The organism is Ruegeria sp. BHSB056, from assembly GCF_059613305.1.
In genome coordinates this window covers 1-50,493 of the sequence record NZ_JBXWSG010000021.1, presented here as the reverse complement: position 1 = coordinate 50,493, position 50,493 = coordinate 1, and the positions used below count along the sequence as shown (strand labels likewise).

The window sequence follows — 50,493 nt, the reverse complement described above, 5'->3', positions numbered from 1 at the left end:
CTCGAATTCTTCGTGGCTGAGACCGCCCGCGATGCGCACCATTTCCATCACGTCTTCTACACGCTCCTTACCCAACGAATAGGCGTGCATCGCCTTGTCGGTCAGGGTCAGCTTGTCATACAGCACATCCAGATGCCGGACGCTGGCATGAATATCGACGGGTTCTACAGGATATCCGCCTGCGAAGTGAATACAGTTGAAGTATTGCGTCAGCTTAAGAAGATTCTGGCACATCTCGCGATTGCCGGGCACTTTTTTCCCGATCTCCATGTCCCAGTAATTGGGCGGCGACGAAACGTTGCCGAACAGGATGTTCTTTCCACCGATCTCGATCCTGTGGTCAACATTGCGGGGCGTGATGGAAAACTGGCTGGGCGCCTTGGCGATCATCTCCATGACAAAATCGCGCCCCATGCGGACGTTGTCACCTTTGATCGTGCACCCTGCCTCGCGCAGGATGCCGATTGCCTCTTCATTGTAGAATTCGATCCCGATCTCTTCCAGAATACGCATGGCCCCTTCATGGATCGCTTCGATCCCGGCCTGATCCAGCGGTTCAGTCGGGCGATCTATGTTGATGGGTGGGTCCCACGGCATCTGGTCAATCACCGCGCTGCCCCTGCGCGCTGCCGCACCTGCGCGTCCTCCGCCGCGGCGTTTGCGTGTGTTGGTCTCGGCCATGGTTGCCTCCGTTCTGGCTTGGTACAAGCAAGACCCGAAGACGCGTTTCTGGCCGCTCCATCTGCGACAGAGCTTGTCGGTTTTCTATAATTGTTCGTCGATTTTCCGGATCAACGCATCATTTTTCGGCCAGCCATGCCGGAATGTGACCGATATCCGGCAGGACAACATCCGCCATCGGCGCCAGCGCTTCTGCTTCGGCCAATCCGGTCAAAACGCCAATGGTGATCATTCCGGCTGCGCGTCCCGCTTGCAGGTCATGAACACTGTCACCTACCATTGCGATGCGCGACGGCTCGACCCCGATCTGTGCGGAAAAGGCCAGCAACTGACCTGGCCCCGGTTTGAACCCATGACCACTGTCATACCCGGCGATAAAATCGAAGTGTTCGCGTATTCCCGCAGATTCCAGATGCTGCAATGCCGGATGCTCGCTGTCATTTGTCGCAACGCCCAGTTTGATCCCGGATTGCTGCAACCCTTTCAGGAACGGACCCAACGGCACGGCAGGGGATTGAGGAGCCGCCGCGGCTTCGGCGTTCATCATGTCCACAACTTCCTGCAATGTCACATCGTCAACATGCGAAATAAGCACTTCGGCGATTTCTTCGACCGTTGCGGCTATCACAATGCTATCTGTGGTATACCGCTCTTGCTCGAAATCAAATCCGATGACGCTGCCGAGTTCCGCCGCGCGGTCTACATCCCCCTTTGTCAGACGCATCAGCAACGAGCGCCCGAACGTTCCCCAGGTTTTGGCAAAATCGAACAAAGTGCCATCCTTGTCGAAGACGATTGCTTCTATTGGCATCGCGTGCTCCTGCGGAAAAGGTGTTCAGGTCCAGTGTACATCGCCACCGCCTGACAGAACCGCCCGCGCCTGGGCCGGGTGATCATAGGCGATTGAGTTGGCGTCACAAAACGCCATGACCCACGAATCGTCAAGCACCAGAAAATCGAGAACCGAAGTCAGAAAGTCCCGATCACCGGCCCGATTGCGAACATCCCCGATCGAAGCGCCTGTCGAGCCAAGAAATACAGGCAAAAGCTCGTCGTTGCTGACCAACCACCCCAGGGCTGTCAGAGCAAGAGTCTCGGCTGAATCGGGCGAAAGGGGCATAAACTGCGCTCAGAGAATGGTGCTGGAAAGAGTTTGTTAACCAGACTCATAAACAATTTGTTCACGCATGCAATCAACGGTGAACGACTATGTCTGTGCAAGGCACCATCCTTGTCCTCGACGGGGTATCAACCAACCGCATAATGCTGAAGGTTCAACTGACTGCTGCCTGGTACCACGTGGTACAGGGTGGAAAACTTGAAGGGCTACAAGCCCTTGCACGTCGCGTGCAGCCAGACCTTGTTCTGACGGCCCAAACATTGCCCGACGGAACAGCAGCTGATGTCAAGAAAGCCCTCACCGAAGTATCTGGCCTTGATGACGTGCCCGTCGTCGTACTGGCAGCACAGAATGACAAAAACGCGCGCCTGCGTGCCCTGAAAGACGGGCTGGACGATGTGCTGACGCACCCTTTCAAAGATACGTTGCTACTGGCACGCATTCGGAGCCTTTTGCGCGTGCGCGCAGCTACTCAAGATTTGCAGGTCAGCAACGGATCGCAACCTATTGGATTTGGGGAACCCGCCCCTGTGATGATCAGCCCCCCGAACGCGGCCCGGGTTGATATCTTGGCCGATACTGTCCAAACCGGTGCCCTTTGGTACAAGGCCCTGCAAGGCCAGCACCGTTTCGATCTGTCCTGGCACCTTCAATCGAACTTACAAGGCGTTTTGTCCGGACCGATACCGGACGCGATTGTCGTCGAATTGGGCTCGCACCCATCCGCGCTGAATGTCCTTGCGGATCTCAGGTCACGGGCAGCAACCCGGAATACCGTCCTGATTGGCGTCTTGCAGGACTATGACGCCGTGCAGGCCTCGGAAGCGCTGGACAGAGGAGCGGACGCCGTATGCCTGGGGGGGTTCTGCGCGCAAGAGATTCTGTTGCGGCTGAATAATCAGATTGCGCGCAAGGCACGGCTTGATCATCTGCGCGTATCACTGAGAAAAGGGATCGCCGAGTCCTGTATTGATCCGCTCACCGGGCTGCACAATCGTCGTTACGCCATGCGGGCATTGGATCAGATCGCGCGCCAGTCTGCCCGTACCGGGCGTGGCTTTGCCGTCATGCTGGCGGATCTGGATCACTTCAAGACCATCAATGACTGCCATGGCCATGGCGCTGGTGATTGTGTTCTGACGCAGGCCGCAAAACGCATGCAAAGCGCACTTGGATCCCAGGGTTTTGTCGCCCGTATCGGCGGTGAAGAGTTCATGTTCGCGGTGCCTGATGTGTCAGAAAAGCAAGCCAGAAAACTGGCTGAGACTATCTGTGACAGCATTTGTCGCGCCCCGTTCCTGCTATCGGATCAAGGTTTGCAGGTTAATGTCACGATCAGCATTGGGCTGGAAACGCCGCAATCGGGTCAACCGGGAAAAGAACGCAAACCCGTTCCTGTAGAAGATATCCTAAAAGCCGCCGACAAAGCCCTTTATGCGGCAAAAAAAGCGGGGCGCAATCAGGTGAGTATCAGGCAAAGCGCAGCCTGAACCTGTCAGTCCTTTTTCTTGTGCCCATGCGGCCCGCGTTCGACGATCTTTTGCAACCTGTCCGCATAAGATTGCCGCTCTGCGTCGCTCATGGCGGTGACGCGAGCCAGCCATTGTGTCTGCAAGGCTAATTGCAGTTCTGCCGTTGCCTGCGACTGTTTCTGCAACAACACTTCAACGGCGACCGGATCGAAGGGCACTGTGCGCAGTGCCCGACTCAGCGCTTCAAAGTCTTGTCTGCGCCCCCTTAAGTCTTTTTCGCGTAGCGCAGACAGTTCCCCTCGCATCGCTTTTCGATCATCTTTCGGCAAAGCGCGATATAGCGCCGGGCCGAATCCCGGCGGTGCTTCGGTGTGAACTCCATCCTTCAGGCGCAGCATGGTTCCGACTGCAACACCGACAAACAACAGGTTCAGAGCCAATGACAAGACCAGCAAAACCGTCATCCACCGGCGTTTCGGTTTAGGGGCAGCATTCATTCTGTGCTCTCCAGAAAACTCGTGTCATATCCAAGGTCCGCCACAAAAAGGGCCGCCTCTTGCGATGCCAGCAGATTGGCGGGATCGGGCAGGAACCCCGGCGCGGAAAGGCCGATCCAGAGCCCCGCCGCACTGGCAGCGATCAAGCCGCCCACCCCCTGCCAGCCACCTACGTTGCCCATCATTCGATGCCAGAGCGAAAATTGTGGATGCGGTTCAGGCCTTAAGCGACTCAGGCGGAGTTTTTCAGCATCAATCTGAATGCGCACGGCCAGATCGTCGGGCAGCGCCGGTCGGTTCTGCCGAGCCTGCGCAAACAAATGATCCAGTTCCAGGTTTTCATCCGTCATCGTCATACCCCAGTTCTTCACGTCGCCCGGCCAATATCGCGGTCAGACTTCGTTTGCCCCGCGCAGTCAAACTTTCAACCGCTTCTAGTGAAATTCCCATGATCCCGGCAATTTCAGGGTTGGGCAACTCTTCGATGTGGCGCAGAACCACTGCCTGCCTCTGCCTTTCGGGCAGCTGCGCCAAGGCAAGCTGCAACGCATCCACGCGAGCCTCATCCTGCAGTCGGTCGGCTACGCTGGCTTTGCCATCTTCCGGCTCAGGAATATCCGACAACCTGCCGGGGGCCTTCCTGCGCCGGATGTCCACACACAGATTCAGCGTCACGCGATACAACCATGTCGACACTTTGGCCTGACCCGGCACCCAATCCGGCGCCATCTGCCACAACCGCATCATCGCCTCCTGCGTTACGTCTTCTGCCTCGGCCCGATTGCCCAACATACGCAACGCGACGGAATAACAAAGCGGCCCGAGACGATCGGTTAAAACCCGCGCAGCCTGTGCGTCACCATCAGCGAATTGGCTCAGCAACACATCGTCGCTGAGAGAGCTCGCGGTGCAACCCGCACCGCGAACATCGTGTAGGTGAGAGGTCAGGTCCTCCACCCTGCATCAGTTATCGATTGCACCCGACTTGTGGCGCTTATTCTTATGGTGACGTCCCATCCGGTCTTTGGCATCGGCAAATTCCTGCTCCGATATTCCACCACTGTTATCTGCATCCATCCGGTCAAACATCTTGTCACCCCGACGCGGTTTCGGCAACTCGTCCTGGCTTAGGAAACCGTCGTTGTTCGCATCGTTGTTTTCGAACATTTTGGCGACCCGGTCGTTTGCTTTTTTCTGAGCGGCGGCCTGCATTTCCTCAAGGCTGAGTTGACCGTCCCCATCAGTATCCGCGGCCGAGAAGCGTTCGGTGAAACGCGCTTCCATCTCTTGCTGCGTCACCTGACCGTCGCCATTGGCATCCAATTCCTGAAAGGACACTGGCTCACGACCACCCGGGCCAGCCGCGAGAACAGACGTGCCGGTGATTGCAACACCCGACAGAACAATCGCCGTGATGAATTTTGCATTTTTCATTTCGGTTTTCCCTTGTTAACGCGGCCTGAGTGCCGCTGCTCATATCCATTCAAACGCGCGAAGTAGGGAATTCCGTCGCAGTGCCAGCAACTTTTTTGAACCAGCGTGGTATTTCACGACGAAGTTCAGTTGAGGTGCGTTGCAAAGCGACGCACCCCCCTTTAAAAATCACCTGTTCAGGCGCATTATCCGCCAAAGATTACTGCGCGAGTAATATTATGACAGATCAGACGATCGACACCACAACCCAGAACGAGCGTGAAACCTGGCCTGCATTGGTCAAAGGGTTTCGGTGCAAGTGCCCTAATTGCGGCGAAGGCAAGCTGTTGCACAGCTACCTGAAGGTAAATGACACCTGCTCGAACTGTGGACAGGAACTGTTTCATCATCGCGCCGATGATGGGCCCGCCTATCTGACGATCCTGCTGGTCGGGCACTTGTTGGCCCCGGCTCTGCACGTCTCGTATGTGAACTGGCGCCCGGACCCATGGGTGATGGCCATCGGGTTTTCCATTGCTTGCGTTGCACTGTCGCTGTTTTTGCTCCCCCGCTTGAAAGGCGCTGTGGTCGCATATCAGTGGGCGCGTCGTATGCACGGTTTTGGCAACGATTCATGAGCCTCAAGAAACGATTGTTTTGAGCATGACGACCGACAAGACCGCCATCCGCGACGCCGCAACCGTCATCGTTTTGCGGAACAGGTGGACCAACCCGTCGATCCTGATGGGTCAACGTGGGTCCAAGGCCGTGTTCATGCCCAACAAATTCGTGTTCCCCGGTGGAGCGGTCGATCCGGCGGATGCGGATGTACCGCTCGCGACCTCACTGCCTGACCTGTGTTCTGAGCGGTTGGCGGAACAGGCGGAATCCGGAAAACAACACGCCCTTGCCGCCGCAGCAATTCGCGAGCTTTGGGAAGAAACAGGACTTGTCCTGGGCCAGACGGGACACTGGCCGGGCAGCATTCCCGACGACTGGCAGAGCTTTTCTGCCATGGGTTACGTGCCGTCGGCAGCTGCGTTGCAATTTGTGTTTCGCGCGGTCACACCGCCCGGCCGCCCCCGTCGGTTCGATGCGCGGTTCTTTCTGGTCGATGCCGATGCGCTGCAGGGCGACTTGGATGATTTCAGCCATGCCTCGGACGAACTGTCGCATCTGCAATGGGTGGAGCTGGATCGGGCGCGCGATCTGGATCTGCCGTTTATCACCGAGGTTGTTCTGGCCGAGGTCGCGGCCCGGGTAACCTCACCCGAGCCGCCAATATCGGTTCCATTCTACCAGAACAACGAAGAAGCCAATCTGTTCCTGCGGCTCAGAGGCTATCCAATGCCCGAGCAGGATTGACCGGTCAGTTTCACCGCATCCGGCTGACAACTACCGTCACTTCGGGCTTTTTGCCGATTTCCGCTTTTGCCGTCTGACGCACGATCCGGCGCATTTCGTCTTCAAGCTTGTCGTCATCCCGTAGGGTCTTGGCTGCCGCCCGCATCAGGAACTGGTTCAGGTCTTCTTCCAACACCTCGACCAAACCGGCCCGGGACGTTCCGACCTCGGGCAGACCCATCGTATCGCACCACGGTTCGCCCAGCGGCTCGTCTTCTTCGTCCAGAACGACTGTCACAGTTACGTGGCCGTTCAGCGCCATGCGAATACGGTCCCGTACCACACCGTCCATCGCACCGATTTTCACCGTACCGTCCAGATAGGTACGCCCGGTTTCGACATAGTCGACCACCACGGGTGCATTATTGCCGCTGAGATCCAGCATGGTGCCGTTCACGGCCAGCACACCCGTTCTGCCACCCTGCTCAGCCAGTTTGACATGCTCGCGCAGGTGCCGGTGCTCTCCATGCATTGGGATCACAACTTGCGGATCGATCAGCGCGTGCACCTTCTCAAGATCAGGCCGGTTCGCATGGCCAGAGACATGATAGAGGCCCGAGCTGTCATCCACTACATCCACGCCCTTTTCACTGAGCTGGTTCATGATGAAAATCACGCCACGTTCATTTCCGGGAATGGTTTTCGACGAAAACAGGAACAGATCGCCTTCGGACAGTTCCAGACCTCGGTACTTGCCACGGGCCAGTTGCGCACTTGCCGCACGGCGTTCGCCCTGGCTGCCGGTCACGATCAGCATCAGGTTCTGGCGCGGCAGGTCCAACGCCTCTTCTGCGCTGATCACCTTGGGGAAGTCCGACAGGATACCGGTTTCGGTTGCAGCTTCGATCATCCGCCGCATTGCTCGCCCCAACAACACAACTGAACGCCCCGCGCGTGCGCCCGCCTCGGCCAATGTTTTGACCCGTGCCACGTTCGACGCGAAGGTGGTAGCCACAACCATGCCGTTGGCGCTTTCGACCAGTTTGGTAATCTCTGGCCCGACCTCGGATTCCGAACGGCCCGGATGCGCCGAGAAAACATTCGTGCTGTCGCAAACCAACGCCTTGACGCCCGGCTTGGCAATCTCGGCCCACAGGTCGGGATCAAAGGCTTCGCCCACGACCGGGTTTGCATCCAGCTTGAAATCACCCGAGTGCACCACGCGCCCTGCGGGCGTGTCGATGACCAAAGCAGCACTTTCCGGGATCGAGTGTGAAACAGGAAGGAAACCCACCGTAAACGGTCCGACTGAAACCGTTTCAGGCCAAGCGGACACGGTTGTCACCGCATCGGTCGGGTGCGCATATTCTTCCATCTTGCGACGCGCGATATTGGCCGTGAAAGCCCGGGCATAGATCGGAGCTCCCAGAGCCTCATAGCAATGAGCCACCGCGCCGACATGGTCTTCATGCGCATGGGTGATGAAAACGCCATCCAGCCGGTCGGCCCGTTCTTTCAACCATGAAATATCCGCGTAGATCAGGTCGACGCCCGGTGTTGTGTCCATATCGGGAAAGGTGACGCCCAGATCCACCAGGATCAGGCGTTCCTGCCCGGGCTGACCATATCCGTACACATAGGCATTCATGCCAATTTCGCCCGCGCCACCCAGCGGCAGGTAGATCAATCTTTCACTGCTCATATCGAGCCATTTTCCTTGTTGTAGCGATGAATCACGGTCAAGCCGTGCATCGTCAAATCATCCTCGATTACGTCGAACCCCACGTCGGCCTGATCGAACAAGGGGGCCAACCCTCCGGTTCCCACGACTTTCATCGGCATTCCATATTCGGCCTTGATCCGCGCGATCAGCCCTTCGATCAGGCCGGAATATCCCCAATACACACCCGACTGGATACAACCAACCGTATTTGTACCGATCACCTTCTCGGGTCGCGTGATGTCGATATGCGGCAGTGCGGCCGCGCCCTGATGCAAAGCCTCAAGGCTGAGGTTAACACCCGGAGCGATGACGCCCCCCACATAGGCACCGTCCGCGGCGACAACGTCGAAATTTGTTGCGGTACCAAAGTCCACCACGACGACATTGCCGCCATGACGGTCAAATGCGCCGACCGCGTTGGCCAGTCGATCCGGGCCCGGCACAGTTCCTTGATCCACACGCGGCGGCACGGGCAACAGGCAATCCGGCCTTCCCACCACCAGCGGCCTGCACCCAAAAAAGCGATCTGCAAAAATGCGCAGGTTGAACACGACGCGCGGCACGGTCGAGGCAATGATGACATCCGAGATATTCGCCTCGATCCCGTAATGTTTCACCAGCGTCGAATACCAGGTGAAATAGGCGTCCGCCGTGCGTGCGTGATGGGTCGAGGTGCGCAGGGTGCACAGAAATTCCTGACCATCCCAGATCGAGAAGACTGTGTTGGTATTGCCGCAATCAATGGCCAGAAGCATCTGTGCCCCTTTCAGAAATAGACATCCGCCGCAGGAATGCTCACGCGACCTTTGGCGGTGTTTAAGACAAGGTTACCGGCTGCGTCCACCGTTTCGAAGGTCCCAACCGTCTCAGACGTGCCGGTACGGGCCGTGATAACCTCGCCCAGCCGGGCAGCACGGGACAGCCACGCAGTGCGAATGGGTTCGAACCCGTAGGTAACAAACTGAGTTTCATATTTGGCATAGGCCGAGGCAAGCTCGGTCAGAAAATCCTCGGGTGTGACGTTTGCACCGGTTTCCGACAACAGCGAGACGGGACGGATCGCGCCCGGTTCTACCACGTCGGCGTCTGGGGCGCTGGCCAAATTCACGCCAATACCGATCGACAGATGCGCTACACCGCGCCCCTGACCGGCGCTTTCCAGCAAAATACCAGCAAGCTTACCACCGTTCAGCAGTACGTCATTGGGCCATTTCAACGACAACCCCGCGGCACGCCCTGTCACAGAGACGCAAGCGTCAAACAGAGCCAGTGCCGCAACAAAACTGCGCAGTGCCGCCTGTTCTGGTGCACCTTCGGGGCGCATCAAAAGGGTCGCGGCAAGGTTGCCCATGGGGTTGGCCCATGACCGTCCGCGTCGCCCACGCGCAGCCGTCTGATGATGCGCCATGATCCAGACAGGACCACGGGCATTGGGGGCAATCCGCGCCGCTTCGTTGAGTGTGCTATCGACTTCCTGCACCTCGTGCAGGCCATAGCCTTGTGGCCACTTGGTCATATCAAAAAGGCCCGGTCACGCGACCGAGCCCCTCTTTCAGATTGTTCATAACGTTCAGTTGACAAGAGTCGCTGCCGCGGCCGCGGCCGCGCCCTCGATCCCGAACTGATAGAAGACCCCGATCAGCATCAGCGCCGCGGACCCCATCAGGGCGACCCACAGAACAGGTGTCGACCGCGTTTCGATCGGGTCCTCGTTCTCGGCCCCGAAATACATGTAGAACACGATCCGCAGGTAATAGAAGGCGCCAATTACCGATGCGATGGCCGAAACCACAACAAGGCCGGTCAAATCGGCACTTACACCAGCCCGCCAAACACCAAATTTTGCAAAGAAACCCAGCATCGGTGGCACACCGGCAAGCGAGAACATCAGGATCAGAACAGCAAGGGCCTTGCCCGGATCACGTTTGGAATACTGGCGCAGCGCATCAATGTCTGTGACGGGTTTGCCGTCGCGTTCCATCATCAGAATAAACGCAAACGTGCCGATGTTCATGGTCACATAAATCGCCAGATACATCAGCATCGCCTGAATACCCAACTCGGTGCCAGCCGCCAGACCGATCAGCGCATAGCCCATATGGGCAATCGACGAGAACGCCATCAGTCGCTTGATGTCGCGCTGACCAATTGCGGCAACCGCCCCCAGCAGCATCGACAGCACCGACAGCAAAACAATCACTTGCTGCCAATCTTTGACCACGCCTCCGAAAGCGTCATGCAGAAGACGTGCAAACAAGGCCATTGCCGCGACTTTCGGAGCGGTGGCAAAGAAAGCCGTAATTGGCGTCGGCGACCCTTCATAGACATCTGGCGTCCACATATGGAACGGAACCGCCGACACCTTGAATGCCAGACCCGAGATCAGGAAGATCAGGCCAAACAACAGACCAACCGAGACGTCCCCATGATGGACCGTCTGAATAATGCCCGAGAACAGTGTCGTGCCGGTGAACCCATAGACCAGCGACGCACCATACAGCAGCAGACCTGAACTGAGAGCGCCCAGAACAAAGTACTTCAGCCCTGCTTCGGTTGATTTCGCGCTGTCACGACGCAGCGCGGCAACAACATAAAGCGCAAGGGATTGCAGCTCGAGCCCCATGTAAAGAGACATCAGATCGCCTGCGCTGACCATCATCATCATCCCTACGGCGGCAAGAGCCACCAGCAACGGATATTCAAAGCGCAGCAAACCCCGGCGTGCCATGTATTCCTGGCTCATCACCAGTACGGCACCTGCCGACAAAAGGATGGCAACTTTGGCAAAACGCGCGAACCCGTCATCTACGAACATGCCGTTGAAGGCCACGTTGGTACCACTGCCTTGGGTTGCGATCCAGATCGCCAGGACCGCCATCAAGCCCGCTGTGGTCCAGACCAGAACCGAAGCCAGCCCGTCTCTCGAGGTGTAGACAGCCCCCAACAGAGCCACCATCGCATAGATCGCCAGAACGATTTCCGGCAAGATAATTGTCAGATCAGCCTGGATCATGTCTCCAAAGCTCCCTTAATGCGAAGCGGCAGTCTGGGTCGCAGCCTCAGCCGCGGCCAGAGCCGTGTCATAGTTCGAAATGAGTGCCGTCGTCGATTGCCCGATCACATCGGTCACCAGCGACGGGTAGACCCCCAACAGGATCGTCATCACGATCAGCGGGGCAAAAATCAACCGCTCGCGCGAGCTCATGTCGGTCATCGCCTTCAGGCTTTCCTTGATCAGGTCCCCAAAGACAACGCGGCGGTAGAGCCACAACGCGTAGGCTGCCGAGAAGATCACACCGGTCGCCGCAACTGCAGTCACCCAGGTGTTAACCTGGAATGTACCCATGAGTGTCAGGAACTCACCAATAAACCCGCTGGTGCCCGGCAGTCCGACATTGGCCATGGTGAACAGCATGAAGACCAGCGCATAGGCGGGCATCCGGATGACCAGACCGCCATAAGCCTCGATATCGCGGGTGTGCATCCGGTCATAGATCACGCCGACACAGAGGAAGAGCGCGGCAGAGATGAACCCGTGGCTCAGCATCTGGAAAATCGCGCCGTCAATGCCTTGCTGGTTCGCAGCAAAGATGCCCATCGTGACAAAGCCCATATGCGCCACCGAGGAATACGCGATCAGCTTTTTCATGTCTTCCTGCACCAGTGCCACCAGCGAGGTATAGACAACCGCTATGGCTGACATCCAAAGCACAAGATCAGTCATCACCGCCGTGCCAACCGGGAACATCGGCAGGCTGAACCGCAGGAAGCCATAGCCGCCCATCTTCAACAGGATCGCCGCCAGCACGACCGAGCCCGCCGTCGGCGCCTGAACGTGCGCATCGGGCAACCAGGTATGCACCGGCCACATCGGCATTTTCACCGCAAAAGATGCGAAGAAGGCCAGGAACATCAGCGTCTGCATACCGCCGGTGATATAGATGCCCAACACGCTGAAACTCTCGGATGCGAACTGATGGGCCATCAGCGCTTCGATATCCGTAGTGCCTGCGTCAGCATACATTGCAACCATGGCTACCAGCATCAGCACCGAGCCGAGGAAGGTGTAAAGGAAGAACTTGAAGCTGGCATAGATACGATCCTTGCCGCCCCAGATACCGATGATCAGGAACATCGGGATCAGACCTGCCTCGAAGAACAGGTAGAACAGCACAAGATCCAGCGCCATGAACACGCCCAGCATCAGCGTTTCCAGCAGCAAGAAAGCAATCATGTATTCCTTGACGCGGTCTGTCACATTCCAACTGGCCAGAATGGTCAGCGGCATGATGAAAGTGGTCAGCAACACGAACAGAACGCTAATGCCATCCACGCCCATCTTGTATTTCAGACCCATCAGCCATTCACCCTCTTCCACCATCTGGAAGCCGGTGTTCGAAGGATCAAAGCCTGTGTAGATGCCAATTGACACCAGAAACGTCACAGTTGTCGCCAGCAATGCAATCCACTTGGCGTTGCGCTGAGCCGCGACGTCGCTGCCGTGCAGGAACAGCGCCAGAATGCTTGCTGCGATGGCGGGGATAAAGGTGACAATAGATAGGATATTGTCCATTAGTGTGCGCCTCCGCCGATCGACATCCAGGTGACAAGGGCCGCAATGCCCAATACCATCCAGAAGGCGTAAGTAAAGATGTACCCGGTCTGCGCCTTGCCTGCGAGGCGGGTGAAGAAGGGAACAACGCCCATTGCAACCCCATTCAGGAAGCCGTCGATTGTATTGCCGTCACCGCGTTTCCACAGGAACCGGCCAAGGGCGACAGTGGGTTTGACAAAGATCGCGTCGTAGATTTCGTCGAAATACCATTTGTTCAGCAAGAACAGGTACAGCGGACGCTGGTTCGCGGCCAGACGTGCCGGCAGCGATGTGTTCACGATGTAGAACCAATAGGCCACGATAAAGCCAAGCAACATCGCGACGAAGGGTGAAACCTTGACCCATTTCGGGGCCGCATGCGCATCGTCCAGAATGTGGTTGTCCGGCGCCATGTAAAGCGCGCCCTCGCCGGGCTGGCCCGCAAAGAAATAGTGATGATCGCCACCCTTGGCATCCTTCTCACCATGACCCTCATCGGCATGGCCGGCAGCCGCGTGGCTTTCATCGGCATGGCTGTCTTCGCCGTGCGAAGCATCCGCCGCCGCGTGATCACCGGCCTCGGCATGCTCTGAAGCTTCTGCAACCGGAATACCGTAGAATTTGCCGACCTTGTCCGCATGGCCAAAGAAGTTTCCGTACCAGATCATGCCCGCGAATACCGCACCCAGCGACAGAACACCCAGCGGCACCAGCATCACCATCGGGCTTTCATGTGCGTGATCATGCGTGTGCTTGTCGCCGCGCGGCTCGCCATAGAAGGTCAGGAAGATCAGACGCCAGCTGTAGAACGAGGTGAACGCGGCAGCGACGACCAACAACCAGAAGCCATAGCTTGATCCGCCCGCATAGGCGCTTTCGATAATTGCGTCCTTTGACAGGAAACCGGCAAACCCAAAGGTGGTCAGCGGGATGCCAACACCGGTAATCGCCAGGGTACCGATCATCATCGCCCAGAAGGTATAGGGAATCTTTTTGCGCAGACCGCCATACTCGGTCATCTCCTGCTCGTGATGCATCGCGTGGATCACCGAACCGGCCCCAAGGAATAACAGCGCCTTGAAGAAGGCATGCGTGAACAGGTGGAACATCGCTGCCGAATACATGCCGACGCCCGCTGCCACAAACATGTAGCCCAGCTGCGAACAGGTCGAATACGCGATGACACGTTTGATATCGGTCTGAACCAGACCAACAGTAGCAGCGAAGAACGCAGTCGAGGCCCCAAGAACGGTTATGAACCCTGTCGCGCCCGGTGCGAACTCCATCAGCGGGGACATGCGGCAGACCAAAAAGACGCCTGCGGTCACCATGGTCGCAGCGTGGATCAGCGCTGACACAGGCGTCGGGCCTTCCATCGCGTCCGGCAACCATGTGTGCAGGATCAACTGCGCCGATTTACCCATCGCACCGATGAACAGCAGAACGCAGATAACTTCGATCGCGGTCCATTCCCCCCAAAGGAAATGCAGCTTCTCTTCTGCCAGCGCAGGAGCAGAGGCAAAGATATCCGAGAAGTTGATACTGTCGGTCAGGAAGAACAGCGCGAAGATGCCCAGAGCAAAACCAAAGTCGCCAACCCGGTTGACCACAAAGGCCTTGATTGCCGCCGCATTGGCCGAAGGCTTGCGATAATAGAACCCGATCAACAGATATGAGGCGACACCCACGCCTTCCCAGCCAAAGAACATCTGCACCAGATTGTCCGCAGTCACCAGCATCAGCATGGCGAAAGTGAAGAAGGACAGATAGGCAAAGAAGCGCGGCTTATAGCTTTCGCCTTCGCGCCATTGCGGGTCGTGATCCATGTAGCCGAAGGAATACAGGTGCACGAGCGCCGAGACGGTCGTCACAACGATCAGCATGATTGCGGTCAGTCGGTCCAGACGGATGGCCCAGCTTGTCGAAAGCGAACCGCTTTCGATCCAGCGCATGATCTCGATCTGCTGCGTGTGGCCGTCGAAGGTGAAGAACACGATCCAGGACAGCAGACAAGCCAGAAACAGCAGGCCCGTGGCCGTCCACATGGCGGCTTTCTCGCCAATGAACTTCCAGCCGAACCCGCAGAGCAGCGCGCCCACCAGCGGGGCAAAGAGGATGGTGGTTTCCATGTTCCCTTACCCCTTCATCATATTGACGTCTTCAACCGCGATGGTGCCACGGTTGCGGAAGAAACAGACCAGAATGGCCAGACCAATCGCCGCCTCGGCCGCCGCAACGGTCAGCACGAACAGCGTGAACACCTGCCCGACCAGATCGCCGAGGAAACTGGAAAACGCCACGAGGTTGATATTCACCGCCAGCAGCATCAGTTCGATGCTCATCAGCAGGATGATGACGTTCTTGCGGTTCAGGAAGAGACCGAAGATGCCGATGACGAACAGCGTCGCCGCGACCGTGAGATAGTGTTCAAGTCCGATCATTCGTTCCAAGGCTCCATTTTGAAGCGCCGCTTCTTGTTCAAAAGGTCAGGGTAAAGAGAGCGACAAGCGCAGTTTTCGTCCGCCAACTCATCGAAAGATACTCGCTCGTCAGGCACTTGAAACTCGTGTCCAAGCTCCGCAAATTTGTATGAGTATTCCGAACTGACCATTTCCTCAATTTTTGCAGAGAAAGACGCTCGATCATCGTAGTTCACGATTTCACGCCCATCCTCGGCAACTTCCGTGAGATAGGCAGAAACCCTGAAGCGCTGCCCAGTGCTGCAATCAGAAACAACGTAGTTCTCAGAAGAGCCAATCGGAGTCGACGCCGAGGTAGTGAAAACCACAATTCCACCGCCAGCATCGAAATGCCCACTTTCTGCAAAGTGATGGCCGTCAGTCGAACGAGCACAATCAGTCAACTGAATGGCAAAACTCGTCTGCGGCAGAGCCAAAAACAAGGCTATATGGAGAATTCCAGCTCTCACAACCCCTGCCCCGGTTTCACGTCCTTCAGCTCCATCGCCTTGGCCGGGTCGCGCATCATCTGGCCGATAATGTCCTGACGCTTGATGTCTTTGCGGTGGCGCAGAGTCAGAACGATGGCTCCGATCATGGCCACCAGCAGGATCAGGCCCGCCAGTTGGAACAGAAGGAAATATTGATCGTAAAGGATGAGGCCAAGCGCCTCGGTGTTGTGGCGGTCTGCCGGGACCGGCTGGGCCAGATTGGCTGCCGCGCCCTGCGCGCTGTCCCATGCACCGAAGGCCATGACAAACTGCATCAGAATGATCAGACCAATCAGCAGGGCCAGCGGCATATAGCGCGCCATTTCGGCCTTGAGCTCGGCAAAGTCCACGTCCAGCATCATCACCACGAAGAGGAACAGAACCGCGACCGCGCCGACATAGACGATGATCAGCAGCATCGCCACGAACTCGGCCCCCAGCAGCACGAACAAACCCGCCGAGGACAAAAACGCCAGGATCAGCCACAGGACCGAGTGCACCGGCTGGCGGCTGATCACCGTGAACAGCCCGCCGGTGATGGCGCTGATGGCAAACAGGTAGAAGGCAAAGACGGTCATTGATCCTCATCCTCGTTGTCGCCCATGACCTCTTGCGCCAGATCCAGCGCGCGGGTCATGGCCGGAATGCCGGCAAAGACCGACATCTGACCGATCGTTTCCACGATCTCTTGTTTCTTGGCGCCCGCTTCCAGCGCATGACGCACGGTCTGACGCACGGCCGAATCCGCCTGCGCGCCCTGACAGGTCAGCCCGGCCAGCGTCAGCAACAAGCGCGTTTTGGCATCCAGCCCGTCCTTGTTGACGGTGTTGCCGAACATCATCTCCATGACCTCTTTCGGCATGGTCGGCCACAGCGCCTCGAACCCCTTGGGCGAGAAGCTTTCCATCGCCGGGTTCATCGCCTTGGCCATGTCCTGAGCCTGCTTCATCATCAGCTCGAACGGATTTGTCGGGCTGTCAGTCATCGGTACGGCGCGTCCAGTTCCAGATTGCGTGCAATCTCGGCTTCCCAGCGCTCGCCGTTATCCAGCAGTTTTTCCTTGTCATAAAACAGCTCTTCGCGGGTTTCCGTGGCGAATTCAAAGTTGGGGCCTTCGACAATGGCATCAACCGGGCAGGCCTCTTGGCAGAAGCCGCAATAGATGCACTTGGTCATGTCGATGTCATAGCGCGTGGTACGGCGGCTGCCGTCTTCGCGCGGTTCGGCGTCGATGGTTATGGCCTGAGCCGGGCAAACAGCTTCACACAGTTTGCAGGCGATGCAGCGTTCCTCGCCGTTGGGATAGCGACGCAGGGCGTGTTCCCCCCGGAAGCGCGGGGACAGGGGGCCTTTTTCGTGCGGGTAGTTCACGGTGGCCTTGGGTGCGAAGAAGTACTTCATGCCAAGTTTGAAGCCGACCCAAAAGTCTTGCAGCAGGAAGTATTTGGCAGCGCGGGTGTAGTCGATTTGGGTCATATCAGCCTCCTACGCTCCAACGCGCAAACGCGCCCCAGAACCAGTCGAATTTTGCCGCGAAGGCAACAAAAACCACCCAAACGAGGCTGAACGGCAGGAACACTTTCCAGCCCAACCGCATCAGCTGGTCATAGCGGTAGCGGGGTGTGATGGCCTTTACCATCGCGAAGATGAAGAAGAAGAACGCCATCTTTGCAACCATCCACAACACGCCATCGGGCAGGCCCGGGATCGGCGACAGCCATCCGCCGAAGAACAGCAGTGACGTCAGTGCGCACATCAGGAAGATGGCGATGTATTCGCCTGCCATGAACAGCAGGAAAGGCGTGGCCGAGTATTCGACCTGATAACCCGCCACCAGTTCCGATTCCGCTTCGGGCAAGTCAAACGGTGGCCGGTTCGTCTCGGCCAGCGCCGAGATGAAGAACAGGAAGACCATCGGGAAATGCGGCAGCCAGTACCAGCTGAAGAACCCGAACGACCCATCCTGTGCCCGCACGATGTCACCAAAGTTCATCGACCCGGTCGAGATGATCACGCCGATGATGATCAGGCCGATCGAAACCTCATAAGAAATCATCTGCGCGGCCGAGCGCAGCGAGCCCAGGAACGGGTACTTTGAGTTCGACGCCCAACCGCCCATGATCACGCCATAAACCTCAAGCGAGGACACGGCGAAGACATAGAGGATGGCGACGTTGATATCCGACAGGACCCAGCCATCGTTGAACGGGATCACCGCCCAGGCGATCATCGCCAGCACGAAAGAGGTGAGCGGCGCGAGGATGAACACCGTGCGGTCGGCCCCTGCGGGGATCACGACCTCTTTGACGACGTATTTCAACGCATCCGCCACCGATTGCAGCAGGCCATAGACGCCAACCACGTTGGGGCCGCGGCGCATCTGGACAGCGGCCCAGATTTTGCGGTCGCCGTAAACAAGGAACAACAGTGAAATCATCACAAAGGCAACAACGGCAAGCACTTGCGCTAGAATGATGATGGCTATTCCGCCTGGGGTGTTAAAGAATTCAGCCATTGGTCCTCACACCGTGGGTATTCCGTTTTCCGCGCGCGGTGCAAAGGCCAGAAGCCTGCGCAAACTGCGGCTGGGTCGGCGCGTTGGTGTAAACAGCATCTGCCGCCATAGCGCCACCCTTTTTCTTTCGTTTCCCGCACATTTCCGGCGCAGTCAGGTGCGACCCAACCACAGCGCTGGCTTGCGATATGAAACTGCTATGGTTCATTCCGCCGCAATCTTCTCGGCTTTGCGGACCTGCGCCTGCGCCGACAACTCGGCCATCAGTTGCGAGGCCCGTGCGATCGGGTTGGTCAGATAGAAATCCTTGATCGCGTTGCGGAAGGTCGCCTGGCCCAAAGATCCGGCCTCAAGCGCTTGAACCTCGTTCTCGATCACCTCGTCAATGCGGGCCAGATGGGGGACCGCCTCGATCAAGGCTGTGCGCAACTGCGCCAGCGAGTCATAGGGGAGCGTCGCCCCCAGTTCAGCCGACAGCGCACGAAGGATGGCCCAGTTTTCCTTGGCCTCACCCGGCGCAAACCCGGCGCGCATCGCCAGTTGCGGACGGCCTTCCGTATTCACGAACAGACCGTTTTCCTCAGTATAGGCCGCACCCGGCAGGATCACATCTGCGCGGTGTGCGCCCCGATCTCCGTGGCTGCCCTGGTAGATCACAAACGCGCCTTCGCCGATTTCGACCTCATCCGCACCAAGGTTATAGATCACATCCGCAGCATTGATAGCTTCCATGCCGCCTGCGTTTGTGGCGTCCACATCCATCGCGCCCGTGCGCGACGCCGCAGTGTGCAGAATGATCAGGCCGCTTTCCGTATTTGCGGCAATTGTTTGCGCGGCAGCCAGAACAGCGGCTCCATCCGCCTCCTGCAGCGCTCCCTGCCCGATGATGACCAGCGAGCGTTTGCCCCTGATTTCATCGTCGCCCCCCATGTCGACAACCTTTTGCAGCGCCGCGCGGTCACCGCCCACATGATGGTACGCATAAGTCAGATCGACCGCTGGACCTACCAAAGCGACTTCGGCCCCGTGCGCCCACGCCTTGCGGATACGCGCGTTCAAAACCGGTGCCTCATCGCGCGGGTTGGTGCCAATCAGAAGAATACGCTCGGCCGTATCGATGTCTTCAATCGCGGCGGTCCCGGCATATGCGCCACGGTTCCCGGCCGGAAGCTTGGCTCCATCGGTGCGGCATTCGACAACACCGCCCTGCCCTTCGATCATCTGTTTCAATGCGAACGCAGCCTCGACCGGCGCCAGATCACCGACGATACCGGCTGGCTTCTCAGCGCTTTTCAGCGCCTCTGCGGCCTTGGTCAGTGCTTCGGACCATGAGGCCGGGCGCAGCTTGCCGTTTTCACGGATGTAAGGCTTGTCCAGACGCTGACGCCGCAACCCGTCCCAGACAAAGCGGGTTTTGTCACTGATCCACTCCTCGTTCACACCGTCATGATTGCGAGGAAGGAATCGCATCACCTCGCGCCCTTTGGTATCGACACGAATGTTCGATCCCAGCGCGTCCATGACGTCGATGCTTTCGGTCTTGGTCAATTCCCACGGGCGGGCGGTAAACGCATAAGGTTTCGAGGTCAGCGCCCCAACCGGGCACAGGTCGATAATGTTGCCCTGCAGGTTCGAATCCAGCGTCTGGTTCAGATACGAGGTAATCTCGGCATCCTCACCGCGCCCTGTCTGACCCATCTGAGTGATCCCGGCGACTTCGGTGGTGAAGCGCACACAGCGGGTGCAACTGATGCAGCGAGTCATTGCCGTGCCCACAAGCGGTCCCAGATCCAGATCATCGACCGCGCGTTTGGCTTCCTTGAACCGCGAACCGGACAGGCCATAAGCCATCGCCTGATCCTGAAGATCGCATTCGCCGCCCTGATCGCAGATCGGGCAATCCAGCGGATGGTTGATCAGCAGGAACTCCATCACTCCCTCGCGGGCCTTCTTGACCATGGGAGAGTTCGTCTTGACCACCGGCGGCTGCCCTTCCGGCCCCGGACGCAGATCGCGCACTTGCATCGCGCAGGAGGCAGCCGGTTTCGGCGGTCCGCCCACCACTTCTACCAGACACATCCGGCAGTTTCCCGCAATCGACAGACGCTCGTGATAGCAGAAACGCGGCACCTCGACCCCGGCTTGTTCACAAGCCTGTATCAGGGTCATCGCACCATCGACTTCGATTTCCTGCCCGTCGATATTGATCTTGCGGAGGTCAGACATGGCTCTCAGTTCGCTCTCAAATAAACGCCAATGGCGCTGTTTCTTTGGATTTCCTTCTGCCCCAGAGAGCAGAATGTTTTGGGGTTGTCGTAGGACACGCCGTTTTTCGCCAGATAGGCCTCGCCCTTGGCCCGCATCCGATCCTTTTCAGCATCCGACTCGACATAGGAGCGGATTTCTGTGTCCGAGTACCCCAGATTATTCGCTTTGGACCGCAGTCCCCACATCACACTAATCGCTTTCAATCGCCGCCCGCTGATCGATGGGCAGAACTCGGAGATCTCATTTGCAATGGCGATGTAGTAGAGTTCGTTGTCGATCTCTTTGACATCCCTCAAGGGCGGCTTTGCTTCTGCCACCACCGGCAAGGCAATCAACGATGCGAGGGCAACTAGTTTTATGACAGACATGAGTTTTCCTTTCGTCTTGGACTGTCCAAGACGAAGCGGTTCGCTGCTGCTAGGCAATAACACCCCGCGCACCAACCGATGATATGGAAAAACACCGGTCATGGCCGCTGGCAAGTTCCTGCAAATGTCAGTTGATCATCGCTGATGCTGAGCTTCTGCGGGTCAGTGTCCGGGCCCACCTTCCACGCAATCCGCGACGATCCGAAGTTCTGGATGCAGAATTTTGTGCCTTCGTGACGTCCGGCCTCGCGCGCTCCGTCGAGTGAAGCAGAGACGCCTTTGACGACTACCGTAAAGTCCGCGGGCGAGGTTTTCTTGTCGACAACCTTCGCCTTGGTCCTGAAGGACTTGCCGTCGAACAACAACCGATCTGCAGACGGTTTCACCAGACCGCATGCAGAAACACCAGCCAGCGCCAACACAACAATAAGGGCTTTCGGGGCCTTCATACCTTCCCTCTTTGTTTTCTGTTCCACTGCGTCGCTATCAAAACGCCGCCACCAGTGCCATAAGTCCGATCACGACCATGCACGCCCAGCCAATCACATACAGAATTGTCCGCGGACCGCTGCTTGGCTTGCCAATCCCTTTCAGGTGCACCACCAGCATCGCCAAGCGCGCAACCAGCGCCACCGAGGCCAGCAGGTTTACCCAAAACGGGCTGACACCAAGCAAAATCGCCGCTGTAATGACTGTCACAAATGCAGGAAGTGTTTCCGTCCCGTTCAGATAGGCCCGGTTCAGACGATACGCCTTGTCGGCATAATCCTGGTCAGGCGTCGCACCGGGTGCCAGCCCCTTGGCTTGTTTGGCCAGTGCCGAAAACGGAGCCAGAAACAACACAACCAGTGTGAATAGCACAACCGACGCAATTGCGTGGCTATATTCAGCAAACACTTCCATCTTGTTCACTCCGCTGCCATGGCACCCATACGGCCCGATTTCTGAGCCTTGATGCGGTCTTCGATCTCTTCCCGGAAGTTGCGGATCAGGCCCTGGATCGGCCAGGCGGCCGCATCACCCAAGGCACAGATCGTGTGTCCTTCGACCTGTTTTGTCACGTCGAACAGCATGTCGATCTCTTCCAGTTCAGCCTCGCCGCGCACCAGACGATCCATCACACGCATCATCCAGCCGGTGCCTTCGCGACACGGCGTACACTGACCACAGCTTTCATGCTTGTAAAACTTCGACAGGCGCCAGATCGCCTTGATGATGTCGGTGGATTTGTCCATCACAATCACCGCTGCCGTACCCAGACCCGACCCCAGATCGTTGCGCAGGTAATCGAAATCCATGATCGCGTCGCGCATGTTTTCACCGCGCACGCAGGGAACCGAGGACCCACCGGGGATAACCGCCAGCAGATTATCCCACCCGCCGCGAATGCCGCCGCAATGGGTTTCGATCAGCTGTTCGAACGGGATCGACATCGCCTCTTCGACGACACAAGGATTGTTCACGTGGCCCGAGATCGCAAACAGCTTGGTACCAGCGTTGTTCTGACGACCAAATCCAGCGAACCAATCCGCACCCCGACGCAGAATGGTCGGCACCACCGCGATGGATTCCACGTTGTTTACCGTGGTCGGACATCCGTACAACCCCGCACCCGCCGGGAACGGAGGTTTCATCCGCGGCATACCCTTCTTGCCCTCAAGGCTTTCGATCAGGGCGGTTTCCTCGCCACAAATATAGGCCCCTGCCCCGTGATGAAGGAAAAGATCAAAATCCCAGCCCGAACCAGCTGCATTTTTGCCAAGAAGCCCCGCTTCATAGGCCTCATCAATCGCGGCCTGCAATGCCTCACGCTCGCGGATGTATTCGCCGCGCAGGTAGATATAGCAGGTATGTGCGTTCATCGCGAAAGAGGCGATCAGGCAACCCTCGATCAGCGTATGTGGATCATGGCGCATGATCTCACGGTCTTTGCAGGTGCCGGGCTCGGATTCGTCCGCGTTAACCACCAGATAGGAAGGTCGACCGTCGCTTTCCTTTGGCATAAACGACCATTTCAGGCCTGTTGGGAAGCCCGCACCGCCGCGTCCACGCAGCCCGGAATCCTTCATTGTCTGAATGATCCAGTCCCGGCCCTTTTCAATCAGGCCAGCGGTGCCGTCCCAATGCCCGCGGGCTTGCGCGCCTTTCAGCGTGCGTTCGTGCATCCCGTAGATGTTGGTAAAGATCCGGTCCTGATCCTTCAGCATCATTCGTTACCTTCAGCTGTCCTGACGCATGCGCCAGAGTTGAAAAATGTTCACACCCGCATAAATGAATGCCGCCAGAGCAGCAAAATCAAACAGCAGCGCGTGCCGGGCTGTCAAACCCAGCGCGGGGCCAATGAACAGGTTCATGGCAAGCCAGATCACCATCGTCACGGCAATGACGATGCCTATATGTCTGCCCTTTCGGGCTATGGCCTGATCCTTATCCTTGTCCATCATCCCCCGATGCCCGGATGGGGCACCCGTTTAGTCTTTGTAGGTGCCATCTTCCTTGGCACGTTTGGCAAATTCGGTTTCCTCACCCGCCGCAAGCTTAGCTGCCTGTTCAATCCAACCATCGCGTTCGATCCGGCCCTTGAACTTTAACCGCGCATCGACCCAGGCGACCTGTTCCGGTGTCCAGGCTGCGATCTGATCAAAGTGGAAGAATCCCAGCTCGTTCAGCGTCTGCTCCAGCTTGGGGCCTACGCCTTTCAACAGTTTCAGGTTATCTGCCTTGCCGTCGCGCGCGCCTGTGAGTGTTTCGGGCTGGTCCTCTTTCGCTGCCTTCGCCTCAGCGGCCTGTTTCACAGCGGGTTTCGCCGGGGCTGGCGCTTTGGGCGGCTTGGGTGCAGCTTTGGTCGCAGCCGCTTTGCCATCCTTGCCCAACCAAGGGGTCAGGATCGGAACCTCGGTCCCATCTATACGCTTGACCGTATCGCCAATATCGGTGGCCAGTTCGACGCTGGCGTTGTACTGCGTTTTGCCGCTGTCATACTCCGTCAGGCTGGTCAGCCCCTTGAGCGGTTCAGCCGCATAGCGACCATTCTGCGGGCCCGGCGTCGGAACTTTGCCTGCCACCAGATCATCAAGGATCTTGCCAAAGCTCTCGGCGGTCAGGTCTTCGTAGTAATCCTTGCCGATCTGCGCCATCGGCGCATTGGTGCAGGAGCCAAGGCATTCGACCTCTTCCCAGCTCAGCTTGCCATCGGCGGACAGCACGTGTGGCTTGGCCGCGATCTTCTCCTTGCAGACAGCGATCAAGTCCTCGGCCCCGCAGATCATGCAAGAGGTCGTGCCACAAACCTGAATATGCGCAGCCGACCCAACGGGTTGCAGTTGGAACATGAAGTAAAACGAAGCAACCTCAAGCACACGGATATAGGCCATACCCAGCATGTCGGCGACGGATTCAATCGCCGGACGGCTCAGCCATCCCTCTTGTTCCTGCGCGCGCCACAGAAGCGGGATGACCGCGCTGGCCTGACGGCCCTCGGGGTATTTCGTGATCTGCGCTTCGGCCCATTGCTGGTTGGCAGTGGTGAAGGCAAAGCTTTCAGGTTGTTCGGGATGAAGACGGCGGAGCATTAGCGGTCAATCTCTCCAAATACGACGTCCATGGTGCCGATGATGGCGGCGACGTCGGCCAGTTGGTGGCCTTTGGCAACGTGGTCCATGGCTTGCAAGTGCAGGAAGCCCGGTGCGCGCAGTTTGGCGCGGTAGGGTTTGTTGGTGCCGTCGGCGACCAGATAGACGCCGAACTCGCCCTTGGGGGCCTCGACGGCGGCATAGACTTCGCCCGCAGGCACGTGGAAGCCCTCGGTATACAGTTTGAAGTGATGGATCAGGCTCTCCATCGAGGTCTTCATGTCTGACCGCTTCGGCGGGGTGATCTTGCCGCGTGCCAGAACGTCACCGGGACACTCGCGGATTTTGGCGATGGCCTGACGGATGATCAGCAGCGACTGGCGCATTTCTTCCATGCGCACCAGATAGCGGTCATAACAGTCGCCGTTCTTGCCGACCGGGATCTGAAACTCGAACTCGTCGTAGCACTCGTAGGGTTGCGCGCGGCGCAGGTCCCAGGCCAGCCCCGATCCACGGACCATCACGCCCGAGAAGCCGTATTTCTGGATGTCATCTTCGGTGACAATCCCAATATCGGCGTTACGCTGTTTGAAGATGCGGTTTTCGGTCAGCAGACCGTCAATGTCATCCAGAACTGCAGGGAATTCGTGGCTCCATGCCTCAATATCGTCCAGCAATTCCGGCGGCAGGTCCTGATGCACACCACCGGGGCGGAAATAAGCGGCGTGCAGGCGGGCGCCACAGGCACGCTCATAAAACACCATCAACTTTTCGCGCTCTTCAAAGCCCCAAAGCGGCGGGGTCAGCGCGCCCACATCCATCGCCTGCGTGGTGACGTTCAGCAGGTGGTTCAGGATGCGCCCGATCTCGGAATACAGAACCCGGATCAGCGAGCCACGGCGCGGCACCTCGACCCCGGTCAGCTTTTCAATGGCCAGGCACCAGGCATGTTCCTGGTTCATCGGTGCCACATAGTCCAGACGGTCGAAATACGGCAGGTTCTGCAGATAGGTCCGGCTTTCCATCAGCTTTTCGGTGCCACGGTGCAGCAAGCCGATATGCGGGTCGCAGCGCTCGACAATCTCGCCGTCCAGCTCAAGCACAAGACGCAAAACCCCGTGCGCCGCCGGGTGTTGCGGGCCGAAGTTGATGTTGAAATTGCGGATCTTCTGCTCGCCGCTCAGCGCGTCCGTGCTGCCGTCATCGTATCTTGAGCCGTCCATCAACGCCCTCGTTTCTTCTTTGCTTCGGCCCGAACCCGGACCTTTTCCGCCTCGGTCGCCTTGACCGCAGCTCCGGCCAGTAGAACCCCTAACGCGCCCAGTATGATCAACTCACCCATCATCTCAGCGGCGCTCCAACTCTTGCAGTTTCAGCCCGACCCACCACAACAACGCGATCGTGCCAAAGGGAACCAGACACAGAAGGCACCAGTATTTGTTGATCCCGAAGAACGGCAAAATCTTCACCATCGGAATGATGGTTAGCGCAGACAGGATCAGCCACCAGATGCCACCCATTATTCGGTCTCCTGCTTTTCATCCCCCGGCAAAATATAGTTCGCGCCTTCCCATGGGGACATGAAATCAAATTGACGGTATTCCTGCACCAGCGAGACCGGCTCATAGACCACACGCTTTTGCGCCTCGTCATAGCGGACTTCGGTGTAGCCAGTGGTCGGGAAATCCTTGCGCAGAGGATAGCCGCGGAAACCATAGTCCGTCAGGATGCGCCGCAGGTCCGGATGGCCCGAGAATAGGATACCGAACATGTCGAACACTTCGCGTTCAAACCAGTTGGCCGAGGGGTGCACGTCGACGATTGAAGGCACCATATCCTCTTCCCGGATCGAAACCCGCAGGCGGATGCGCTGGTTCTGGTACATCGACAGGAAGTGATAAACCACATCGAACCGCTTGGCGCGTTCGGGGTAGTCGACACCGGTGATGTCCACCAGAGTCGAGAACTTGCAGTTCTGGTCAGTCTTCAGGAACTCGACAAATTCCACAAGGTTCGACTGGGCCACATCGACGTTCAGTTCGCCATGGGTCACATCCCAGGACAGAACACAATCGGCCCTCTTCAGTTCAAGCTGCGCGCCGAGTTCTTCGAGTGCTTCGCTCATCTACCCTTCCCCTCAGCGTACAATTGTGCCGGTGCGGCGGATTTTGCGTTGTAGCTGTAGCAGACCGTAAAGCAGCGCCTCGGCGGTCGGAGGGCAGCCGGGCACATAAATATCCACCGGAACAACCCGGTCACAGCCGCGCACGACGGAATAGGAATAGTGATAGTAACCACCGCCATTCGCGCAGGACCCCATCGAGATCACATAGCGCGGCTCGGGCATTTGGTCGTAAACCTTGCGCAAGGCAGGGGCCATCTTGTTGGTCAACGTGCCAGCCACGATCATCACGTCAGATTGGCGCGGAGAGGCGCGCGGGGCGATACCGAAACGTTCCGCATCATAGCGCGGCATCGAGGTGTGCATCATTTCAACCGCGCAGCAGGCCAGACCAAAGGTCATCCAGTGCAGCGAACCGGTACGGGCCCAGTTGATGATATCCTCGCTCGAGGTCAGCAGGAAACCTTTGTCCTGCAACTCTGCATTCAGGGCCTGGGTCGCGACTTCCTTGTCGACACCAGCGGTGTTTGCACCCGTCATCACTCCCATTCCAGGGCCCCTTTCTTCCATTCATAGGCAAAGCCAATGGTCAGCACTGCCAGGAACACCATCATGGACCAGAACCCGACATCGCTGATATCGCGGAACCCGACGGCCCATGGGAACAGGAATGCGATCTCAAGATCGAAGATAATGAAGAGAATCGAGACCAGATAGAATCGGACGTCGAATTTCATTCGCGCATCGTCGAAGGCGTTGAAGCCACACTCATATGCGCTGACCTTTTCGGGGTCGGGATTGCGGACAGCCAGTACAACGGCGGCAAGAATCAGGACGATTCCAAGGCCTACGGCAACGGCCAGAAACACCAGAATCGGGAGGTACTCCCGCAGCAGGTCTTCCACGAATAGCTCCTTTCTTGCGCACGCATCTTGTCGGGTGCGCCGTCAATTGGCGTGTTGACTGGACATTCTCTATCCCTGCCGGGTCAGAGGGTCAACCGAACACAGCCCCGTTCACCATCAAACATACGCTTGACAGCGCGGCATAGAATCGCATTTCGCGCGTTTTGCATTGGCTTGCGGAAACTCGGTAAACTTACTTATTCCATGCAGGTTTACGTTTTTCGAAGAACGCCGAGATCCCTTCACGCGCCTCTTCTGTTTCCCAGCGTTCGACTAGTTCGTTAATGGTTTGGTCGATTGTGGCATCGTCAATACGTGGTCCCAGAGTTTGAACCAGAGCCTTGGCTGACGCGACTGCCCCCGGCGCGCACGAAAGATAGGGCCGGACTTCATCTTCTATCGCGGCCGCAAGCTGCTCGGGGGACACAACCCTCGCCAGCAATCCCAGATCAACCGCTTCGGCCGCATCGAACAACCGGGCCGACATGAACACACGCCGTGCCCGCGCCTCACCCATCCGAGCGATAACATAAGGGCCGATTGTCGCCGGAATCAGCCCCAGCCGGGTCTCGGTCAGTCCCATCTTCAGACTATCTACACCGATGGCGACATCGCACACGGCGGCCATTCCAACACCTCCGCCAAAGGCGTTGCCGTGCAGCGCCCCGATCAGGGGTTTGGGCATTGTGTTCAACGCCTGCAACATCTCGGCCAGCTTGCGCGCTTCGACAAATCGCGTCGCCTTGTCGGCCGCCATCTGGTCCTGCATCCACCCCAGATCACCACCGGCGCAAAACGTCTTTCCCGCAGCGGCCAGAACGACCACCCTGACAGAGCCATCCTGACCCAGTTGCGACGCGGCCTGTGTCAGCTCGATGATCATTTGACCCGACAGCGCGTTGTGCTTTTCCGCCCGGTCCAGAATTAACGTGGCAACACCGCGCTCGTCTGCTGAAATCGAGATTGTTTCGAACATGTTAGCCCCTCAACGCCTTGGCCATCTGCGCGGCCTCTTCGACCACATCGATATCCAGACCGGTTTGATAGCCCAACCGGTGCAAATGCGCTGCAACGGTTTCAGTCGCGACATTGCCTGCGGCCCCCGGAGCATACGGGCAACCGCCAAGCCCACCCACGGCCGCGTCGAACACGCGCACCCCCAGCGAAAGTGCCGCATCGATATTGTCGATTGCACGCCCATTGGTGTCATGAAAATGCCCGGCAAGCCGCGTCACAGGAACCCTTTCCCGAACCGCCAGAAGCATATGAGCGATTTTGTCTGGTGTGCCCTGCCCGATTGTGTCCCCCAATGACACCTCGTAACAGCCTAACGCAAACAGCCGGTCGGCAACTTCGGCCACTTTCTCGGGCGGGGTCGGGCCGTCATAAGGGCAATCCGTCACGCAAGAGACATAGCCGCGAACCGGAAGGTCAATATGGCGCGCCGCTTCGAGTATCGGCGTGAACCGTTCGATTGACTCGGCGATCGAGGCATTGATGTTTGCTTTGGAAAACCCCTCGGAGGCCGACGCAAAAATGGCAATCTCATCCGCCTTGGCGGCCAGCGCATCCTCGTATCCGCGCATATTCGGCGTTAACGCCGCGTACCGCACTCCGTCCGCCCGGGTTATGTCGGCCAGAACCTGCGCCGATCCCGCCATTTGGGGCACCCATTTGGGAGAGACAAAGCTTGCAACTTCGATTCGACGGAACCCGGCGCGGCTAAGGCAGTCGATCAGCGCCGCTTTGTCGGCAACCGGTATCTCACGGGTTTCGTTTTGCAGCCCGTCGCGCGGTCCAACTTCGTAGATTTCGACCAGATCACCCATGTCAGAACCCCTTATGGCTTATTCTCATTCCAAATCCGGATCGCGCGACCGTGCCACGTCAAGCCGCGCGGGTACAGATCACTCTTCTTCCAAACGCACCAAAGCTGCCCCAGCCTCGACCTGCGCGCCATCTTCGACCAGCACCTCGGCCACCACACCATCTCGCGCGGCCAGTAACGAATGCTCCATTTTCATCGCTTCGAGAATAGCCAAACGGTCGCCTTCTTGAACGGTCTGCCCCGCGGTGGCAAAGACTGCCTTGACCAGACCCGGCATCGGCGCCTCGATCACGTTGGTGTCACCCGTCGCGCTGGAGTCCCGGTCCAGCGGGTCAATGACGTCGAAACTGCGACCGTAGTCAGTAAATACGGTCACAGTTGTTCCGCTGGCAGCCACCCGGGGCATCGGTGCGCCGCTCAGCGCCCACCGCCCCGAGATCCGCTCGGCCACGACACGGTGTTCGCCCAGCTGCCAAAGCTGGCGATCCGGACCATCGACCTGCACGTCAAGATCAAGAATCTCTCCCTGATCGGACAGCTGCACCGCCCGATGCAACGGAGCCCAGAGCGAAAATCCGGTGTCAGGCGTGACATCCACCAGATTCAGTGCGGTCATCGCAGCCGCAACAGCGGTCGCGGCCGAAGTCGGAGATTCCTGCACCAACCCGTTAAGATCGCGCCCGATCAGGCCCGTATCCACATCGCCCGAGGCAAATCCATCATGGCGGGTCAGCGCGCCCAGAAAGGCGAGATTCGTAACGGTGCCCGCCACTTCGGTCTCCCGCAGCACTCGGTTCAACGTCTCAAGCGCGACGGCGCGGGTCGGACCGTGTACCACCACTTTGGCAATCATAGGGTCATACCACGGGCTGATCGTGTCGCCTGCGCGAACGCCACTATCCGCACGGCAGTTGGCCGGGAAAACCAGATGGGTCAGTGTACCTGTCGCCGGCAAGAATCCTTTCGGCACGTCCTCGGCATAAAGCCGGGCTTCGAAGGCGTGACCCGAGATCGACAGATCATCCTGTTGCCTGGGAAGGCTCTCTCCAGCTGCAACGCGCAACTGCCATTCCACCAGATCGACGCCGGTGATGGCCTCTGTTACCGGATGTTCCACCTGTAGGCGCGTGTTCATCTCCATGAACCAGAACCTGTCGGGGCGCAGCCCGTCTGAGGCATCGACAATGAATTCAACCGTGCCTGCGCCCTTATACCCGATCACCTCGGCGGCGCGCACGCCCGCCTGCCCCATCGCCTCACGCATCTCAGCCGTCATACCCGGCGCCGGAGCCTCTTCGATCACCTTCTGATGGCGGCGTTGCAACGAGCAGTCGCGTTCGAACAGATGCACGGCATGTTTACCATCGCCAAACACCTGCACTTCGATATGGCGAGGTTTGGCCACGAATTTCTCGACCAGCACAGCGTCATTGCCAAAAGCGGTTCTGGCTTCGCCCCGTGCGCTGTCCAATGCGGAACGAAAATCCTCGGGGCGTTCGACCAGACGCATACCTTTGCCGCCACCGCCTGCAACGGCCTTGATCAGAACCGGATAGCCGATGGTGTCAGCCGCCCCCGCCAGATGCTCGGGGTCCTGATTGTCGCCGTGATAGCCCGGCACCACGGGCACGCCCGCGTGCTCCATCAACACCTTGGCCGCGTCCTTGAGGCCCATTTTGCGGATCGCATCCGCTGATGGGCCGATAAAGGTCAAACCAGCAGCTTCGACCGCGTCAACGAAATCGGGGTTCTCTGACAGGAAGCCATAACCGGGATGGATCGCCTGCGCGCCCGTATCCAGCGCAGCCTGAATAATCACATCACCCTTCAGATAGCTTTCCGCCGGGGCGGGGCCGCCGATATGAATGGCCTCATCCGCCATCTGCACATGCTTGGCCGCCGCGTCCGCATCAGAATAAACAGCAACGCAAGATACGCCCATCCTCTGAGCGGTTTCCATAACCCGGCAAGCAATCTCGCCCCGGTTGGCAATCAGGATTTTGTTGAACATAGCTTACCCCTCAACCGCCAGATCTTCGACAAGGCGAAATCGTTCGCATAGCAGCTCCATCTCGGGATCAAAGCCGCCATTGCGTTCGAAATACTGGCGATGACCCTCTCTCCATCCCTCAAGCGTTTCATTTTCGCCCTCTGCCAACGCGAAATCCTCGGTTACGTCGCAGTATCGGCAGGTCGAGACCTCGACCGTTTCGATCACCAAGGCCGCACGATCATCCCATTCCAGCGCAATATCTCTCCGCCCGACCACAGGAGTGTCAGGGCTGCCTTCGGGATAGTCGCGCAACGCACCGCAGGTTGCCGTTTTCCGCCCTGATCGTACCAATGCCAGCAGCTCAGCACTCAGCCGGGCATTGTCACCAAACTTGAAAGTCTGGGCACCCGGATAGCGTGCCATGACGTCATTCAATGAAACGTTCATCTTACATCCTGAACACGCCGAAACGTGTCTCCTCAATCGGGGCGTTCAGTGCGGCGCTCAGAGACAAGGCGAGCACATCGCGGCTTTTGCGCGGGTCGATGATGCCGTCATCCCACAGACGGGCCGAGGCATAAAGCGGGTGCGATTGCTCTTCGAACATCTCCAACGTCGGACGTTTGAACTCGGCCTCTTCCTCGGCCGACCAGGTGCCGCCCTGTCGTTCGATCCCATCGCGCCTGACGGTGGCTAGAACACCAGCTGCCTGCTCGCCCCCCATCACCGAAATCCGCGAATTCGGCCATGTCCACAGGAACCGCGGCTGATAGGCGCGTCCTGCCATGCCATAGTTCCCGGCCCCGAACGAGCCGCCCACCAGCATCGTGATCTTGGGCACGTTGGTGGTGGCCACGGCGGTCACCATCTTGGCCCCATGCCGCGCGATGCCTTCGTTTTCGTATTTGCGACCAACCATGAAGCCGGTGATGTTCTGCAAAAACACCAGCGGGGTTTTGCGCTGCGAACACAGCTCAACGAAATGCGCGCCCTTTTGCGCAGCCTCAGAGAACAACACCCCATTGTTGGCAATGATCCCGACGGGACACCCTTTGACATGGGCAAAGCCGGTGACCAGTGTCTCGCCAAACCGGGGTTTGAACTCATCAAACCGTGACCCATCGACAAGCCGCGCAATCACTTCACGGATGTCATAGGGCGTGCGCAGGTCGGCGGGAACGACTCCCAGAATTTCCTCCGGATCATAAGCAGGCTCCTCGGGTGCGTCGAACCGTAGGCCGGGCTTCAGCCCGGCACCCCCCAATGATCCGACCGCGCGCCGCGCCAATGCCAGCGCATGTGCATCATCTTCGGCCAGATAGTCTGCCACCCCCGACAGGCGCGTGTGCACATCGCCGCCACCCAGATCTTCGGCGCTGACAACCTCACCCGTTGCAGCCTTGACCAGCGGCGGCCCGGCCAGAAAGATCGTGCCCTGTTCCTTCACGATGATCGTCACATCGGACATTGCAGGAACATAAGCCCCACCCGCCGTGCATGATCCCATGACAACGGCGATCTGTGGGATACCCTTCGCGCTCATCCGCGCCTGATTGTAGAAGATACGCCCAAAGTGGTCGCGGTCTGGGAACACCTCATCCTGATTGGGCAGGTTCGCGCCGCCACTGTCGACCAGATAGATGCAGGGCAGATGGTTTTCGTCGGCAATCTCCTGCGCCCGAAGGTGTTTCTTGACGGTCATCGGATAGTACGTGCCGCCCTTCACGGTGGCGTCATTGCACACCACCATAACCTCGCGCCCCTGCACCCGGCCAATCCCCGCGATGACCCCGGCGCAGGGTGCAGCATCGCCATACATCCCATGCGCCGCCGTCGCGCCGATTTCCAAAAACGGAGACCCCGGATCAAGCAGGTTTGCCACCCGCCTGCGCGGCAACATCTTGCCTCGGGATTCATGCCGCGCTCGGGATTTCTCACCGCCCCCCATACGGGCTGCTTCGGCAGCAGTAGAGATTTGCGCCAGCGCATCGAGATGAGCGGTGCGGTTTGTCTTGAAGCCCTCGGAGCCGGGCATGGCTTTGGATGTGAGTTTCATTTTCGTTCACCCTCCAGCAGCCGGTCTGCATGCCGCAAATCCAGCCACCTCAAAGTTGCATTCTTTAATTGGCACTGTTTTTCAGACAAATCGGCACCGCAAATTGCTTGAGTAACTTCCGACGCACGCTGCAAAGCATTGGCATACGAAAAACGCCTGACTTCCGTTAGGTTCGGGTTCACAGGCAATGATTTCGAAATTTCTTCACTTCGAAATAGGATATGCTCAACCAAAATGTCGTGACATATCTCGCCATAAGAGTTCGACTGCTCCCGTGTACAATATTCCAACGCTAACAAGACACAGTCGGTTTCCAGTTCGGTTTTCGAAACCGTCATCACCGTTTCTTCGCTGAGTCGCGCGCACCCATCTAACCAATCTTCAACGCCGAGGACGGGCTCATGGAACTGACTCGGATCATCGTCAGTACTCAGTGCTGCTGACGGAAAGATCAGAGCGACCGAGGCCGACCATAGTAACCTGCTTATGACGCGAGTCTCTCTCACGAACCAATCTCCCCCGCCGCCCGCGCTTTCAATTCCTTCCGGATTACCTTCCCCGTCACCGTCATCGGCAGTTCCTCCAGAAACGCCACCTCGCGCGGATACGAATAATGCGCCAGACGTTCTTTGACCCAATCCTGCAACTCCTGCTCCGCCGCCTTAGCCCCCGGTTTCAGAACCACATAGGCCTTCACGATCTCGGTCCTCAGCGGGTCAGGTTTTCCGACCACGCCTACCGTCGCCACCGCCGGGTGGGTCAGCAGGCAATCCTCGATCTCAGCTGGGCCAATGCGATACCCGGCGGAGGTAATCACGTCATCATCACGACCGACAAATCGCAGATAGTTTCCCTCCCAAACGCCGCGGTCGCCGGTGATCAGCCAGTCATCCCGGAACTTCTCAGCCGTCGCCTCAGGACGGTTCCAGTATTCCAGCAGCATCGAGGCCGAGCCGCGCCGGATGGCCACGTCGCCCTCTTCGCCGGTCGGGTTGCCGTCCTCATCAATCACCGCAACCTCATGCCCTGGCACCGGTTGGCCGATACAGCCCGGGCGCACAGGGAAATCTTCGGCGCAGGATGATACGACCATGTTGCATTCGGTCTGGCCGTAAAACTCGTTGATCGTCAGGCCGAACGCCTTCTGACCCCATGCCAGCATTTCGGCCCCCAGCGGCTCACCCCCGGATGCGACCGAGCGCAGACCGGGGATCACCTGATCCGCTGCCTTGAGCATTCGCAGCGCCGTTGGTGGGAAAAAGACGTTCCGCACCCTGCCACGCGCGATGATGTCAGCGCAGGCCTCGGGGGTGAATTTCTCAAGCCGTGCCGCGACAACAGGAATGCCCAGCGCAAGACCCGGCATCAGCACGTCGAACAACCCGCCGATCCACGCCCAATCCGCCGGGGTCCAAAGACAATCGCCTTCGCGCAAGTGATTATGGCTGATCGAAACACCTGGCAAGTGACCGGTCAGAACCCGGTGCCCATGCAGCGCGCCCTTTGGGCTGCCGGTTGTGCCCGAGGTATAGATCAACACAGCCGGATCGTCAGGGCCGGTCGCGGCAAATGGTACAGCGGGACCGTCTTCGCCAATTTCCGATGCAATCAAGGGCGTGGCCAGATCACCCAACAGATCAGCCCCTTCGGCGTCGGTCAGTACAATCCCGGCACCTGCGTCACTGACCCGCGACCGCAGCGCGTCCTGCTTGAACAGTTTGAACAAAGGGACCGACACCGCGCCGACCTTCCAGATCGCCAGATGGGCCGCCGCGCACCATGGCGACTGGCTCAACAACACTCCGACGCGATCACCGGGCTGCACATGGCGCAATAATACGCGGGCTATTCCGTCCGTCATTTGCGACAGCTGCGCAAAGCTGATGTGCTGCGGGTCCGGTCCGGTCAAATCGATCAGCGCGACCCGGTCCCCCGCATGCCGCAGGCACTGCTGCGCCATGTTCAGCCTGTCCGGCAGATCCCAGCCTCCATCCCGGCGCAAACCCGGTATGCGCTCAGCGGTTAGCACGGCGAATTTTCCCTATATTTCCAGCACTTCCCGATTCAGCCCCACACAATTCCTTCACGTTAATTTGATGCAGATCAGAGTGGGCAGTTCCAATCGCTGCAACACCAAGGCCATCAACAGAACCAAAGGCAAGACAATGACCAAGAAACTCGCCGCATTGACCCTTTCCACCGCGTTGGTGGCTCTGGCTGCTCCTGCGTTTGCCCAATCTCAGGGGGATTGGACGCTCGGCATCGGTGTGGGGTACCTGGACCCGAAATCCAACAACGGAACACTGGCCGGCCTGAGCGCCGATATCGACTCGGATACGCGCCCGATCTTCACCGCCGAGTATTTCATCCAGGACAATCTGGGGATCGAGCTGCTGGCCGCGACCCCGTTCAAACATAACGTCACCTTGGGCGGAAGCGTGGACGCTGGCAGCGTCAAGCATCTGCCGCCCACCTTGTCGCTGAACTATCACTTCCCAACCAATAGCGCCTGGAAGCCCTATGTTGGTGCCGGTCTGAACTATACCATCTTCTTTGACGAGCAATCTGCCCTTGGCAACCTCAAGGTCGATGATTCCTTCGGCGTTTCGCTGCAAGCCGGTCTCGACTACATGATCACCGACAAAGGTGCGGTCCGTCTGAATGTACGCTGGTTCGACATCGACTCGGACGTCACGCTGAACGGAGCCGATATTGGCACTGCGAACATCGACCCTTGGCTGGTCGGTATTTCCTACGTTCATCGCTTCTGATCCTTTGATCGAAACGCCCCGCTGTAACCTCGTCTGCGGGGCGTCTTCATTCAGCGCATTTCGTTCATCATTTCCCGGCCGATCAGCATCCGGCGAATCTCGCTGGTGCCTGCGCCGATCTCCATCAGCTTGGCATCCCGGAAAATCCGGCTGACCGGCGCATCCGACAGGAAGCCCGCCCCGCCCAGCGCCTGAACCGCCTGATGCGCCTGAACCATCGCCTGTTCGGATGCATAAAGACAGCACGCCGCCGCATCCTGCCGGGTTACGTCTCCACGATCGCAAGCCTTGGCCACCTCGTAGACATAGGCCCGCGCCGAGTTCATCGCGGTATACATGTCGGCAATCTTGCCCTGCATCAACTGGAAGCTGCCAATCGGTTTGCCGAACTGCTTGCGCTCAGCCAGATAAGGCATCACTTCGTCCAAACAGGCGGCCATGATGCCGGTCCCGATGCCTGCCAGCACAACCCGCTCATAATCCAGACCTGACATGAGCACGGCGACACCCTTGCCCTCTTCTCCCAATACATTCTCGAACGGCACTTCGACATCTTCAAAGATCAGTTCAGCCGTGTTCGACCCGCGCATCCCCAGCTTGTCGAAATGGGGTGAGGTCGAAAAACCCTTCATCTCTTTTTCAATCAGAAATGCGGTAATGCCTTTTGATCCGGCATCGGGGTCCGTCTTGGCATAAACCACCAGTGTATCCGCGTCCGGCCCGTTTGTGATCCAGTACTTGTTGCCGTTCAGGCGGTAATGGTCGTTGCGTTTTTCCGCCCGCAGCTTCATCGACACCACGTCCGAACCTGCGGAAGGTTCCGACATTGCCAGCGCTCCTACATGTTCGCCCGAGACCAGGCGCGGCAGGTATTTCTGTTTCTGCTCTTCCGTACCGTTCAGTTTGATCTGGTTCACACACAGGTTGGAATGCGCCCCATAAGACAGCGAAACCGAAGCCGAAGCGCGCGCGACCTCTTCGACAGCAATTGTATGCGCCAAATAGGACATGCCCGCACCACCGTATTCTTCTGGCACGGTGACACCCAAAAGACCAAGCTCTCCCATTTCATTCCACAGTTCATTCGGAAAGCTGTTCTTGGTATCAATGTCAGCCGCCATCGGCTTGACACGCTCCTGCGCCCACCGATGCACCATCTCGCGCAGGGCGTTCACATCCTCACCCAGATCAAACTTCATCGTGGCCATGAACATCTGTGTCCTCCCTCCGCATTAATGAACAAGTGTTCAATAAATCTCTAGCAGCGAATCTGTCTCCGGTCAATCTTTGTGAAAGCCCGGACCGAAACGCAAAACGCCGCCCGGACGGGGCGGCGCTCTCAAGGGTCGAACGTGCGCAGAAAGCGCACTCTGTTTGGCTAGGATTGATAAACTGCGCCCACTTCGGCCCGGATGATGCGCGCGATCACTCGGCAATCCTCCAGCGAAAAGGTCAGCGGCACACGCATATCCATGATGCCTGCCAGAACACGGTCACTTTCCGGCATCCGTTCGCTTTCGAAATATCTCCAGCTGTCATAGCGCGACGTGAACCCTGTTGGTTCAGCCCCGCCAAACCACTTGATCTCGACCCCACGCGCGGCGCAGCGGCTGATTACGTCGGCTATCCGCTCAGGCGACCAATCCAAAAGCAGGAACTGGATCGAAGACCCGACATAGGATTCCTCTTCGGGTCGCTCGACTATCGTCAGGCCCGGAGTGCCGCGCAGCCCGGTTTCGATCTCGCGATAGCGCTCGTTCCACCGTTCCACCTGCCGGTCCAGTTCCCGCAACTGAGGGCGCAGGATGGCGGCGCGCAAATTGTCCATGCGACCGGACACATTGGGTGTGGTGTACTTTATCCGCTCGAACACTTCAGGTCCTGGCGCTGCCAGATGGCGTTCATACAGCATGTATGACCCCGACAGCATTGTAGCCTTGGCCGCCAGTTCCGCGTCATCTGTAACCAGCAAACCACCCTCGCCCGAGTTTACGTGCTTATAGGTCTGGCAGGAATAACACCCGATTGCCCCCTGCCGTCCCGATAACTGACCGCGCCAAGCCGCGCCCATCGTGTGTGCGCAATCCTCGATCACGATAACGCCCGCCGCGTCACACATCTGCATCAGACGATCCATATCACACAGATGCCCGCGCATATGGCTAAGCATCAGGACACGGGCCTGATCCAGTTTACCCTCAAGATCCTCCAGATCGATGGTCAGGTTTTCGGTGACGCCGACAAAGATCGCCCGCGCCCCGACCGAGGCAATTGATCCCGGCACCGGGGCCAGAGTGAACGCGTTGGTCAGAACCGGGTCGCCCGGCTGCACACCGACGGCCCGCAACGCGGTGGCAAGCGCATAACCGCCAGAGGAAACCGCCAAGCAATACTTGGCCCCCATCTGTGCCGCAAACTCCTGCTCCAACAGGGCCGTTTCCCCCAACTCACCGGGGACCACGTTATAACGATGCAGCCGCCCGTGACGCAGAACAGCCAGCGCTGCCTCGATTGCATCGTCTGGAAGGGGTTCCTGCTGCGTGAAATTACCAGTGAATGTTTCCGTCATGGTCTTTTTCTGGCTCTCCGACAGGGTCCGGTCAAGGTTTCAGGCTGCCGCACCAATCAGATCAGGCACAAGATCGGGCAAGTCATCAAAATGATGCAGCAGCGCTTCGGGCTCCAGCGCTGCCATGTCCTCCCCTGACGGTCCGAAAGTCACCAAAACCGATGGGACCCCTGCCGCCCGGGCGGTATTGCGGTCAGTATCCGAGTCGCCGATCAGCACGCAACAGGCCGGGTCGCCACCGGCACGGCGCGCAGCCTCGCGCAGAGGGGCCGGGTCCGGTTTGCGCACCGGCAGCGTATCCGCACCGACCAACGAGGCAAAACGATCCCGCACTCCCATGCGCGTTAGTAACAATTCGGCCAGATGTTCCGGCTTGTTGGTGCAAATGCCGACACCGTAGCCCGCGTTACTCAGCATCTCGACGGCTTGTAACGCTCCCGGATAGAAGCTTGTGTGGGTGTCGATATCCTGCGCGTAAGCCTCAAGCAGAACAGGATAATAGGTCTGAACGGTGTCCTCGTCGTAAGCTCCAACGCGTTTCAGCCCTTGGGTTAACATCATACGCCCGCCGCGCAAAGCGATGCCTGCATCCTGCCCATGGACCAGCACATCACCATGCCCCATTTCGCGAAAACAATGGTTCGCCGCAGCCAGCAAATCGCCCGATGTATCCGCCAATGTGCCGTCCAGATCGAAGATGACGGTCCGCATGTAGCCTCCTGTTTCGGCAGGTTTTCGCCGTGTCCTGTTTCAATCGGCAATCTTGTTTGATGGCCGAACAGCTTGCGCCTTTGCCCCTAGCGGATAAAACGGTCAGCAACAAAACACAAAGAGAAAACGATTTCATGACCATTGCCCTTGTCATCCTTGCCGCCGGAAAAGGCACCAGGATGAATTCGGATCTTCCCAAAGTCCTGCACCCCATCGCTCAGGCTCCGATGCTTGTTCACGCGATGCGCGCCGGGTCTGTTCTGTCGCCCGAACGTACGGTGATCGTCGCCGGCCACGGGTCCGAGGCAGTGGCAAAGGTTGCTCAGGACGAAGACGAAGATGCGCGGATAGCCGTTCAGGAAGAACAGTTGGGTACAGCCCACGCGGTCGGTCAGGCCCGGACGGCACTGGACGGGTTCGACGGTGATGTTGTGGTTCTTTACGGCGACACCCCGTTTTTACAACCCGACACGCTGGAGCGGATGGTCGAGGCACGAACTGGGAACGACCTGGTCATCCTTGGGTTCGAAGCGGCTGATCCGGCCCGTTACGGCCGGTTGGTCATGAATGGCGACACGTTAGAACGCATTGTCGAATTCAAAGACGCATCAGATGAAGAGCGCGCCATAACATTTTGCAACTCGGGCCTTTTAGCTTGTGATGCCCGGTTGCTTTTTTCGCTGATTGACGCCGTTGAAAACAACAATGCCTCGGGCGAATACTATCTGACAGACGTAGTCGAGATCGCCCGCAACCGCGGTCTGAACGTAACCGCCGTCGCCTGTGACGAGGCCCAGACGCTGGGCGTGAACTCTCGCGCAGATCTGGCCGCCGCCGACGCGGTGTTTCAGGCACGCGCGCGAGCAGAACTGCTGGATATGGGAGTCACATTGATGGCACCGGAAACGGTATACCTGTCCGCAGACACTGTGATTGGGCGTGACACAGTAGTCGAACCCAACGTGGTCTTCGGCCCCGGAGTGACGGTCGAAAGCGGCGCGAGCATCCGGGCCTTCTCCCATCTGGAAGGGTGCCATGTCAGTCGCGGTGCCATCGTCGGCCCCTACGCGCGGCTGCGCCCCGGCGCGGAACTGGCCGAAAACACGCGGGTAGGCAATTTCGTTGAAATCAAGAATGCCGAAATCGCCGAAGGCGCGAAGGTCAACCACCTCAGTTATATCGGGGACGCATCAGTGGGTGCTGCGACGAATATCGGCGCGGGAACAATCACCTGCAACTATGATGGCGTGATGAAGCACAAAACCACCATTGGTGCGAATGTCTTTATCGGCTCCAACACCATGCTCGTGGCCCCGGTCACGGTGGGCGATGGCGCAATGACAGCGACAGGCACCGTGGTGACCAAAGACGTACTGCCCGAGGCGTTGGCCGTGGCGCGCGCCAAGCAAGAAAACAAACCCGGCTACGCGCGAAAACTGTTTGATATGTTGAAGGCGAAGAAGGCTCGCCGCGATAACGAGGCCTGAGATATGTGTGGAATTGTAGGTGTCTTGGGAAAGCATGAAGCGGCCCCTATTCTGGTAGAAGCCCTGAAACGGCTGGAATATCGCGGCTATGACAGTGCCGGGATTGCAACCGTTAATGACGGTGTCCTGGGTCGTCGGCGTGCGGTCGGCAAACTGGTCAACCTCAGCGATCTGTTGGTGCATGATCCGCTACCGGGGAAATCCGGCATTGGTCACACCCGCTGGGCCACGCATGGTGCGCCTTCCGTCAACAACGCGCACCCCCACAAAGCTGGCCCCGTGGCTGTGGTTCACAACGGAATTGTCGAAAACTACCGCGAACTGAGGTCCGAACTGGCCAAACACGGTGTCGCCTTCAAAACCGAAACCGACACGGAAACCGTCGCGCTGATGACGGAACATCACCTCAACACAGGCTTGTCCCCGGTCGAGGCCGCCTTCAAGACCATCGACAAATTGGAAGGTGCCTTCGCCCTTGCCTTCCTGTTCGATGGTGAGGACGACCTGATTATAGCCGCCCGCAAAGGATCACCCCTGGCCATCGGCCACGGGGATGGTGAGATGTATGTGGGTTCGGACGCCATTGCCCTTGCGCCACTGACCAACCAGATCACCTATCTCGAGGAAGGCGACCGCGCAGTTCTGACCCGAACATCATTGGAAATCCGCAACGAGGCCGGTGAACTGGCCAACCGGGAAAAGCGCAAGATCAAGCTGGATCATGCGCGCGCCGACAAGGGCGAGCATAAGCATTTCATGGCCAAGGAAATCGCTGAACAGCCTATCGTTGTGGCCGAGGCCATCCGATCCTACCTGCCCACGGGCGGTGATCGCGTAGTGTTACCCGACGCCGAGCTGGATTTCAGCAAGTTGGACCGTCTGACCATGGTCGCCTGCGGTACAGCGTTTTACGCCTGCCTGACTGCGAAATACTGGTTCGAGCAACTGGCAAAGATGCCGGTGGAAGTCGATATCGCCAGCGAGTTCCGCTATCGCGAACCTCCGATCACGGGTCGCACACTGGCGCTGTTTGTCAGTCAGTCAGGCGAAACCGCCGACACCCTGGCCGCGCTGCGCTATTGCGAGAGCAAGGCGGACAAGATCGTTTCTGTCGTCAATGTCCCCGAAAGTTCGATTGCTCGGGAAAGCGATATTGCCCTGCCGATCCATGCTGGCGTTGAAATCGGTGTGGCTTCGACCAAGGCCTTCACCTGTCAACTAAGTGTTCTACTGATGCTGGCGCTCAAGGCAGCGGCCGACCGCGGCACTCTGACCGATGAGGAGATTGCCGATCACACCGCTGCGCTGCGCGGATTGCCGACCGTGCTGAACACGGCACTAGATCAGAACCGGGCGATCCGCAAAGCAGCCCAACGCCTGTCCGAGGCGCGCGACGTTCTGTTCCTGGGCCGTGGCCTGATGTATCCTCTCGCAATGGAAGGGGCGCTGAAGCTCAAGGAAATCAGCTATATACACGCCGAAGGGTATGCATCGGGCGAGTTGAAACACGGACCCATCGCCCTGATCGACAAGCATATGCCTGTTGTCGTCATGGCACCCCGTGACACAGTGTTCGACAAGACCGTGTCAAACATGCAGGAAGTGATGGCGCGCAAAGGCAAAGTGATCCTAGTGTCTGATGATGATGGAATTGACGAGGCCGGAGACGGCGTCTGGAGCACAATCCGGATGCCACATATTCACACCAGTCTTGCGCCGATCCTCTATTCGGTTCCCGCACAGTTGCTGGCCTACCACACGGCGGTGGCCAAGGGCACGGATGTGGATCAGCCGCGCAATTTGGCAAAGTCGGTAACGGTGGAGTGAATTATGGCCAAGCAGTTTCCCCGGCTTGATGACGCGCATCAAAAGTTCATCGAAGATCAGCATATGTTCTTCGTCGGCACCGCCGGGTCCGAGGGAAAGGTCAATATCTCACCCAAAGGTATGGACTCGCTGCGGGTGGTCGGACCAAACCGCATCGTCTGGATGAACCTGACCGGCAGCGGCAACGAAACTGCGGGGCATCTTTTGCAGGTCAACAGGATGACACTGATGTGGTGCGCCTTCACCACGCGCCCACTGATCCTGCGCACATATGGAACGGCCCGCACTCTGCACGTCGGAGATGAGGGCTGGGATGAACTGGCCAATCATTTTCCCAACCACCGCAGTGCGCGACAGATCTACGACCAGTCGATCGAAATGGTTCAGACCTCTTGCGGGTATGCAGTGCCGTTCATGGAATTCCAGTCCGACCGCGACACGATGCAGAAATGGGTCGATGGCAAGACGGACGGCGACATCCGGTCTTATTGGGCCGAAAAGAACAGCCACACGATTGATGGCGAACCGACAGGCTTTCCGGTCTGCCCCCAATGCTGACCCCTTTTCTTGATCAGATCAAAGCCCATGCCGACCCCGAACGTGCGGGTCAGATGGCCAGTTATCACAAGGCGGATCGCGGCTATCTGGGTGTCGCCAATCCGGTTCTCAACGATCTGACTAAAACATGGCGGCAAGAGCTGGATGTGAACAAACGCGTCACGCTTGCCAAGGCGCTGTGGCAAACCGATATCCACGAAGGGCGCCTTGCCGCGGCCAAGCTTCTGACCCAGGCCCGCATCCGGCCCGACGATCAGGTTTGGGACCTGCTTCAAAGCTGGCTACCGGACTTTGACGCCTGGGCCGTCGCCGATCATGCCTGCATGGCGATGCAAAAACGACTGATGGCCAACCCCGAGAGGCTGAATGCCATCGAACAGTGGACACAGTCCGATCACATGTGGACCCGGCGCGCGGCCCTTGTCGCAACCCTGCCCTGGACCAAACAGAACCATCCCAAGCCCGAAGACCTGCAACGCCGCGACCGTATCCTCGGCTGGGCCGCCGGATATGTCCCTGACCGCGACTGGTTCATTCAGAAATCAATTGCCTGGTGGCTGCGGGAACTGTCCAAACACGACCCCGATCGCGCGATCGCGTTTTTGGACAAACACGGTGATGACATGAAACCGTTTGCCCGCCGCGAAGCAGCCAAATACCTGAAAAGTCAGTCGGCATAGACCGCGACTTCGACCAGTTCGTCTAATGGCACCAGTAGGGCCCGCATGGCATCCAGCGACAAGCGGCTGCCGCTACTTTCCGGGCCTGCGGCAGGAACCAGGGTGATATAGGCCTGCGCGCCGGTTCTGGGAACAACAACCCGCGCCGTTACCTCGCTATCGACCAGCGGCGTCTGCATCCAGCGTCCTGGTGTGGTCGGATCACCAAGCCCGGCAATGGTTGTTTTGGCCCCGACCCAACTGGGGCGTGCCGCAACAGGCTCGGGCTGTAGAACTTCCTCAGCGACAACTGGCGCAGTTTCGACATCCGGTACGGCCACAGCCGCCTCGTCCCCCGACCCGAACACACGTTCCGTCGTTGCCCGGACAGTGTCGCACCCGGTCAAAACAACGCATAGAAAAACAAATGCCTTTTTCATGCCCGGAAACTACAACCCCATGCGGGTGTGATCCAGTGCAAAGCGCAGTTCGCACTTGTCGCAGGCAGGTTACAGCTTTACCTATGTCGCATGTCTGCTCCGCTCATCGACCCGTTTGCCCGCGCTATCACGTATCTCCGCGTCTCCGTCACGGACCGCTGTGATTTTCGTTGCGTCTACTGCATGTCCGAAAACATGACCTTTCTGCCCAAGAAAGACCTTCTTACGCTGGAAGAGCTGGATCGCATGTGCTCGGCCTTTGTAAGAATGGGCGTCGAGAAACTGCGCATTACCGGCGGTGAGCCTTTGGTTCGTCGCAATATCATGACTTTCTTCAACGCCATGACTCGCCACTTGGACAGCGGTGCGTTGAAAGAGCTGACGCTGACGACAAACGGTTCGCAATTGCATCGCTTCTCCGAAGATCTATATGCCGCCGGTGTGCGCCGTGTGAATGTATCCCTGGATACTCTGGATGACGACAAATTTGCCAAGGTCACACGCTGGGGCCGCCTCAAACAGGTACTGAACGGCATCGACGCGGCGCAGAAGGCAGGGCTGCGGATCAAGATCAACGCTGTTGCGCTCAAGGGTTTCAACGAACCCGAACTGCCCAAGATCACTGAATGGTGCGCCGAGCGCGACATGGACCTGACCTGGATCGAGGTCATGCCGATGGGCGATATCGGCAACGAGGATCGCCTGGACCAGTACTGGTCGCTCAAGGACGTGCGCAAAGAGTACGAAAACCATTACACAATCACGGATCTGGCCGAACGCACTGGCGGCCCGGCCCGCTATATCAGGCTGGAAGAAACCGGTCAGAAGATCGGCTTCATCACGCCCCTGTCCCACAATTTCTGCGAAAGCTGCAACCGCGTGCGCCTGACCTGTACTGGCGAGCTTTATATGTGTCTTGGGCAGGAGGACATGGCTGATCTGCGCGGCGCATTGCGGGATCACCCCGATACAGAACAGCCGCTTGAAGATGCCATCCGCGCGGCGATCAACCTGAAACCAAAAGGTCACGACTTCGACTATTCCCGCCAGTCCGTCGATGGCCGGATGAGCCGCCATATGAGCCATACAGGCGGCTGATACATGCCGGATCCCCAAGACCGACCCACAGCGCTGTACTACCTGTACTGCGCTCTGATCTCTCTGGCCGCACCTCTGGTCTGGAGAACCGTCCGAAAGAAACTTGAGGCTGCGGGCGTAGCAGCCAACCGCCAGCACGAACGTCTTGGCCATGCCAGTCAGCCCCGCCCCGCAGGGCAGTTGATCTGGTTCCACGCCGCCAGCGTCGGCGAAAGCCTGTCGGTCCTCACTCTGATCAATCGGCTGGGCACCTGCCTTCCCAAATCCGAGTTTCTGATCACCTCAGGCACGCCAACCTCAGCGGCCCTGATCGAAAAGCGCTTGCCGCCCCGCACCCGGCACCAGTACCCGCCGCTTGACACAGCCAACTCGGTCCAACGCTTTCTGGACCATTGGCAACCCGATGCCGGGATCTTCGTCGAAAGCGAGATCTGGCCGCGGTTGATTGTCGAAAGCGCAGGGCGCGACATTCCACTGGCTCTGCTGAATGCTCGATTGTCGGACAAATCTGTCGCCGGATGGAAGAAGCGCCCTAAAACGGCAAGGTTTATTCTGAATAAGTTTCGCCTGTTCCTGACGCAAAACGACAAAACAGCTGCCGACCTGATTGCCATGGGTGCCCCTGCCCAACGCGTGCAGCCCGGCACCAACCTCAAGGCCATGTCCGATCCTCTGCCTGTGGACCAGAACACGCTGGATGACATTCGCGCGCAATTAGCCGCCAAACCGGTCTGGATCGCCAGTTCCACCCATGCCGGAGAAGAAGACAGCGTTCTGGCAGCCCACAAAGCATTGTTGCAGCATTGGCCCGACCTTCTGCTGCTACTGATCCCACGCCACCCCGAACGACGCGGTGAGGTTGCAGAACTTCTGAACAACGCGGGGCTCAAGGCGTCCTTCCGGTCAAAAAACGCACCGATCACAGATACGACGCAGGTGTATGTTGCCGACACACTGGGCGAAACCGGAACCTGGTACGCGCTTTGCCCGATCGTTTTCCTTGGGGGGTCACTGAAAGAAATTGGCGGACACAACCCATTTGAACCGGCACAGGCCGGGGCCGCCGTGATCACCGGCCCGGGGTATTTCAACTTTGCAGAAACCTTTGCCCCGCTGATCGACGCCAAGGGCGCTGTCGAGGTCCAGACATCCGCTGACCTCTCTGAGGCCGTTTCACATTGGTTGTCGGACCGGAATGCCCTTCAAGCGGCCCGAAGGGCTGCACAATCCTGCGTCAATACGCAGTCGACCGCCTTGGATGCCGTCGTCGAAACCCTCTGCACGGTGCTTGATCTGCAAGCAGAGGATCCCGCTTCATCTGGCTAGAAATATCCCGGGGGTGTGGGGGCAGAGCCCCCACCCTCTCCATCAGGCGGCTGGCATCCGCTGTTCGACAATCTCCGCCCACCAGCTGCATCCGGCCGGAATGGCTTCGTCGTTGAAATTGTATTCCGGGTGATGAACCATTGCGGTGTCACCGTTGCCCACAAGAATATAAGCGCCTGGGCGTTCCTCCAGCATGAAGGCAAAATCTTCGCCCCCCATGACCAAAGGTGCCTCGTCGCAATCACCGGACACCGACCGGGCCACGTCCGCCGCAAACTCTGTTTGCTCGTCGCTGTTCACCATCACCGGATATCCACGAATGTAGGTCACGTCAGCGGTGCCGCCAAACGTGGCCGCAACACCGTTGCAAATCTCGTTGATCCGCTTTTCAGCCAGATCCCGCATGCCCTTGCTCATGGTGCGCACGGTGCCTTTGATCTGCACGGTCTGAGGGATCACATTGAATGCCTTTGATGACGTCTCGAACGACGTCACGGACACCACGACCTGATCGATCGGGTCGGCATTGCGCGAAGAAATCGTTTGCAGCGTTAGGACAGCCTGCGCTGCCAGAACTGTGGTATCCACGGTCTCATGCGGCTTGGCCGCATGCCCGCCGCGACCCTCAAAGGTGATGTCGAACTGATCGGTTGCCGCAAAGAACGACCCCGGTCGGATTGCGAACTTGCCGACAGGCTGTCCCGGCCAGTTATGCATGCCGTAGACTTCCTGAATGTTCCAACGGTCCATCATGCCGTCTTCGCACATTTCGCGGCCCCCGCCACCACCTTCCTCAGCAGGTTGGAAGATCACAACAACAGTGCCGTCAAAGTTGCGGGTTTCCGACAGGTACTTTGCCGCCCCCAGCAGCATCGCGGTGTGCCCGTCATGGCCACAGGCATGCATCGCGCCCGGTGTTTTCGAGGCATAGTCCAACCCCGTTGCCTCATGTATCGGCAAAGCATCCATATCTGCGCGCAGGCCGATCACCTTTCCCTTGCTGTCCGACTTGCCTTTGATCACCCCCACAACGCCGGTACGTCCGATACCGGTTACAACCTCATCGCATCCGAACTCTTTCAGCTTCTCGGCCACCTTCGCGCTGGTGCGGTGGGTCTCAAACAGGATCTCTGGATTTTCGTGCAGATCCCTTCGCCATTCCGTGATTTCATTCTGCAATTCGGCAAAGCGGTTCTTGACTGGCATGTTTTTTCTCTCTCCTGATTCAGGTCACGCCGCCGGCATCCGGCGCTCGACCATTTCCGCAAACCACGAGCACCCAATGGGGATGATCTCGTCATTGAAATTGTATTCGGGGTGGTGCAGTCCGGCACTGTCACCGTTGCCCAAGACGATGAATGCCCCGGGCCTCTCTTCCAGCATGAACGAGAAATCCTCGCCCCCCATCACCATCGGCGCTTCAATGCAACTGCCCCCAACCGACACCGCAGCCTCTGCTGCATATCCCGTCTGGGCTTCGGCATTGATCGTCACTGGAACACCCCGCGAATAAGTGACGTTCACAGACCCGCCAAATGTTGCAGCGGTCCCTTCCGAGACTTCCTTCAGCCGTTGTTCGATCAGGTCGCGCAACTCGTTGGAATGGGTCCGAACGGTGCCGCGTATCCGCGCTGATTGCGGGATCACGTTGAACGCTTTCGAGGACGTCTCAACCGAGGTCACAGACAGCACGGCCTGCAAAATCGGGTCCGCGTTGCGCGACACAATCGTCTGCAACGCCACGATCAGTTGCGACAGCATAACCGTTGTATCAATCGTCTGATGAGGTTTTGCCGCGTGGCCGCCGCGCCCTTCAAGATGGATGTCAAACTCGTCCGCCGCTGCCAGCAACGGGCCCGAACGAATGGCAAACTGCCCAGTAGGAACACCCGGCACATTGTGCATCGCATAGACTTCCTGAATGCCGAACCGATCCATCAGACCGTCCTTGCACATGGCCTCGGCGCCATTCCCACCCTCTTCGGCAGGCTGAAAGATCACAATTGCCGTGCCATCAAAGTTGCGGGTTTCTGCCAGATACTTGGCGGCCCCCAAAACCATCGCAGTATGCCCGTCATGACCGCATGCATGCATCGCATTCGGTATTTCTGAGGCATAGTCCAACCCGGTCTGTTCCTGCATCGGCAGGGCGTCCATATCGGCGCGCAGGCCAATCACACGGCCCCGTGTGTCGCTTTTGCCGCGAATGACACCAACGACTCCGGTGCGACCGATGCCAGTCACGACCTCGTCGCAACCAAACTCGTTCAGCTTTTCCGCAACCAGCGTACTGGTGCGGTGAGTGTCGTACAGAATTTCCGGGTGTTGGTGAATGTCACGCCGCCAACCGGTGATCTCATCATGCATCTCTGCGAGACGGTTCTTGATCGGCATGTCATTCTCTCTGTTTCATGCGACAGGCAATCGTCGTTCCACAAGTTCGGCAAACCAGCTGCAACCGGCGGGGATCGCGTCGTCGTCAAAGTTGTATTGCGGGTGGTGGCACATGGCCGTATCCCCGTTCCCGATAAAGATGTACGCGCCGGGGCGTTCTTCAAGCATATAGGCAAAATCTTCGGACGGCATGATCGGGTCCGTGCTGTCGTTGACCTTGCCCGCAACCGCAGCTGCCGCCTCGGCGGCATAGCCTGTTTCGGCCTCGGAATTCACTGTCACCGGGTATCCCGGTGTCCAGATAACCTCCGCCTTCGCGCCAAAGGCCGAGGCTGTATCCTCGGCGATCCGGCGCACGCGTTCTTCGGCGATTGTGCGATACTCGGGGTCAAGTGTCCGCACGGTTCCCTGCAAACGAACCGTATGAGCGATCACGTTCGACGCTACGCTGTCCGTCACAAACGTCCCAACGGTGAGGACAACTCGCTTGATCGGGTCAACGGTCCGGGACACCACCGATTGCAAGGCAACAACGATGTGCGAGGCCACCAGTGTTGTATCCACCGCCTCATGCGGTGCAGCGGCGTGTCCGCCCTTGCCAGTGACGGTGATTTCAAACTCATCGGACGAGGCCAGCAACGCGCCGGGGCGAATTGCGAACTCTCCCACCGGAAGACCGGGCATATTGTGCATGCCATAGACCTCGTGAATGCCCCAGCGGTCCATCAGCCCGTCCTGACACATGGCCAGACCGCCGGCCCCGCCTTCTTCGGCGGGCTGGAAGATCAGAACCACAGTGCCATCGAAATTGCGCGTCTCGGAAAGGTACTGCGCGGCCCCAAGCAGCATCGAAGTGTGCCCGTCATGTCCGCAGGCGTGCATCTTGCCCGACACGGTCGAGGCATAGTCCAGCCCTGTCGCCTCTTCAATCGGAAGTGCATCCATGTCCGCCCTCAGGCCGATGACGCGCCCCTGCGTATCCGTGCGCCCTTTGATCACCCCGACAACACCTGTTTTGCCAATGCCCGGAGTGATCTCGTCCACTCCAAACTCTTTCAGACGTGCGGCAACAAATGCCGCAGTTTCATGGACGTCATACATCAGCTCCGGATGGGCGTGCAGGTGGCGGCGCCATTCGGTGATCTCGCCATGCATTTCCGCAAGTCTGTTTTTTACGGGCATCTCAAGACCTCCCTTTCAACCGCTGGCACCGTATTACACCGGGCTAGGCG

At 58.3% G+C, this 50,493-nt stretch carries 56 protein-coding genes; 10 read left to right on the top strand and 46 right to left on the bottom strand.

From position 1 onward, the window contains the following. The 3 genes from AC2FND_RS07885 to AC2FND_RS07875 all read right to left on the bottom strand — a co-directional run. On the bottom strand, nt 1-681 hold a 681-nt coding region (locus AC2FND_RS07885; RefSeq protein ID WP_496768973.1), incomplete at its 3' end, for a trimethylamine methyltransferase family protein. Nucleotides 682-799: 118 nt separating this feature from the next. Continuing rightward, entirely contained in the window at nt 800-1,492 is a 693-nt protein-coding gene (locus AC2FND_RS07880) for an HAD family hydrolase (protein ID WP_496768971.1), read from the bottom strand. Between the two features lie 24 nt (nt 1,493-1,516). After that, on the bottom strand, nt 1,517-1,801 hold the full coding sequence (locus AC2FND_RS07875) for a DUF3572 domain-containing protein (RefSeq protein WP_496768969.1): 285 nt from the start codon (nt 1,799-1,801) through the stop codon (nt 1,517-1,519). A gap of 89 nt (nt 1,802-1,890) precedes the next feature. On the opposite strand from AC2FND_RS07875, the gene AC2FND_RS07870 reads away from it, so the two are divergent. Next, nucleotides 1,891-3,291, top strand: a complete 1,401-nt coding sequence (locus AC2FND_RS07870; RefSeq protein WP_496768968.1) for a diguanylate cyclase domain-containing protein — start codon at nt 1,891-1,893, stop codon at nt 3,289-3,291. 5 nt (nt 3,292-3,296) lie between these two features. Here AC2FND_RS07870 and AC2FND_RS07865 read toward each other — a convergent pair whose 3' ends face one another. From AC2FND_RS07865 to AC2FND_RS07850, 4 genes are read right to left on the bottom strand one after another with little or no spacing between them, the layout of a single operon-like run. Further along, nucleotides 3,297-3,770: a periplasmic heavy metal sensor gene (locus AC2FND_RS07865; RefSeq protein ID WP_496768966.1), complete on the bottom strand. Its 474-nt coding sequence runs from the start codon at nt 3,768-3,770 to the stop codon at nt 3,297-3,299. Then, nucleotides 3,767-4,120 carry a hypothetical protein gene (locus AC2FND_RS07860; RefSeq protein WP_496768964.1) on the bottom strand — a complete coding sequence of 118 codons (354 nt, stop codon included), beginning with the start codon at nt 4,118-4,120 and terminating at the stop codon, nt 3,767-3,769. Before AC2FND_RS07860 ends, AC2FND_RS07865 begins: the two co-directional genes overlap by 4 nt. Beyond that, nucleotides 4,110-4,727 carry an RNA polymerase sigma factor gene (locus AC2FND_RS07855; RefSeq protein ID WP_496768962.1) on the bottom strand — a complete coding sequence of 206 codons (618 nt, stop codon included), beginning with the start codon at nt 4,725-4,727 and terminating at the stop codon, nt 4,110-4,112. The genes AC2FND_RS07860 and AC2FND_RS07855 overlap by 11 nt, the downstream gene beginning before the upstream one ends. 6 nt (nt 4,728-4,733) lie before the next feature. Continuing rightward, a complete protein-coding gene (locus AC2FND_RS07850) occupies nt 4,734-5,204 on the bottom strand; it encodes an EF-hand domain-containing protein (protein WP_209504434.1) in 471 nt (156 codons plus the stop codon). 218 nt (nt 5,205-5,422) lie between these two features. Here AC2FND_RS07850 and AC2FND_RS07845 point away from each other — a divergent pair, with 218 nt between their 5' ends. Further along, nucleotides 5,423-5,821: a DUF983 domain-containing protein gene (locus AC2FND_RS07845; RefSeq protein WP_480516410.1), complete on the top strand. Its 399-nt coding sequence runs from the start codon at nt 5,423-5,425 to the stop codon at nt 5,819-5,821. A gap of 25 nt (nt 5,822-5,846) precedes the next feature. Beyond that, nucleotides 5,847-6,548, top strand: coding sequence for an NUDIX hydrolase (locus tag AC2FND_RS07840; protein WP_496768960.1), 702 nt, complete (start codon nt 5,847-5,849; stop codon nt 6,546-6,548). Nucleotides 6,549-6,558: 10 nt separating this feature from the next. Here the strand turns inward: AC2FND_RS07840 and AC2FND_RS07835 are convergent, their stop codons facing one another. From AC2FND_RS07835 to AC2FND_RS07680, 32 genes are all read right to left on the bottom strand, one after another. Continuing rightward, nucleotides 6,559-8,229: a ribonuclease J gene (locus AC2FND_RS07835; RefSeq protein ID WP_496768958.1), complete on the bottom strand. Its 1,671-nt coding sequence runs from the start codon at nt 8,227-8,229 to the stop codon at nt 6,559-6,561. Next, the gene (locus AC2FND_RS07830; RefSeq protein ID WP_209504438.1) at nt 8,226-9,005 is read right to left on the bottom strand and encodes a type III pantothenate kinase; all 780 of its coding nucleotides are present in this window, start codon (nt 9,003-9,005) and stop codon (nt 8,226-8,228) included. Before AC2FND_RS07830 ends, AC2FND_RS07835 begins: the two co-directional genes overlap by 4 nt. Before the next feature lie 11 nt (nt 9,006-9,016). Next, the gene (locus tag AC2FND_RS07825; RefSeq protein ID WP_496768957.1) at nt 9,017-9,766 is read right to left on the bottom strand and encodes a biotin--[acetyl-CoA-carboxylase] ligase; all 750 of its coding nucleotides are present in this window, start codon (nt 9,764-9,766) and stop codon (nt 9,017-9,019) included. Nucleotides 9,767-9,820: 54 nt separating this feature from the next. Then, the gene (gene nuoN / locus AC2FND_RS07820) at nt 9,821-11,263 is read right to left on the bottom strand and encodes an NADH-quinone oxidoreductase subunit NuoN (protein WP_209597664.1); all 1,443 of its coding nucleotides are present in this window, start codon (nt 11,261-11,263) and stop codon (nt 9,821-9,823) included. A 15-nt stretch (nt 11,264-11,278) separates the two neighbouring features. Next, nucleotides 11,279-12,823 carry an NADH-quinone oxidoreductase subunit M gene (locus AC2FND_RS07815; RefSeq protein ID WP_496768956.1) on the bottom strand — a complete coding sequence of 515 codons (1,545 nt, stop codon included), beginning with the start codon at nt 12,821-12,823 and terminating at the stop codon, nt 11,279-11,281. Next, nucleotides 12,823-14,973: an NADH-quinone oxidoreductase subunit L gene (gene nuoL / locus AC2FND_RS07810; protein WP_496768954.1), complete on the bottom strand. Its 2,151-nt coding sequence runs from the start codon at nt 14,971-14,973 to the stop codon at nt 12,823-12,825. The genes AC2FND_RS07815 and nuoL overlap by 1 nt, the downstream gene beginning before the upstream one ends. Nucleotides 14,974-14,979: 6 nt before the next feature. Further along, nucleotides 14,980-15,285: an NADH-quinone oxidoreductase subunit NuoK gene (gene nuoK, locus AC2FND_RS07805; RefSeq protein WP_005984024.1), complete on the bottom strand. Its 306-nt coding sequence runs from the start codon at nt 15,283-15,285 to the stop codon at nt 14,980-14,982. Beyond that, complete coding sequence (locus AC2FND_RS07800) at nt 15,282-15,773, bottom strand: hypothetical protein (protein WP_496768953.1); 492 nt, start codon at nt 15,771-15,773, stop codon at nt 15,282-15,284. Before AC2FND_RS07800 ends, nuoK begins: the two co-directional genes overlap by 4 nt. Further along, complete coding sequence (locus AC2FND_RS07795) at nt 15,770-16,372, bottom strand: NADH-quinone oxidoreductase subunit J (protein ID WP_480910080.1); 603 nt, start codon at nt 16,370-16,372, stop codon at nt 15,770-15,772. Before AC2FND_RS07795 ends, AC2FND_RS07800 begins: the two co-directional genes overlap by 4 nt. After that, nucleotides 16,369-16,779 carry a carboxymuconolactone decarboxylase family protein gene (locus AC2FND_RS07790; protein ID WP_152458579.1) on the bottom strand — a complete coding sequence of 137 codons (411 nt, stop codon included), beginning with the start codon at nt 16,777-16,779 and terminating at the stop codon, nt 16,369-16,371. Before AC2FND_RS07790 ends, AC2FND_RS07795 begins: the two co-directional genes overlap by 4 nt. Then, the gene (gene nuoI / locus AC2FND_RS07785; protein ID WP_496768951.1) at nt 16,776-17,270 is read right to left on the bottom strand and encodes an NADH-quinone oxidoreductase subunit NuoI; all 495 of its coding nucleotides are present in this window, start codon (nt 17,268-17,270) and stop codon (nt 16,776-16,778) included. Before nuoI ends, AC2FND_RS07790 begins: the two co-directional genes overlap by 4 nt. A 1-nt stretch (nt 17,271) precedes the next feature. Then, complete coding sequence (gene nuoH / locus AC2FND_RS07780; RefSeq protein WP_117868407.1) at nt 17,272-18,309, bottom strand: NADH-quinone oxidoreductase subunit NuoH; 1,038 nt, start codon at nt 18,307-18,309, stop codon at nt 17,272-17,274. A 204-nt stretch (nt 18,310-18,513) separates the two neighbouring features. Then, nucleotides 18,514-20,535 carry an NADH-quinone oxidoreductase subunit NuoG gene (gene nuoG / locus AC2FND_RS07775; protein ID WP_496768949.1) on the bottom strand — a complete coding sequence of 674 codons (2,022 nt, stop codon included), beginning with the start codon at nt 20,533-20,535 and terminating at the stop codon, nt 18,514-18,516. Nucleotides 20,536-20,540: 5 nt separating this feature from the next. Then, nucleotides 20,541-21,047 (bottom strand): DUF5333 domain-containing protein, encoded by a 507-nt coding sequence (locus AC2FND_RS07770; RefSeq protein WP_480506307.1) that lies wholly within the window; start codon nt 21,045-21,047, stop codon nt 20,541-20,543. Continuing rightward, nucleotides 21,044-21,394 carry a hypothetical protein gene (locus tag AC2FND_RS07765; RefSeq protein WP_209504448.1) on the bottom strand — a complete coding sequence of 117 codons (351 nt, stop codon included), beginning with the start codon at nt 21,392-21,394 and terminating at the stop codon, nt 21,044-21,046. The genes AC2FND_RS07770 and AC2FND_RS07765 overlap by 4 nt, the downstream gene beginning before the upstream one ends. 37 nt (nt 21,395-21,431) lie before the next feature. After that, nucleotides 21,432-21,848: an MAPEG family protein gene (locus AC2FND_RS07760; protein WP_480773239.1), complete on the bottom strand. Its 417-nt coding sequence runs from the start codon at nt 21,846-21,848 to the stop codon at nt 21,432-21,434. 5 nt (nt 21,849-21,853) lie between these two features. Further along, nucleotides 21,854-23,152 carry an NADH-quinone oxidoreductase subunit NuoF gene (gene nuoF, locus AC2FND_RS07755; RefSeq protein ID WP_496768975.1) on the bottom strand — a complete coding sequence of 433 codons (1,299 nt, stop codon included), beginning with the start codon at nt 23,150-23,152 and terminating at the stop codon, nt 21,854-21,856. Between the two features lie 12 nt (nt 23,153-23,164). Beyond that, entirely contained in the window at nt 23,165-23,386 is a 222-nt protein-coding gene (locus tag AC2FND_RS07750) for a DUF5337 domain-containing protein (RefSeq protein ID WP_209598087.1), read from the bottom strand. A gap of 30 nt (nt 23,387-23,416) precedes the next feature. After that, nucleotides 23,417-24,517 carry an NADH-quinone oxidoreductase subunit NuoE gene (gene nuoE / locus AC2FND_RS07745; protein WP_496768946.1) on the bottom strand — a complete coding sequence of 367 codons (1,101 nt, stop codon included), beginning with the start codon at nt 24,515-24,517 and terminating at the stop codon, nt 23,417-23,419. Further along, on the bottom strand, nt 24,517-25,740 hold the full coding sequence (locus AC2FND_RS07740; protein WP_209504451.1) for an NADH-quinone oxidoreductase subunit D: 1,224 nt from the start codon (nt 25,738-25,740) through the stop codon (nt 24,517-24,519). Before AC2FND_RS07740 ends, nuoE begins: the two co-directional genes overlap by 1 nt. Further along, entirely contained in the window at nt 25,740-25,862 is a 123-nt protein-coding gene (locus AC2FND_RS07735) for a hypothetical protein (protein WP_280923171.1), read from the bottom strand. Before AC2FND_RS07735 ends, AC2FND_RS07740 begins: the two co-directional genes overlap by 1 nt. A 1-nt stretch (nt 25,863) precedes the next feature. Then, on the bottom strand, nt 25,864-26,037 hold the full coding sequence (locus AC2FND_RS07730) for a hypothetical protein (RefSeq protein ID WP_010442775.1): 174 nt from the start codon (nt 26,035-26,037) through the stop codon (nt 25,864-25,866). After that, nucleotides 26,037-26,642, bottom strand: a complete 606-nt coding sequence (locus tag AC2FND_RS07725; RefSeq protein WP_496768944.1) for an NADH-quinone oxidoreductase subunit C — start codon at nt 26,640-26,642, stop codon at nt 26,037-26,039. Before AC2FND_RS07725 ends, AC2FND_RS07730 begins: the two co-directional genes overlap by 1 nt. A gap of 12 nt (nt 26,643-26,654) precedes the next feature. Then, the gene (locus tag AC2FND_RS07720; RefSeq protein ID WP_209504454.1) at nt 26,655-27,188 is read right to left on the bottom strand and encodes a NuoB/complex I 20 kDa subunit family protein; all 534 of its coding nucleotides are present in this window, start codon (nt 27,186-27,188) and stop codon (nt 26,655-26,657) included. Continuing rightward, nucleotides 27,179-27,544, bottom strand: a complete 366-nt coding sequence (locus AC2FND_RS07715; protein ID WP_209504455.1) for an NADH-quinone oxidoreductase subunit A — start codon at nt 27,542-27,544, stop codon at nt 27,179-27,181. Before AC2FND_RS07715 ends, AC2FND_RS07720 begins: the two co-directional genes overlap by 10 nt. 193 nt (nt 27,545-27,737) lie before the next feature. Continuing rightward, nucleotides 27,738-28,520 (bottom strand): crotonase/enoyl-CoA hydratase family protein, encoded by a 783-nt coding sequence (locus AC2FND_RS07710; protein ID WP_496768942.1) that lies wholly within the window; start codon nt 28,518-28,520, stop codon nt 27,738-27,740. Nucleotide 28,521: 1 nt separating this feature from the next. Further along, nucleotides 28,522-29,373: a hydroxymethylglutaryl-CoA lyase gene (locus AC2FND_RS07705; RefSeq protein WP_496768940.1), complete on the bottom strand. Its 852-nt coding sequence runs from the start codon at nt 29,371-29,373 to the stop codon at nt 28,522-28,524. 78 nt (nt 29,374-29,451) lie between these two features. After that, entirely contained in the window at nt 29,452-31,383 is a 1,932-nt protein-coding gene (locus tag AC2FND_RS07700) for an acetyl/propionyl/methylcrotonyl-CoA carboxylase subunit alpha (RefSeq protein WP_496768939.1), read from the bottom strand. A gap of 3 nt (nt 31,384-31,386) precedes the next feature. Next, nucleotides 31,387-31,812 (bottom strand): ASCH domain-containing protein, encoded by a 426-nt coding sequence (locus AC2FND_RS07695; protein ID WP_496768937.1) that lies wholly within the window; start codon nt 31,810-31,812, stop codon nt 31,387-31,389. A 1-nt stretch (nt 31,813) separates the two neighbouring features. Next, nucleotides 31,814-33,421, bottom strand: a complete 1,608-nt coding sequence (locus AC2FND_RS07690) for a carboxyl transferase domain-containing protein (protein ID WP_496768936.1) — start codon at nt 33,419-33,421, stop codon at nt 31,814-31,816. Then, nucleotides 33,418-33,927: a hypothetical protein gene (locus AC2FND_RS07685; protein WP_480583166.1), complete on the bottom strand. Its 510-nt coding sequence runs from the start codon at nt 33,925-33,927 to the stop codon at nt 33,418-33,420. Before AC2FND_RS07685 ends, AC2FND_RS07690 begins: the two co-directional genes overlap by 4 nt. Further along, nucleotides 33,924-35,450 carry an AMP-binding protein gene (locus AC2FND_RS07680; protein WP_496768934.1) on the bottom strand — a complete coding sequence of 509 codons (1,527 nt, stop codon included), beginning with the start codon at nt 35,448-35,450 and terminating at the stop codon, nt 33,924-33,926. Before AC2FND_RS07680 ends, AC2FND_RS07685 begins: the two co-directional genes overlap by 4 nt. A 136-nt stretch (nt 35,451-35,586) precedes the next feature. On the opposite strand from AC2FND_RS07680, the gene AC2FND_RS07675 reads away from it, so the two are divergent. After that, on the top strand, nt 35,587-36,192 hold the full coding sequence (locus AC2FND_RS07675; RefSeq protein ID WP_209504463.1) for an OmpW/AlkL family protein: 606 nt from the start codon (nt 35,587-35,589) through the stop codon (nt 36,190-36,192). 50 nt (nt 36,193-36,242) lie between these two features. Here the strand turns inward: AC2FND_RS07675 and AC2FND_RS07670 are convergent, their stop codons facing one another. The 3 genes from AC2FND_RS07670 to AC2FND_RS07660 all read right to left on the bottom strand — a co-directional run bounded on the left by AC2FND_RS07670 (nt 36,243) and on the right by AC2FND_RS07660 (nt 39,472). Continuing rightward, nucleotides 36,243-37,406: an isovaleryl-CoA dehydrogenase gene (locus AC2FND_RS07670; RefSeq protein ID WP_480506299.1), complete on the bottom strand. Its 1,164-nt coding sequence runs from the start codon at nt 37,404-37,406 to the stop codon at nt 36,243-36,245. 164 nt (nt 37,407-37,570) lie between these two features. Continuing rightward, nucleotides 37,571-38,761 (bottom strand): DegT/DnrJ/EryC1/StrS family aminotransferase, encoded by a 1,191-nt coding sequence (locus AC2FND_RS07665; RefSeq protein WP_496768933.1) that lies wholly within the window; start codon nt 38,759-38,761, stop codon nt 37,571-37,573. Nucleotides 38,762-38,800: 39 nt separating this feature from the next. Beyond that, nucleotides 38,801-39,472 carry an HAD-IA family hydrolase gene (locus AC2FND_RS07660; RefSeq protein WP_480506297.1) on the bottom strand — a complete coding sequence of 224 codons (672 nt, stop codon included), beginning with the start codon at nt 39,470-39,472 and terminating at the stop codon, nt 38,801-38,803. A 134-nt stretch (nt 39,473-39,606) separates the two neighbouring features. On the opposite strand from AC2FND_RS07660, the gene glmU reads away from it, so the two are divergent. From glmU to AC2FND_RS07640, 4 genes are read left to right on the top strand one after another with little or no spacing between them, the layout of a single operon-like run. Then, on the top strand, nt 39,607-40,959 hold the full coding sequence (gene glmU, locus AC2FND_RS07655; RefSeq protein ID WP_496768932.1) for a bifunctional UDP-N-acetylglucosamine diphosphorylase/glucosamine-1-phosphate N-acetyltransferase GlmU: 1,353 nt from the start codon (nt 39,607-39,609) through the stop codon (nt 40,957-40,959). A gap of 3 nt (nt 40,960-40,962) precedes the next feature. Further along, a complete protein-coding gene (gene glmS / locus AC2FND_RS07650) occupies nt 40,963-42,786 on the top strand; it encodes a glutamine--fructose-6-phosphate transaminase (isomerizing) (RefSeq protein WP_496768930.1) in 1,824 nt (607 codons plus the stop codon). A gap of 3 nt (nt 42,787-42,789) precedes the next feature. Next, nucleotides 42,790-43,344 carry a pyridoxamine 5'-phosphate oxidase family protein gene (locus AC2FND_RS07645; protein ID WP_496768929.1) on the top strand — a complete coding sequence of 185 codons (555 nt, stop codon included), beginning with the start codon at nt 42,790-42,792 and terminating at the stop codon, nt 43,342-43,344. Continuing rightward, nucleotides 43,338-44,024, top strand: a complete 687-nt coding sequence (locus AC2FND_RS07640; RefSeq protein ID WP_496768927.1) for a DNA alkylation repair protein — start codon at nt 43,338-43,340, stop codon at nt 44,022-44,024. The genes AC2FND_RS07645 and AC2FND_RS07640 overlap by 7 nt, the downstream gene beginning before the upstream one ends. Here AC2FND_RS07640 and AC2FND_RS07635 read toward each other — a convergent pair. Beyond that, nucleotides 44,012-44,443: a hypothetical protein gene (locus AC2FND_RS07635; protein ID WP_496768925.1), complete on the bottom strand. Its 432-nt coding sequence runs from the start codon at nt 44,441-44,443 to the stop codon at nt 44,012-44,014. The two genes, AC2FND_RS07640 and AC2FND_RS07635, sit on opposite strands and share 13 nt — an antisense overlap. A 90-nt stretch (nt 44,444-44,533) precedes the next feature. On the opposite strand from AC2FND_RS07635, the gene moaA reads away from it, so the two are divergent. Both moaA and AC2FND_RS07625 read left to right on the top strand, forming a co-directional pair. Beyond that, on the top strand, nt 44,534-45,541 hold the full coding sequence (gene moaA, locus AC2FND_RS07630) for a GTP 3',8-cyclase MoaA (protein WP_496768923.1): 1,008 nt from the start codon (nt 44,534-44,536) through the stop codon (nt 45,539-45,541). 3 nt (nt 45,542-45,544) lie between these two features. Then, nucleotides 45,545-46,867, top strand: coding sequence for a 3-deoxy-D-manno-octulosonic acid transferase (locus tag AC2FND_RS07625; protein WP_496768921.1), 1,323 nt, complete (start codon nt 45,545-45,547; stop codon nt 46,865-46,867). 42 nt (nt 46,868-46,909) lie between these two features. On the opposite strand, the gene AC2FND_RS07620 is transcribed toward AC2FND_RS07625, so the two are convergent. Genes AC2FND_RS07620 through AC2FND_RS07610 form a run of 3 tightly spaced genes read right to left on the bottom strand, consistent with a single transcriptional unit; the run spans nt 46,910 to nt 50,443 of the window. Beyond that, a complete protein-coding gene (locus AC2FND_RS07620) occupies nt 46,910-48,073 on the bottom strand; it encodes a M20 aminoacylase family protein (protein ID WP_267362899.1) in 1,164 nt (387 codons plus the stop codon). 24 nt (nt 48,074-48,097) lie between these two features. Next, nucleotides 48,098-49,261 (bottom strand): M20 aminoacylase family protein, encoded by a 1,164-nt coding sequence (locus tag AC2FND_RS07615; RefSeq protein WP_496768919.1) that lies wholly within the window; start codon nt 49,259-49,261, stop codon nt 48,098-48,100. Between the two features lie 15 nt (nt 49,262-49,276). Continuing rightward, the gene (locus AC2FND_RS07610; protein ID WP_480516356.1) at nt 49,277-50,443 is read right to left on the bottom strand and encodes a M20 aminoacylase family protein; all 1,167 of its coding nucleotides are present in this window, start codon (nt 50,441-50,443) and stop codon (nt 49,277-49,279) included. Between the last annotated feature and the right edge of the window lie 50 nt (nt 50,444-50,493).

Excerpts from the sequence above, each read along its gene's own strand:
- AC2FND_RS07880 (WP_496768971.1), bottom strand. The coding sequence starts at position 1,492 with ATGCCAATAGAAGCAATCGTCTTCGACAAGGATGGCACTTTGTTCGAT.
- AC2FND_RS07875 (WP_496768969.1), bottom strand. The coding sequence starts at position 1,801 with ATGCCCCTTTCGCCCGATTCAGCCGAGACTCTTGCTCTGACAGCCCTG.
- AC2FND_RS07870 (WP_496768968.1), top strand. The coding sequence starts at position 1,891 with ATGTCTGTGCAAGGCACCATCCTTGTCCTCGACGGGGTATCAACCAAC.
- AC2FND_RS07865 (WP_496768966.1), bottom strand. The coding sequence starts at position 3,770 with ATGAATGCTGCCCCTAAACCGAAACGCCGGTGGATGACGGTTTTGCTG.
- AC2FND_RS07860 (WP_496768964.1), bottom strand. The coding sequence starts at position 4,120 with ATGACGGATGAAAACCTGGAACTGGATCATTTGTTTGCGCAGGCTCGG.
- AC2FND_RS07850 (WP_209504434.1), bottom strand. The coding sequence starts at position 5,204 with ATGAAAAATGCAAAATTCATCACGGCGATTGTTCTGTCGGGTGTTGCA.
- AC2FND_RS07845 (WP_480516410.1), top strand. The coding sequence starts at position 5,423 with ATGACAGATCAGACGATCGACACCACAACCCAGAACGAGCGTGAAACC.
- AC2FND_RS07840 (WP_496768960.1), top strand. The coding sequence starts at position 5,847 with ATGACGACCGACAAGACCGCCATCCGCGACGCCGCAACCGTCATCGTT.
- AC2FND_RS07835 (WP_496768958.1), bottom strand. The coding sequence starts at position 8,229 with ATGAGCAGTGAAAGATTGATCTACCTGCCGCTGGGTGGCGCGGGCGAA.
- AC2FND_RS07830 (WP_209504438.1), bottom strand. The coding sequence starts at position 9,005 with ATGCTTCTGGCCATTGATTGCGGCAATACCAACACAGTCTTCTCGATC.
- AC2FND_RS07825 (WP_496768957.1), bottom strand. The coding sequence starts at position 9,766 with ATGACCAAGTGGCCACAAGGCTATGGCCTGCACGAGGTGCAGGAAGTC.
- nuoN (WP_209597664.1), bottom strand. The coding sequence starts at position 11,263 with ATGATCCAGGCTGATCTGACAATTATCTTGCCGGAAATCGTTCTGGCG.
- AC2FND_RS07815 (WP_496768956.1), bottom strand. The coding sequence starts at position 12,823 with ATGGACAATATCCTATCTATTGTCACCTTTATCCCCGCCATCGCAGCA.
- nuoL (WP_496768954.1), bottom strand. The coding sequence starts at position 14,973 with ATGGAAACCACCATCCTCTTTGCCCCGCTGGTGGGCGCGCTGCTCTGC.
- nuoK (WP_005984024.1), bottom strand. The coding sequence starts at position 15,285 with ATGATCGGACTTGAACACTATCTCACGGTCGCGGCGACGCTGTTCGTC.
- AC2FND_RS07795 (WP_480910080.1), bottom strand. The coding sequence starts at position 16,372 with ATGACCGTCTTTGCCTTCTACCTGTTTGCCATCAGCGCCATCACCGGC.
- AC2FND_RS07790 (WP_152458579.1), bottom strand. The coding sequence starts at position 16,779 with ATGACTGACAGCCCGACAAATCCGTTCGAGCTGATGATGAAGCAGGCT.
- nuoI (WP_496768951.1), bottom strand. The coding sequence starts at position 17,270 with ATGACCCAAATCGACTACACCCGCGCTGCCAAATACTTCCTGCTGCAA.
- nuoH (WP_117868407.1), bottom strand. The coding sequence starts at position 18,309 with ATGGCTGAATTCTTTAACACCCCAGGCGGAATAGCCATCATCATTCTA.
- nuoG (WP_496768949.1), bottom strand. The coding sequence starts at position 20,535 with ATGTCTGACCTCCGCAAGATCAATATCGACGGGCAGGAAATCGAAGTC.
- AC2FND_RS07770 (WP_480506307.1), bottom strand. The coding sequence starts at position 21,047 with ATGACCGGTGTTTTTCCATATCATCGGTTGGTGCGCGGGGTGTTATTG.
- AC2FND_RS07765 (WP_209504448.1), bottom strand. The coding sequence starts at position 21,394 with ATGAAGGCCCCGAAAGCCCTTATTGTTGTGTTGGCGCTGGCTGGTGTT.
- AC2FND_RS07760 (WP_480773239.1), bottom strand. The coding sequence starts at position 21,848 with ATGGAAGTGTTTGCTGAATATAGCCACGCAATTGCGTCGGTTGTGCTA.
- nuoF (WP_496768975.1), bottom strand. The coding sequence starts at position 23,152 with ATGCTGAAGGATCAGGACCGGATCTTTACCAACATCTACGGGATGCAC.
- AC2FND_RS07750 (WP_209598087.1), bottom strand. The coding sequence starts at position 23,386 with ATGGACAAGGATAAGGATCAGGCCATAGCCCGAAAGGGCAGACATATA.
- nuoE (WP_496768946.1), bottom strand. The coding sequence starts at position 24,517 with ATGCTCCGCCGTCTTCATCCCGAACAACCTGAAAGCTTTGCCTTCACC.
- AC2FND_RS07740 (WP_209504451.1), bottom strand. The coding sequence starts at position 25,740 with ATGGACGGCTCAAGATACGATGACGGCAGCACGGACGCGCTGAGCGGC.
- AC2FND_RS07735 (WP_280923171.1), bottom strand. The coding sequence starts at position 25,862 with ATGATGGGTGAGTTGATCATACTGGGCGCGTTAGGGGTTCTACTGGCC.
- AC2FND_RS07730 (WP_010442775.1), bottom strand. The coding sequence starts at position 26,037 with ATGGGTGGCATCTGGTGGCTGATCCTGTCTGCGCTAACCATCATTCCG.
- AC2FND_RS07725 (WP_496768944.1), bottom strand. The coding sequence starts at position 26,642 with ATGAGCGAAGCACTCGAAGAACTCGGCGCGCAGCTTGAACTGAAGAGG.
- AC2FND_RS07720 (WP_209504454.1), bottom strand. The coding sequence starts at position 27,188 with ATGGGAGTGATGACGGGTGCAAACACCGCTGGTGTCGACAAGGAAGTC.
- AC2FND_RS07710 (WP_496768942.1), bottom strand. The coding sequence starts at position 28,520 with ATGTTCGAAACAATCTCGATTTCAGCAGACGAGCGCGGTGTTGCCACG.
- AC2FND_RS07705 (WP_496768940.1), bottom strand. The coding sequence starts at position 29,373 with ATGGGTGATCTGGTCGAAATCTACGAAGTTGGACCGCGCGACGGGCTG.
- AC2FND_RS07700 (WP_496768939.1), bottom strand. The coding sequence starts at position 31,383 with ATGTTCAACAAAATCCTGATTGCCAACCGGGGCGAGATTGCTTGCCGG.
- AC2FND_RS07695 (WP_496768937.1), bottom strand. The coding sequence starts at position 31,812 with ATGAACGTTTCATTGAATGACGTCATGGCACGCTATCCGGGTGCCCAG.
- AC2FND_RS07690 (WP_496768936.1), bottom strand. The coding sequence starts at position 33,421 with ATGAAACTCACATCCAAAGCCATGCCCGGCTCCGAGGGCTTCAAGACA.
- AC2FND_RS07675 (WP_209504463.1), top strand. The coding sequence starts at position 35,587 with ATGACCAAGAAACTCGCCGCATTGACCCTTTCCACCGCGTTGGTGGCT.
- AC2FND_RS07670 (WP_480506299.1), bottom strand. The coding sequence starts at position 37,406 with ATGTTCATGGCCACGATGAAGTTTGATCTGGGTGAGGATGTGAACGCC.
- AC2FND_RS07665 (WP_496768933.1), bottom strand. The coding sequence starts at position 38,761 with ATGACGGAAACATTCACTGGTAATTTCACGCAGCAGGAACCCCTTCCA.
- AC2FND_RS07660 (WP_480506297.1), bottom strand. The coding sequence starts at position 39,472 with ATGCGGACCGTCATCTTCGATCTGGACGGCACATTGGCGGATACATCG.
- glmU (WP_496768932.1), top strand. The coding sequence starts at position 39,607 with ATGACCATTGCCCTTGTCATCCTTGCCGCCGGAAAAGGCACCAGGATG.
- glmS (WP_496768930.1), top strand. The coding sequence starts at position 40,963 with ATGTGTGGAATTGTAGGTGTCTTGGGAAAGCATGAAGCGGCCCCTATT.
- AC2FND_RS07645 (WP_496768929.1), top strand. The coding sequence starts at position 42,790 with ATGGCCAAGCAGTTTCCCCGGCTTGATGACGCGCATCAAAAGTTCATC.
- AC2FND_RS07640 (WP_496768927.1), top strand. The coding sequence starts at position 43,338 with ATGCTGACCCCTTTTCTTGATCAGATCAAAGCCCATGCCGACCCCGAA.
- AC2FND_RS07635 (WP_496768925.1), bottom strand. The coding sequence starts at position 44,443 with ATGAAAAAGGCATTTGTTTTTCTATGCGTTGTTTTGACCGGGTGCGAC.
- moaA (WP_496768923.1), top strand. The coding sequence starts at position 44,534 with ATGTCTGCTCCGCTCATCGACCCGTTTGCCCGCGCTATCACGTATCTC.
- AC2FND_RS07625 (WP_496768921.1), top strand. The coding sequence starts at position 45,545 with ATGCCGGATCCCCAAGACCGACCCACAGCGCTGTACTACCTGTACTGC.
- AC2FND_RS07620 (WP_267362899.1), bottom strand. The coding sequence starts at position 48,073 with ATGCCAGTCAAGAACCGCTTTGCCGAATTGCAGAATGAAATCACGGAA.
- AC2FND_RS07615 (WP_496768919.1), bottom strand. The coding sequence starts at position 49,261 with ATGCCGATCAAGAACCGTCTCGCAGAGATGCATGATGAGATCACCGGT.
- AC2FND_RS07610 (WP_480516356.1), bottom strand. The coding sequence starts at position 50,443 with ATGCCCGTAAAAAACAGACTTGCGGAAATGCATGGCGAGATCACCGAA.